Below are 57,671 nucleotides of genomic sequence, written 5' to 3' on the forward strand. Positions count from 1 at the left end.
GCATTCCAAGGCACGAACACCGATGCCGCACATGTCTTTTCACCCCGGCGCACCGCCGGCCAGGACCTGCAGTGCGCGGGACGCCAGATGCAGATTCAGGCGGGTGTCGACGCTGCGGAGGTCACGCCCGGTCAATTCGTGAATGCGGGACATCCGGTATCGCAGGGTGCTGCGATGGATCCTGAGTGCCTGTGCGGTTTCGTCGTACTTGCCACCGCATTCGAGGTATTGGGCCAGCGTGGCCGTCATCGTGCTGCGGTGTTCCCGGTCGTAGTCGAGCAACGGGCCGAGCCATTCCTGCACGAATGCCTCGACGTCTCCGGTGCTGCTGTGCGAGTCGAGGATGCGGTAGACGCCGAGTTCGTCGAACAGCGCGACGCCGCGGGGCGACAGCGACTGCTTTCTGATCTCGAGCGCCCGTATCGCGTGGGTGTACGAGTCGGGTAGGCCACTGGGGGACGTGCATTCGGATCCGACACCGATCACTCCGACCGCGGGCCCGAGCGACTTCTCCAACGCCGTGAAGATGAGGTCCACATCTGTTTTTGCGTCCATCACGGCGGCGAGGATCCCGGTTCGGTGTTCGTTACCGTGGACGAGGAGGGCCGACGAGTCGGAGGACGTCAGGTGGCGCCGTAAGGCTTCCGTGACGGACTCGACGGGTGTGTCCGGCCCCCAGTGCACTGCCAGGACGCGTTGCGGGGTGTGCAGGTCGTAGCCGAGTGCGTCGGCGCGCGAGTAAGCGCTGTCGTCGTCGGTGCCGCCGAGCAGGTCGGCGCCCAGGTCGCGGCTGAGCCGCGCCTCCGTCTCGGCCAGTGATCTGCGGTGCGACATGTCGACGGCGAGCATCGTCGCGGCGTGTTCGAGGGCCACCGTGTCGAGATCGGTTGCCCGATGTTCCGGGTCCGACAGGTAGAGGACGCCGAGAAGTGTCTGGCCGGGCCGGACTATCTGCACGATCCGATTGTCGTGCCGGAGCGGGTGCCCTTCCATCGCGGCACGGCGCAGGACGTCGACTCGGTTCCCGCCGCCGATCTTGCGGTACCGCGGGGCCTTGTCCGGGCCGGCCCAGACGCGGAGATTGCCGAAGGCGTCCTCGACTCCGACGGCGAGTCCGGTCATCAGGTGGAGTGTCTCGGCGATGGCGGTCTCGTCGGCGCCGGTCGCTGCGAGGCGCCCGAACGTGTCGTGGATCTTCGCTTGCTCCTCGAGCCGCAGGGCCCGCGCTCCGAGCGCGGTGATCTCGTCCGTGGCCTCACGTAATTGACGTTCGTGTGTGGCTGCCCGGGAGCGAAGCGATGCGGCGCGCAGGGCCGACCCGGTGTGCTGAATGAGCAGCTCGAGGAGGGTGGCCTGCACCGGGGTCGGCGGGTAGTCGGCCCGGAGGGTGAGCGACACCGGCCTCGACCACGAATCGTCGAGCAGCACGCGTTGACGCCAGACGTCGTCGGATTCGTCCGTCAGAACCGACTCGGATTCCACCGTGAAGGGACCGAGTTCAGGGAGAGCTTCGACCAGCAGGGCGAGAATCTCGTCGCGGTTCCCGCAGTCGTGCATGTGCGCGGTGACGGCCACGACCGCGGACAGGTTCGTCGCCCGCGGCGTGTGATCCACCCTCGGGTCTGGGGCTGCTTCCAGATCCATGGCTTGGAACTACCCCGTTTTGCGCCGTCGAAACCGGGACGCTGTCCGCTGAGGCCGGATTTCGGGGGATTCTTTCGTTCCGCGGTGACCATGTGGCGAGACGGATCAGCCGCCAATCTTGGTTACTGAGGGGTGGCACAATGACCCAATCCAATAATTGGCACGATCCCGATCTGAACATGATTCGCGATGTCGTCGCGCACACGTCGGACGGGTGCGAGGGCTGTCTCGCACTCGGTACCCGCTGGGAGCACCTGATGTTGTGCCTGACGTGCGGCTATGTCGGATGCAGTGACGGATCACCGATGCGGCACGCGCGACACCACGCCGAACGCAGCGGTCATCCGATCGTCCAATCGCTTCACGCGGGGGACAACTGGCGCTGGTGCTTCGTGCACGACGCCCAGATTTGCACGCCGTATCCGGCGACCGGGGCCCGGGTGGTCGCACCGAGCCTGGTGCCCGGACCGTCGGAGGACCTCAGACACGGTCTCCGTATCGCGAAATCGCAGTGACGATCGCCGACCAGACGGCGTCCGCCTGAATCTCCGGGGGAGCGTCGTCGAGCCAGCGTGGGCGCACCGGGGTTCCGCCGGAGCGCGGCGGCACCGGAAGCGGTCCGGGAACTGCGGAGTAGGCGTCCGACGCCGACACCGGGGAGTGCGAAGCGTCGAACGAGGAACGGGTCGTCTCCTCGTGTGCGCCGTGCCTGAGTTGGAGAACCTCCTGTCCCTCCCGTCCGCGCAAGAGGAAGAAGAGCAGCGGGTCCTCGTCGAGCACCCACGCTGCCTGATACAGCACCGCGGCAGCGTGACGGCACGGCACGTCCCACTCCTCGCAGGTGCACGTCGCGTCGGCATCGAACATCGACGGTACGAGTGACACGTCGACGGCAGCGAGGTCGTCGTCGAGTTCCCGAGGGAGCGTCCCACTCGACAACTGGGCGACGTGACCGCTCCGCGACGCGAGGGTGGCGAGCACCTCGCCCCACTGGCGCTCGTCCAGCTGGTCCACCCGGATCCGCACGTGCAGGCTTTCCTCGTCCGTGTGCACGTCCGCGGAGACGAGCCCGGCCGCGAACGTGAGCGGACCGACCACTCCGCCACGGGCGTAGGCGCGTCCGCGTTTCAGCGTGTCCGAGTCGAGCGCGGCGTGCTCGACGTCGTCGACCCACCGCTGCGCCCACCAGGTCTTGCCGCGGGTGCGTCGGCCCTTCTGCGCCGGGAATCGGGGAAGCGTGACGGCGTCGGTCACAGGTCACCTCCGAAGTCGTAGTCGGGGCTCAGAGCCACCAGCCGGGTGAGTTCGCGGTCGGTCAGTTCGGTGAAGGCGTCGGCGCCGTGTGACAGGACAGAGTTGGCGAGCTGCCGCTTGGAGGCGAGCATGCCGGCGATGCGTTCCTCGATGGTTCCCGCGGTGACGAGCCGGTGGACGACGACCGGGTGGGTCTGCCCGATGCGGTAGGCGCGGTCAGTGGCCTGGTCCTCGACCGCCGGGTTCCACCAGCGATCGAAGTGGACGACGTGATCGGCCCGGGTGAGGTTCAACCCGGTACCGGCGGCCTTGAGGGACAGGATCAGGACGGGGATGTCGCCGTTCTGGAAGCGTTGGACCAGCTCCTCCCGGGCGGCGACGGAAGTGCCACCGTGCAGGAATTCGCAGCCCACCCCGCGCGTCGTCAGGTGCCGCCGCAGCAGCCGCCCCATCGCGGTGAAGTGGGTGAACACCAGCGAACGCCCGCCCTCCGACAGGTTGGTGTCCACCAGTTCGTCGAGCAGACCGATCTTGTGGGAGCGGCCGGTGAGCGCGGCGTGCTCCTCGCCAAGGTACTGGGCGGGGTGATTGCAGATCTGCTTGAGGCCGGTCAGCAGCGACACGATGCTGCCGCGCCGCCCGATGCCGTCGCTCGTCTCGATCTGCTCCATCGCCTCGCGGACGAGGGCCTCGTACATTCCGGCCTGTTCCGGGGTGAGCGTGACATCCAGATCGATCTCCGTCTTCGGCGGAAGCTCGGGGGCGATCCCCGGATCGGACTTCGTGCGCCGGAGGACGAACGGCGAGATCAACGCCGCCAACTCCGCCGCGCGGTCGATTCCGTCCTCAGCGGCCGAGCCGTCGTAGCGGCGGCGGAACTGCGCGTACGGACCGAGGAGGCCCGGTGTGACGCCGTCGAGGATCGACCAGAGGTCGCTGAGTCTGTTCTCCACCGGTGTCCCGGTGAGGGCGACGCGGGCCAGGCCCGGAATCGTCCGCAGGGCCCGGGTGACGGATGCCGCGCGGTTCTTCAGGTGCTGCGCCTCGTCCGCGACGACCAGACCCCACACAGTCCGGGCGAGTACGTCGCCATCGAGCCGCATCGTCGCGTACGTGGTGAGGACGACGATGTCGCCGCCGGGTGTGACCGTCTCACCGGGCGGACGCCGCTTCGGACCGTGGTGGACGAGGACACCGGTGCCCGGTGCGAAGCGTTCGATCTCCCGTCGCCAGTTCCCCAGCAGTGACGCGGGACAGACCACCAAGGTGGGTCCAGCCGTTTCCGGCGTCTGCTGACGGTGCAGGTGAAGTGCGATGAGAGTCAACGTCTTTCCCAGGCCCATGTCGTCGGCGAGACAGGCGCCCAGGCCTCGTGACGTGAGCCCGGCCAGCCAGCGGAACCCGGTCAGCTGGTAGTCCCGCAACTGCGCGCGCAGGGCTGCCGGGGCCGGCACGGCCTCCGGATCCTGGTCGGACAGCTCACGCGCCACCGCCGCGGCCGCGCCGTAGGAGTCGACGCGGACGTCCTCCTCTCCGCGCCGGGCCCGGCCGGTCAGCGACGCCCGCAGGGCCTCGATCGACGTCATCGTTCCGGTCCGCCGCTGGAGGGTCTTTCGTATCAATGCCGAGTCCGCGACGACGTATCGGTTGCGGAGTTTCACGACCGCGCGCTCCGCCGAGACGAGCTCCTCCATTTCTTCACGGGTCAGAACGTCGTCCCCCACCGCGATGCGCCAGTCGAAGTCGAAGGCGCGGTCGCCGCCGAAAGCGGCTGCGCCCTCGCGGGACCCGGGTTCGCCGAGGATCATGCGGGTCGAGGTGCGCGCGACCAATTCACGCGGCCAATGGATCTCGACTCCTCGTTCGCGCAGCCGACGGCCGGCGTCCCCGGCGAGGGAGGCCAGGTCGTCGTCCGCGAGCCGGATGCGGTGCGGCGCCTCAGCTCGCAGCAGGTCTTCGAGCGGAGCCCAATCCTGGGCGGCGCGGCGGAGGGCGTCGAGCACCGCGATCCGGGGGTCGGAGGCGAACGCGGACTCGGCGAGCGTCGGATGCCGCCACAGGTCGACGGCGTCGCACACCACCCCGGGGCGCGCGAGACCGTGCACCTGGACCGTGGCGTCGAACTCGCTGTCCGAGAGGTCGCCCTTGCCGGGATCGACGGGGTCGATCCGCAACGACAACGCGATCGCATCGGGTGCCAGCGCGTCCGCCCAGGCCCGGAGTTCGGGCGAGGCCTCGGCGTTCCACCCCAGGTAGGGCCCGTCGTCGGCCGGCGACACGAGTCGCGGGATCGTATCGACGGCAGCGGTGAGGAAGTCGCGCAGCACGTCCGCGGCGGCGGGCAGGCGGACTCCGGCGGCGGACGGATCCCCGAGCGGAATCGCGCGCGCTTCCGGCGGGAGCGCGGCGGCCAGAAGGCGCAGATGCGACTCGTCCTCGTCGTCGAGAACGCCCAGCCGCCAGCTGTCGCGGCCACCCGGCGTGACCGCGGGAAGGACCTTGCCCGCCCCGACGTATCCGAGAGCGGTCCGGGTGCAGGCGGCCCAGAACGCGACCGATCGATGCGTTGTCTCGCCGGGTCGCAGTGCCAGGAGCATCGGCAGCGCGTCGGCGAGCGAGACGCTCTGCGTCGGAACGCGTTCCACGGTGCTTCCGATTGCCATCCGGGTGTGGGAATCGATACTCGGTGGCAGCGGCCCGTCCGGGGAATCACGCCAGAACGCCAGGCGGGAGTCGCGCGGAGGATCGGACGGCACGAAGGTGGCCGCACAGGCGGCGAGGATGGGCCCTGCTGTCACTACTGCGCCTTTCGCCTGGTTTACAGTACGCCGTACGTCAACGAGGCGGCGGACGGAATTGTTCCCGGGCGCCGTGGGAAGATCTCGGCATGGGTAGAAGCGCGACACCGGAGGGCGACCCCGCCCGCACCATGGAGCTGCTGTGGGGTGGCGGCAGTACGCCGATCTCGCGCCCCCGCAACGGGAAGCCGAGCCTGACGCTCGACCGGATCGTCGAGGCCGCCATCTCCGTCGCGGATGCGGAAGGGCTGGACGCCGTCTCGATGCGCCGGCTGGCAGCCGAACTCGGCGCCGGCGCGATGTCGCTGTACACGCACGTTCCCGGAAAGACGGAACTGGTGGAGGTGATGCTCGATCGCGCGCTGTCCACACTCGAGCCGGCCGACGACACCGATGCGGGGTGGCGCGAGCGTCTCGCGGCCGCCGCTCACGACTACTTCCAACTGCTGTGCGCCCACCCGTGGATGCTCGGTGTCGTCGCGATGAGCCGGCCGGTTCTCGGGCCCGGCGGGATGGCCAAGTACGAGCGGGAACTACGTGCGGTCGAGGGGCTGGGACTGTCGGACCTCGACATGGACTCCGTCGTCACGCTCCTCGACAGTTTCGTCGCGGGCGCGGCGCGCGCCGCGGTGGATGCGGCCGCGCTCGCCGCCCAGGGGGAGGCGGACAGTGAATGGTGGCAGCGCGTCGCCCCGCACTTCGAAAAGGTCTTCGACCCCGACCGGTTCCCGCTGGCCGCCCGGGTCGGGGCCTCCGCGGGGGAACACCACGACGCCGCGTACGCGCCCGCCCACGCCTTCGAATTCGGGCTGGCCCGGCTACTCGACGGAGTCGGCGCCCTCATCGTCGACGGCGGAACCGGCGGGGAGTAGTTCGGCGGGAACGGCCAGCGTGGTCGGTTCGACACGGCCGCGCAGGGTGACGGTGTCGGTGAGTCGCCACCGCCTGCGCTCGTCGTCGGATGCCGCGTCGATCGCCCGCTCGGACGCGACGACGTGTCCGGACACGTTCTTGGCGAGCTCGGACAACCGCGCCGCCTCGTTGACCGGATCGCCGATCACCGTGTACTCGAAACGTTCGTGGGCGCCGATGTTTCCGGCCACGGCGCGACCAGCCGCCACCCCGATTCCCGCATCGCACTCCGGTACCTCGGCGGTGAGCCGTTCGCGGAGGGCCCGAGCGGCGGACAGCGCGGCGCCTGCATGGTCGTCGAGCGCCACGGGTGCCCCGAAGATGGCCAGTGCTGCGTCACCTTCGAACTTGTTGACGAACCCGTCTCGCCGATCGACCTCGTCGACGACCACGTTGAAGAAGCGGTTGAGCAGGTCCACGACCTCCCCGGGCGACCGGGTGGCCGCGATCGTGGTGGACCCGATGATGTCGACGAACAGGACCGCCACGTCACGTTCCTCCCCGCCGAGTTCGGGGTTGTGGCGGAGGGCCTGGGACGCCACTTCCTGCCCGACGTGGCGCCCGAACAGGTCGCGGATCCGCTCGCGTTCGCGGAGTCCCTCGGCCATCCGGTTGAACCCGGTCTGCAGCGCGCCGAGTTCGGTGCCGTCGTACACGACGACCTCGGCGTCGAGATCGCCCTCCGCCACCTTCGCCATGCCCAGCGACACCGAGCGGATGGGTGCCTCGGTGGCACGGACACTGATCACGACCAGCAGCAGGCCGAAGAGCAGGATCACACCCCCCAGCGCGAGGATCGACACCGCGAGGCTGGTCGGACTCGCCGGCCGGATGAAACTGAAGATCGCGATGAGCATCAGACCGAGCACGGGAACACCCGTCCCGAGGATCCACGCCAGTGCGGTGCGGCCGGTGATGCCCAGGGTTCGGCGGGGTCGCGGTCCGTCCGATCCCAGTGCCCGGGCGGCGATGGGGCGGAGGGCGAACTCCGTCAGCAGGTAGCAGAACGCGGAGACCGTGATCCCGGCCAACGCAATCGTGAACGCGACCTTCGGAATGGTCTGGGGATCGATGATGCCGTACAAAGTCGTGAAGAACACCAGCCCAATGCCCCACAACGCCGCCTGGACACGCGTCAGACGCCACGGTGCGCGAAACGCCGCCGACCGGTCGTGGTCGGTGGGCACGTCGTCCTCCGTCGCCCACCGGAGATCCGACACCAGTCGCTTGGTGCCCCACGTCACGCCGACCAGGACCGCGCACAGCACGAACACGGGCACCGCGACGAAGTTGGCGATCACGAACTCGCTCGACCACACACTCGGGCCGGGGACCACGACACTGACGAGCAGGCAGGTGATCACCGCGCCGACCAGGTTGGTGAACACCAGCGGGGCGGTCAGCAGCAGCTGGACACGGATCCGCCGCCTGCGGGGACTCTCGTCCGGTGACCCGAGCAACCACGACCCCAGCGGGGCGACGGATCGACGGGGGCTGCGCATAGTCATTCGAGACTAGTCGGCGCGATCCCTTAGGGTGGGCGGGTGCGCCTAGTGATTGCCAGATGCCGAGTCGACTACGTAGGCCGTTTGACGGCACATCTGCCCACCGCTCGTCGCCTGTTGTTGATCAAGGCCGACGGTTCCGTGAGCATCCACGCCGACGACCGCGCCTACAAGCCGCTGAACTGGATGAGCCCGCCCTGCTGGCTCGTCGAAGACACCGTGGAAGACGCCGAAGCGCTGTGGGTGGTGACCAACAAGGCCGGTGAGGAACTGCGGATCACCATCGAGGAGATCGAGCACGACTCCCGTCACGAACTCGGTGTCGATCCGGGGCTCGTCAAGGACGGTGTCGAGGCGCACCTGCAGGAGCTGCTCGCCGAACACGTCGAAACGCTCGGCAGCGGTTACACGCTCGTCCGGCGCGAGTACATGACGGCCATCGGTCCCGTCGACCTGCTGTGCCGGAACGCCGACGGGGCTTCCGTCGCCGTGGAGATCAAGCGCCGCGGAGACATCGACGGTGTCGAGCAACTCACCCGGTACCTCGAACTGCTCAACCGGGATCCGCTGCTGGCGCCGGTGAGCGGTGTCTTCGCCGCCCAGCAGATCAAGCCGCAGGCCAAAACCCTTGCCACCGACCGCGGAATCCGGTGCCTGGTGCTCGACTACGAAGCGCTGCGCGGCACCGAGAGCACCGAGTTCCGGCTCTTCTGAGGCCTAGGCTGAACCCGTGCCCCGTCGTAAACCGCAGCGAAAGAACACACGCCGCAACGAGCCCCCGGACACGTCCGAGGGCTCGCTGTTCGGTAGTGCAATGATGCGTCAGGAATCCGGGCCCGCGGGCTTCGCCGACGAGAGCTTCATCGTGCGCACGATCCCCGGGGCCCGGGCCACCAAGTCCTACCGGTGCCCCGGCTGCGATCACGACATCCGGCCGGGGGTCGCCCACTTGGTCACTTGGCCGGCCGAATACGGCGGAGCCGAGGACCGGCGGCACTGGCACACCGGGTGCTGGTCGGGACGCAGGACCCGGGGCCTCACACGCAGGTGGTCCTAGCTTCCCGTCTTCACGGTCCGCTGATCCGCCGTCCGGTTCGCCGGGTTCTTCTCGACGGCGGACAGCACTGCAGTGTCCTCGTCGGAGTTGTCCGTCTCGTCCGCGGAGTTCTTCCCGGACTCGTTCTGCGCGGACTTCCGGTCCGCGCCACCGGCCGTTGCCGACTTGCTGTTCGTGTTCTCGGTGGAGCGCTTCTCCGAGCCCGATGCCGCGGTGTCGGGCTGCGCGTCCAATAGTTCGCTCTCCCGGTTGACCGACGCCAACATTGCGGGAACGGAATCGAGCTGTCCCCGAATCCCCAAGAGCTGCGCCAGGATCCGGCCGCGGAGTACGCGAAGTTCTTCCGCCAGTTCCTTGGCGTGGGCGATCTTGCGCTCCGACTGGTCGGTGGCCGCCTGCAGCCTGCGCTCCGCCTCGTGTGTGGCGTCCGCGAGACGACGCTGCGCCTCGGCCTTGCTGGTGGACTCGAGCTCGTTGACCGCCGTGATCGTCTTCTGGCGGCGCTCGGACATCGCGAGGTCGAAGTCTTCCTGCACCTGCGACCGACGCAGTTCGGCCTCGGCAGCCAGGCGGTCGCGCTCGGACTGAGCGGCCTCGACGATCTTCGCCGCCTCCGTGCGGGCCTTCGCCATCGTCTGCTCGTGCTGAATCTCGAGAGCGCTCCGGCGGTCTTCGAGTTCCGCGACCAGCGACTCGTACTGGCCGCGGAGCTGCGCGCCCTCCTGCTCGGCGACGGAGATCATCTCGGCGGCGTCGGCCTCGGCCTTCGCGCGCACCTCGGACGCCTCGTCCGACGCGAGCCTGAGCATGCGCGAGATGCGGTCGCTCATTCCCTCCGCGGTGGTCGGCGGAACGGACAGGCGGTCGACATCCTTGCGCAGATCGTCGATCTCGTCCCGCGCATCGTCGAGCTGCTTGGCGAGATCCCGCGCCTGCGCCGCCGCGGCGTCGCGGTCGGCGGCAGTGACGCGGAGCTCGGCGTCGAATCGCTCGAAGTAGTTGCGTACCTCGTCCCGGTCGAATCCCTTGCGCACGGTGGAAAAGGGAAGGGGGATCGAACCACGGTCCTGCTCGTTTACCATGGCCGCCAATCTACCTGGGCAAAGTAGAACTTGTCTCTGCGCCTGGTACCCGGCGGCCGGCCACAGCTCTAGTGGGTCGCCGACGGCTCGACGAGCTCGACGAGAACTCCGCCCGCATCCTTCGGGTGGACGAAATTGATGCGCGAATCGGCGGTGCCGCGGCGCGGTGCGTCGTACAGCAGCCGTACACCGCGCTCGCGCAACTGGGCGGAGATGGCGTCGATGTCCGTGACGCGGTACGCGAGCTGCTGGAGACCGGGGCCGCTGCGATCGATGAACTTGGCGATGGTCGAGTTCTCGTTCAACGGTGCGAGAAGCTGCAGCGCGGTGCTGCCCTCGGGGGAGCCGACCACGCTCAGCATCGCTTCGCGTACGCCCTGCTCCTCGTTCACCTCTTCGTGCGTCGACACCATGCCGAGGTGTTCGGAGTACCACGCGATGGCGGCGTCGAGGTCGGGAACCGCGATGCCGACGTGGTCGATGGCGGTCACCAGGTCCGAGGACAGCGGTGACGTGGTCTGGGTGGGGGAGGACTGTGTCATGCTCCCGACGTTAGCGCTACCGTTTCGGTAGTTCTCGTCGGGATGTGACTTCCGTCGCCCCGCACCTGTCTACTCGTCTCACGCGGAGGAAATCGTGACCAGTTCTGTGATCGTCGCCGGAGCCCGGACCCCGATGGGCCGGTTGCTGGGTTCGTTGAAGGATGTGTCGGGTTCGGATCTGGGTGGCGTGGCGATTCGTGGTGCGTTGGAGAAGGCGGGCGTCGCTCCCGAGCAGGTCGAGTACGTGATCATGGGTCAGGTGCTGACGGCGGGGGCGGGTCAGATCCCGGCGCGGCAGGCTGCGGTGGCCGCGGGGATCGGGATGGATGTGCCGGCCCTGACCATCAACAAGGTGTGTCTGTCGGGGATCGACGCGATCGCACTGGCGGATCAGCTGATCCGGGCCGGCGAGTTCGACGTCGTCGTCGCCGGGGGTCAGGAGTCGATGTCGCGCGCCCCGCACCTGCTGGAGAAGTCGCGGGAGGGTTTCAAGTACGGCGACGTCACGATGCGCGACCACATGGCCTTCGACGGGTTGTACGACATCTTCACCGATCAGGCGATGGGGAGTCTGACCGAGGCGAAGAACGCGGAGGACGGGCAGCGGATCAGCCGCGAGGAGCAGGACGCGTTCGCGGCAGCGTCGCATCAGAAGGCGGCCCGGGCCTGGAAGGACGGGGTGTTCGACGACGAGGTGGTGCCGGTGCCGGTGCCGCAGCGCAAGGGTGATCCGGTGCTGGTCGGCTCCGACGAGGGCGTGCGCGGCGATACGACGGTGGAATCCCTGGCCAGGCTGCGGCCGGCGTTCAGCAAGGACGGCACGGTCACCGCAGGGTCGGCGTCGCAGATCTCCGACGGTGCGGCCGCTGTCGTGGTGATGAGCAAGGCGAAGGCGCAGGAACTCGGGGTGTCGTGGATCGCCGAGATCGGCGCGCACGGGGTGGTGGCGGGTCCGGATTCGACGTTGCAGTCGCAGCCGGCGCGGGCCATCGCGAAGGCGTGCGCCAAGGAGGGGATCGACCCCAAGGAGCTGGATCTGGTGGAGATCAACGAGGCGTTCGCCGCGGTGGGGATCGCATCGACGCGGGAGCTGGGGTTGGATCCGGAGATCGTGAACGTCAACGGCGGGGCGATCGCGATGGGGCACCCGCTGGGGATGTCGGGGGCGCGGATCGCATTGCATCTGGCGTTGGAGCTGCGTCGTCGCGGCGGGGGTGTGGGCGCTGCGGCGCTGTGCGGTGGTGGCGGCCAGGGTGACGCCCTGATCGTGCGCGTCCCCAAGGCGTGACACGACGACAGTCCGTGGTGGTGTATCTCACACCACTACGGACTGTCGTAGATGGTCGGGCACAATGGTCGGCATGGCGAACGTCTTCGATCTCAGCACCACGGCCAAGCGCTTCCGATTTGTCGCAGTTCTGGAGGCCTTCACCTGGCTCGGCCTCCTCATCGGCATGGCCTTCAAGTACCTGCCCGCCGACGGCAACGAGATCGGCGTGAAGATCTTCGGCCCCATCCACGGCGGCGTCTTCGTCCTGTACCTGCTCATCTCGCTGTGGACCGCCCGCAAGCTGAGCTGGAATCTGGTCACCACCTTCTGGGCGCTCGTCGCCAGCGTCCCGCCCTTCGGCACCGTCGTATTCGAGGTCTGGGCGGCCCGCACCGGCCGGATGGGCGAACTGTCCCGGTCGAGCGCAGTGAAGAGTGAACCGTCGTTCGTCTGATCCACTCCGCGGTAGGCACGGCCCGCATTCCGGTGCGCGCTCAAATCGTGACAAACTGGTGGACGTGACTCGACCAGGTTCTCGTCCGTCAGCGCGTTCCTCAGCAGTGGCCGCAGCCATGAGCGGAGCAGTCGATCTCTCCGCCCTCAAGGAGCGTGCGGCCGCTCCGCCCCCGCCGGCGCCCGCACCCTCCGGGGACGGCGCCGCTCCGGCCGCACCCGGGAGTACCGGACTCGCCCCCGTCATCGACGTCACCGAGGCGACGTTCGAGGCGGAGGTGCTCGTCCGGTCCCAGCAGGTCCCGGTGGTCGTCGACCTGTGGGCCACCTGGTGCGAGCCGTGCAAACAACTCTCACCCCTGCTCGAAAAGCTGGCACACGAGGCCGGCGGCACCTGGGTGCTCGCCAAGGTCGACGTCGATGCCAACCCGCGCATCGCGCAGGCCTTCGGCGTCCAGTCCGTCCCGACCGTCGTCGCCATCGCCGGCGGACAGCCGCTCGCCGACTTCCAGGGCGCTCAGCCCGAACCGCAACTGCGCCAGTGGCTCGCCGCCGTCCAGCAGGCAACCGCCGGAAAGCTGTCCGGACCGCCGGCCGCGGACGGGAACGCCGACGAGCCCGAGCCGGAAGACCCGCGCTTCGTCGCCGCCGAGGCCGCGCTCGACGAAGGCGACCTGTCGGCAGCCGAAGCCGAGTTCCAGAAGATCCTCGACGAGGAACCGGCCAACGTCGAGGCGCAGGGCGCGATCCGCCAGGTGCGTTTCCTCGCCCGCGTGCAGTCCGTCGATCCCGGCGCCGTCGCCGCGGCGGACGCCGCCCCGAACGACATCGACGCCCAGCTGCAGGCCGCGGACGTCGAGGTCTATTCCCAGGCCCCGGACGCGGCGTTCGCCCGGCTCATCGGAGTCGTCGCCCGCAGCGCCGGCGACGACAAGACGCGGGTACGGACTCGCCTGCTGGAACTGTTCGAACTGTTCGACCCGGCCGAACCGGTCGTCATGACCGCGCGCCGGAAACTCGCCGCCGCACTGTACTGACGAGAAAACCGGGGCGAGTGCCGACGGCACTCACCCCGGTTTTCTCGTCCTGCGGTCAGCTCCGCACGCGCTCCACCCGTCCGACCAGGAAGACGTACGACGCGATCCCGACCGCGGTCACAACGGTCATGTAGACGAACCCCGGCGCGAAGCTGTCGTCGGTGACGAGCAACCCGATCACGATGGGTGTCGCGATCGACGACAGGTTGCCGATGAAGTTGAACATTCCACCGGTGAGCCCGAGCAGTCGTTCCGGCGCGAGTGCCGACACCAGCGACCACGTGATCGACGCGAGTCCGTTGCCGAAGAACGCGATGGACAGGAACACGATCACCATCGCCGTCGAGTCGGTGAAGTTGGCGCCGATCATCGCGACGGTCAGCAACAGGCCCACGATGATCGGGCCCTTGCGGGCGACTCCGAGAGACACCCCCTTGCGTAGCAGGAAGTCGGAGAAGACTCCGGAGAACAGCACACCCACGAGTGCCGCGACGAACGGCAGCGAGGCGAGGAATCCGGACTTGATGTAATCCATGTCCCGGTACTCGACGAGGTACGTGGGGAACCAGGTGAGGAAGAACCACAGCGTCGACGTGAGGCAGAACTGCCCCAGGTAGATTCCCCACAGCTTGCGCCGGCCGAGGACGGTGGCGACATCGTTCCGGGTCACGGCCGGACGTTCGGGCTGCTGCTCGTCCAGGAGGTCGACGAGTCCGCCGCCGTCGCGGATCAGGTCGATCTCGGCGTCGTTCGCCCGCGAATCGCGTGGCTCGCGGTAGAACGCGTACCACACGGCACCCCAGACCGCCCCGATCGTTCCGGTCACGATGAATACCCAGTGCCACGACAGCACGGACTGCAGCCAGGACAGGAACGGCGTGAGCAGGGCCAGTCCGATGAACTGCCCGGACGTGTAGAAGCCGATCACCGTCGCCCGTTCCCGCTCGGGGTACCAGGCCGTCGCGACCCGGTTGTTGATCGGATACGCGGGCGCCTCGAACACACCGACCAGCAGGCGCAACGCGATGAGCGCCACGAAGCCACCGATGACCCCCATGAACGCGGTCGCGACCGACCACAGGATGAGGCAGCCGGGGTAGAGCAGTCTCGGGGGAATCCTGTCGACGAGCCATCCACCGGGAATCTGCAGCGCCGCATAGGTCCAGCCGAACGCCGACAGGAGAAGTCCCTGCTGCGCCTTGGTGAGGTCCATTTCGTCCGCGATCGCGGGCATCGCGATAGACAGGTTCGCCCGGTCCATGTAGTTGATGACGACGGTCACGAACAGCATCACCGCGATGAGAACGCGCGCCTTCGACGCCTGCGCGGCCACCGTAGTGGACTTGCCGATCTTCTGGGTCTGCACCATTGCCCTCACCACTCCGCGAAGGATCCGTCGCTGTGGCGCCAGACCGGGTTTCGCCAGCGATGTCCTTCGGCGGCCCGTTCGATGACGTACTCCTCGTTCACCTCGATGCCCAGTCCCGGACCGGTGGGGATCCGGACCTGACCGTCCGCGTAGGTGAACACGGACGGGTCGACGAGATAGTCGAGGAGATCGTTCGACGTGTTGTAGTGGATGCCGAGGCTCTGTTCCTGGATCGTCGCGTTGTAGCAGCCCGCGTCGATCTGCAGGCACGTGGCCAGGGCGATCGGCCCGAGGGGGCAGTGCAGCGCGAGTGCCACGTCGTACGCCTCGGCCATGTGCGCGATCTTCCGGGCCTCGGTGATTCCGCCGCAGTGTGACGGATCGGGCTGGATGATGTCCACGGCCCCGGACGCGAGGACGGTTTTGAAATCCCAACGGGAGAACAATCTCTCACCCAGCGCGATCGGGATCGGCGACTGTCGCAGCACGTCGACGAAACCGTCGACGTGCTCGGAGAGGACCGGTTCCTCGACGAACATCAGCCGGAACGGTTCGAGTTCCTTCAGCAGCACCTTGGCCATCGGCTTGTGCACCCGGCCGTGGAAATCGACGCCGATGCCGATGTTCGGGCCCACTGCGTCCCGTACCGCGGCGACGTTGGCGAGGCACCGGTCCACCTTGTCCCAGGAGTCCAGGTACTGCAGTTCCTCCGTGCCGTTCATCTTCACGGCGGTGAACCCCCGGTCGACCACCTCGCGTGCCGCCTTCGCGGTGTCCGACGGGCGGTCGCCGCCGATCCAGGAATAGACCTTGATCCGGTCGCGGACGCGGCCGCCGAGAAGCTCGTACGCCGGGACGCCGAGGGCCTTGCCCTTGATGTCCCACAGGGCCTGGTCGATACCGGCAAGCGCGCTCATGTGGATGCCGCCGCCGCGGTAGAAACCCGACCGGTACATGACCGTCCACAGGTCCTCGATCTGCGTCGGATCCTGCCCGATCAGGTAGTCGGACAGTTCCTCCACTGCGGCGGCGACGGACGCGGCCCGGCCTTCGAGCACCGGTTCGCCCCAGCCGACCACGCCGTCGTCCGTCTCGATCCGCAGGAACAGCCACCTGGGGGGTACGGCGTACGTGGTGAGTGACGTGATCTTCATGAGTCCTCCTGTGCGGGGCTGTGGTGGTGGCCCCGGTGGTCGTGGGTGTCGGTTCAGGCGGCTTCGGCCGACCAGATGTTCATCAGGGTGAGGGCGCGGTCGCGGACGGTGTCGGCGCCGTCCCCGGGCCGGTACAGGCAGGTTCCGAGTCCCGCACCGCCCGCTCCCGCGGCGGCCCACTCGGCGAGGTTGGTGCGGTCGACGCCGCCGACGGGGAGCAATTCGACTTCCGTCGGCAGGACCGCCCGCCAGGCCTGCATCCCGGCTGTCCCGACCGAGTCGGAGGGGAACAGTTTGATGCTGCGCGCTCCCGCACCGACGGCGCGAAACGCCTCGGTCGGAGTGGCGGCTCCCGGATAGGGGCGCAGGTTTCGGGCAACGGCGGCGCCGATGACCTCGACGTCGGTGTTGGGGGAGACGATGATCCGGGAGCCGGCCGCTTCGGACCGGATCACGTCGTCGACGCACAGTACGGTTCCGGCCCCGACGACGCAGACGTCGCCGACGGCCGCCGCCAACCGCTCGATCGAGTCGAACGGTCGCGGCGAGTTCAGCGGGACTTCGATCGCCGTGAACCCGGCGTCCACGAGGGCCGAGCCGACGGCGACGATCTCCTCCGGGGTGATGCCGCGCAGAATGGCGATCAAACCGGTCGTGGTGGCAGTGACTGTGGTGCTCATAGTGACGCCTTCTCGGGATTCGTGGATGGCGCCGGGTCGATCAGCCCCGCATCGAGCGCCACCCGCCACAGCCCCTGTGCCGCGGCTTCCTCGGCGACGATGTCGGCGGCCACGCCGTGAACGCGCAGTCCGGCTGCGTAGCGTCGGCAGAGATCGGCGTTTCCGCACAACAGCATTCGATTCTCGGCGGTGTACTGGGGCAGGAGATGCCGGATTTCGTCGGCGATGATCACGCCGGAGACGTAGTCGGGAAGCGAGCCCGGATCGAGGAGTCCGTCGAGCACGAGCGCGCGTGCGCCGAACAGTTCGGCGGGCAGTCCGCGTGACGGCGTCGACGTTCCGGTGACGAGGCCCCGCTCGAACGCGGCATCGTCGCGCACGGCGGTGGTGGCGGTGCGGCCGAGGATGCCGTGCCGGATCACCAGGCCGTACAACTCGCCCGACATCGACGTGGCGAACGAGACGATCTTGCGGTTCTCGACTCGTGCCCACTTGGTGTGTGTTCCGGGGAGCACGATCGTCAGTGGGCGGTCGGTCGGGGGGAGCATGCCCAGTGCCCCGATGATCTGCGTCTCCTCGCCCCGCATGACGTCGCCGGCCACAGTGCCGTCGGCCGCGGGGGCGACGCGCAGGCCGGGTACGACGTGCAGAACTCCGCGTGGATGGGGGACCGTGGTCAGGTCGTCGGCGCCGATCGCGAGATCGGTCGGTGTGGTCAGATAGCCGGCTTCACGCCAACCCTGGGCGCTGCCGACCATGCCGCACGCGATCGCCGGGAGATCGGGGGTGGCCACGATCCAGTCGCCGCAGGCCTCGTCGAAGGCGGCTTCGTAGGCACGGGTGCGCGATGCGGGGTCGTCTCCGGTGGTGCCGAGCAAGCCGAAGTCCGGCCGGCGAACGTCCAGAATGCGGCCGTCGTCGCCGAGGAGCCAGGCGCGCTGTGACGACGTGCCCCAGTCGAGGGCGATCAGCCGCGGTGCCGAGGGGGCGGGGGTGTTCTGGATCACGCGAACCACTATCGGACGCGAATCCCATAATGACGAACACGGTCCCTATATGTGGGACAGTGGGGTGTGGCGATTCCTCCGTACGACATTCCACCCGGCACGCAGACGCTCGCCCGAGGGCTGGCGGTGGTCCGTGCCGTCTCCGACGGCGCGCAGGATCTCCGCGCGGTCGTCGAGAGCACAGGGCTGGGGCGCAGCACCGCGCACCGTCTCGTGCAGTTGCTGGTCCACGAGGGCTATCTCCGGAGCGGAAGCCGCGGCTACACCCTCGGCCCGACGTTGATCGAACTGGGGTTCAAGGCGTTGCACGGTAACCCGCTGCCCGTCGTCGCGCGCCCGATCCTCGAGGAGCTGTCGGCGCACGTCCACGACACCGTGCACCTGGCGGTCGAGGACGGCGGTTCGGTGCTGTACCTCGACAAGTTGCCGGGGTCGCGGGGTGCCGAGATGCGCTCCCGCATCGGGCACCGCATGCCGCTGACCCGCGCCGGGGTCGGAAAGGCTCTACTGCTGGATTCCGCCGAGCGCTGGGATGCGCTGTACGAGAGCGACGCCGCGCAGGGACCGCGGCCGCCGGGCTCCCGCGGATCGGCGGACTTCCGCGCGCGCATGCAGGACTACGCGCGGAGGGGCGCGGCGATGGACCTCGAGGACAACGAACCCGGAATCCGCTGCGTGGCGGCGCCGGTGCGGGACGCGTCGTGCGCGATCGTCGGTGCGATCAGCGTGTCGGCCACGAGCCCGTACATGCCCGACGAGCGCATGCGCGGACTCGTTCCGGTCGTGTGCCGGGCCGCCGGGCGGATCTCCGCGGCGCTCGGCTACCGGGAGATCTGACGCAGCGGTCGGGGGACGTCACGTGGTGGGACGGTCAGCGGTACCGGCCCTCGCAGGCCTGCTCACCGCCGAGCACTCCGGTGCGGAACGCGTCCACCCGGGAGAATCCGCTCGGCACGGTCTCCCCGTTGACGTCACTGGCCGCGAGTCCGTCGGTGAGCAGCCCCGACACGGCCTCGTCGAGGTCGCCCGGGGACAACCACACGCTGCCCGCCTCCAGGGAAGCGGGACTGTCCGGGCTCAACGCGCTGGTGACGACACCGGACAGGCAGGCGGCTCGCAGCGCGGTCTGGGGTGAGTGCAGATCGTTACCCCGGTCCCGCTGCAACGCCAGGGTGTACCGCGACGCGAGCAGGACGTACGCGTTGTAGTCGCCGGTGAGTTTGGTCTGGAACAGTTCCCGCCTGCCCGGGCGGCCCGGTGTGCCGCGTTCGGCGAGGGCGTCGACACTGACCCCGATCGTGTTGGTGGCCGGGCAGTACGACACCGGTTCGGTCGCGTCGGCGTCGGGGCAGTCGAGGTCGGCGCCGTCGAGTTGCAGCGTGGGGGGATCGCTGAGATCGAAGATCTGCTGAAAGGACGTGAAGAACGCCTCGAGCGACTCCTCGGTGACGGGGAGTTCGCCGTCGTCGCTCTCGTCGTCGAACCGCTGAGGCAGATCCGCGCGACGCGAGACGATCTCCTTCTCGTCGATGCGCGTGCACGGCGCCGGACCGTCCGTGAAACCGATCTGGGTGGCGGTGACACGTTCGAACGCCGAGCCGTGCACGTTGTCGGGATCGTTCGGGTCGGTGTCCCCGATGGCGACCGCGGACGCCAGTACCTTGTTCAGCCCGTCCGACGTGTTCAGCGTGAAGTGGGTCGCCTTGTCTTCCGCGATGTACCGCATGAACGCCCCCGCGAAGCAGTCGGCCTGCTGTTCCCGCACGATGCCGCCGCCCACGTTCTCGTCCGCGATTCCCGCCTTCGTCTGCACGGCGTGCCCGTACTCGTGCGCCAGAACGAAGACGGCCGCGACGACACCGAACTTCTCCACCACCTCGGGCAGCAGCAGCGCCCGGTCCCAGCCGATCGTGTGGTCGGTGCTGCAGTAGCCGGCGTTGAGGAGTTCCTCGGTGCGGTCCCCGCAGAAGCGCGGGCCGTCGGAGTCGCGCGGATCCCAGGAGATCAGTTCCTCGACCGGCTCGAAGTTGCGCTGGAACAGCGCGGGGAACTCGGTGCGCCAGTAGTCCTCGATGTCGCTGACCGCGTTGGCGGCCATCGTGTCGATGTCACCGCCGTCGGTGCCGGTGACGGGGAGGTCGGCGTCGGGCACGCTCTTGCGGGCACCGCTCGGACCCGACGTGGCATCGAGTCCCGCCACCTTGAACGGATCGTCGTAAATGGACGCGGCCTCACCGTCCACCGAACGCGTGCACCCGGACAGGACGACCGCAGTCACGGCCAGAACGCCCATGCTCGCAGCCCACTGCCGACGTCGGGTCAGCAAGGCCGTGCCTTCATCAACGCTCCAGACTCATCCAGATCGCGCCGTTCGCGGGCAGTGCCACCTCGGCAGAGGCGGGACGGCCGTGCCACGGCTGCGAAGTTGCCGTCACCGCACCGAGATTTCCCCAACCCGATCCCGCGTAGATCTCGGCGTCGGTGTTGAGAATTTCACGCCATTCGCCCCGTTCTGGCAAGCCCACACGATAATTCGCGTGCGGGGAACCCGAGAAATTGAACAGGCAGGCCAGGATCGACCCGTCGGTGCCGTAGCGCAGGAAGCTCAGGACGTTGTTCGCGGTGTCGTTGGCGTCGATCCAGGAGAACCCGCCCGGCGAGGTGTCGAGAGTCCACAACGCCGGGTGTTCGCGGTAGGTGGCGTTGAGGTCGTGGACGAGCCGGAGCAGACCGCGGTGGAAGCCACCGGTGTACGGGTCGTCCAGCTGGTACCAGTCGAGTCCGCGCTCCTCGGACCATTCCGCGGTCTGTCCGAATTCCTGACCCATGAACAGCAGTTGCTTGCCGGGGTGCGACCACATGTACGCCAGCAGGGCACGAACACCGGCGGCCTTCGCGTAGTCGTCGCCGGGCATCCGCGTCCACAGCGTGCCCTTGCCATGCACCACCTCGTCGTGACTGATGGGCAGCAGATAGTTCTCGCTCCACGCGTACATCAGGGAGAACGTGATCTCGTGATGGTGATAGCTGCGGTGGACGGGATCGTGCGCCATGAAACCGAGGGTGTCGTGCATCCACCCCATGTTCCATTTCATGTTGAAACCGAGACCACCGACGTTGGTCGCGCGGGTGACACCCGGCCACGCCGTCGACTCCTCGGCGATGGTGACGACCCCGCGGTGCTGCTTGTGGACCGTGGCGTTGGTCTCCTGCAGGAAGGCGACGGCCTCGAGGTTCTCCCTGCCGCCGTGGATGTTCGGCGTCCAACCGCCCTCCGGCCGCGAATAGTCGAGGTACAGCATCGACGCGACCGCGTCGACGCGCAGACCGTCCACGTGGAACTCGTCGAGCCAGTACAGCGCGTTCGCGACGAGGAAGTTGCGCACCTCGCGGCGCCCGAAATCGAACACATATGTTCCCCAGTCGAGTTGCTCGCCGCGCTGGGGGTCGCTGTGCTCGTAGAGCGGTGTGCCGTCGAAACGTGCCAGCGCCCACTCGTCCTTGGGGAAGTGCGCGGGAACCCAGTCGACGATGACCCCGATGCCGGCGGCGTGCAGATGGTCGACGAACCACCGGAAGTCGTCGGGGGAGCCGAATCGTGAGGTGGGCGCGTAGTACGACGTGACCTGGTACCCCCACGAACCGCCGAACGGGTGCTCGGCGACCGGCAGCAGTTCGACGTGGGTGAATCCCGTCTCGGTGAGGTGGGTAGCGAGTTGTTCGGCCATCTCGCGGTAGTTCAGCCCGGGCCGCCACGAAGCGAGGTGGACCTCGTACACGCTCATCGGGGACTGCGCCGGCTCGGTGGCCGCGCGCTGCGCCAGCCATTCGGCGTCGTTCCATTCGTACGTGCTCACCGACACCCGGGACGCGGTGGCGGGCGGGACCTCGGTCGCGAAGGCCATGGGGTCGGCCTTGTCGCGCACACTGCCGTCAGGCCCGTGGACCCGGAACTTGTACAGGTCGCCGACCTCGATACCGGGAACGAACAACTCCCACACCCCGGTGGAGCCGAGTACCCGCATCGGGTAGTTCCGCCCACTCCACCCGTCGAAATCGCCGATCACACTCACTCCGCGGGCATTGGGAGCCCACACGGCGAACGAGGTGCCGGTGACGGTGCCGTCGGGGGTGTCGTAGCGGCGGCGGTGCGCGCCGAGGATCTCCCACAGCCGCTCGTGCCTGCCCTCACCGAACAGGTGCAGGTCGAGTTCCCCCAGCGTGGGCAGGAATCGGTACCCGTCGGCGGAGACGTCGTTGTGGCCACCCGGCCACGTCGTGGACAGCCGGTAGTCCATCAGATCCCGGTACGGGACGAGTGCCCCCCACACACCGTGCGCGAGGTGCTCCAGCGAGAAGCTCGTCCCCCCGATGACGGCGTCGACGGCCTCGGCGTGGGGGCGCAGTGCGCGGATCACCGTGCCGTCGGGGTGCGGGTGTGCGCCCAGGATCGAGTGCGGGTTGTGGTGCTCGCCCCGGGACAGCAGGTCGAGGTCGGCGGCGTCCGGTGCGATGGCGACAGGCGGTTCGACGGTCACTATGTACCTCCGCGGTAGGCCAGCTTCGTTCTGGCCGGATAGGGGATCGACGGTAATGCCAGGATATGGGCCACCGAACGCCAGGGTTCCAGGCGCACGAAGTTGGTCTGCCCCCAGTGATACTGCTCCCCGGTGACCTCGTCGAGCACGGTCAGGTGGTCGTGCCAGTCGCGGCCCAGCGCGGGCATGTCCAGCCACACGTTGCCCTGCTCGGCGCCGTAGGGGTTGAGGTTGATCACCGTCAGCACGGCATCCCCGGTGGTGGCGTCGAACTTGGAATAGGCGATCAGGGCGTCGTTGTCGACGTGGTGGAAATGGATGTTGCGCAACTGCTGCAGCGCCGGATGCTGCCTGCGGATCCGGTTGAGCGCCGTGATCCACGGTTCGAGGGACTCGCCGCGCGCGGCGGCGCCCTCGAAGTCGCGGGGACGCAGCTGATACTTCTCCGAGTCGAGGTATTCCTCACTGCCCGGTCGGACCGGAACGTGTTCGTACAGTTCGTATCCCGAGTACACCCCCCACGAGGGGGACAGTGTGGCCGCCAGGGCGGCGCGCAGGGCGAACATTCCCGGGCCGCCGGTCTGCAGGCTCTCGTGCAGGATGTCCGGGGTGTTGACGAAGAGGTTCGGGCGCGCCTCGTCGGCCTTGGCGGCGATCTCCTTGCCGAACTCCGTCAGCTCCCACTTGGCCGTCCGCCACGTGAAATACGTGTAGGACTGGGTGAAGCCGCGGCGGGCGAGACCGTACAACCGTGCGGGACGGGTGAACGCCTCGGACAGGAACAGGACGTCCGGATCCGACTTCTTGACCTCGGCGATCAGCCACTCCCAGAAGTCCGGCGGCTTGGTGTGCGGGTTGTCGACCCGGAAGATCTTGACGCCCGCCGCAACCCAGTGCCGGACGACCCGCAGGACCTCCGCGTAGATGCCGTCGCGGTCGTCGTCGAAGTTGACCGGGTAGATGTCCTGGTATTTCTTCGGCGGGTTCTCGGCGTAGGCGATGGTGCCGTCGGGGAGCACTGTGAACCATTCGGGGTGCTTCTTCGCCCACGGATGGTCCGGCGCGGCCTGCAGGGCCAGGTCGATCGCCACCTCCATGTGCAGCTTCCGGGCGGCAGCGATGAACGCCTTGAAATCGCGCATCGTCCCGAGCTGCGGATGAATCGCGTCGTGGCCGCCCTCGTCCGAGCCGATCGCCCACGGCGAACCGACGTCGTCGGGGCCGGGGGTCAGCGTGTTGTTGGGGCCCTTCCGGTTGATCTTGCCGACCGGATGGATCGGTGGGAGGTACACCACGTCGAATCCCATCGACGCGATGCGCGGAAGTGCGGCCACGGACGTGGCGAACGTGCCGTGCCGGGGCTTGCCGTTCTCGTCCCAGCCGCCGGTGGACCGCGGGAAGAACTCGTACCACGACCCGAACAGGGCACGCGTGCGATCGACGAGCACGGTGTGCGGTTCGCTCTTCGTGACGAGATCGCGCAGCGGATGTGCGCGCAGCAGTTCGGTGACGTCCGACCCGAACGCCGGGGCCACACGTTCGGAGAGGTGACGGTCGGAACGCAGCGACGCCGCGACCCCGGCCAGCCGCGAGCGGTCCGCGCGGGGGACGCCCTTCGCGGCACGCTCGAACAACTGCGCACCGATCTCGAGGTCGTTGGCCAGTTCGGCCGGCCCCTGTCCCACCGCCAGCTTGGCCTCGACCGCGTGCTTCCACGTGGTGACCGGATCGCTCCAGGCCTCGATCCGGAACGTCCAGACGCCCTCGCCGGTCGGGGTGAAGGAACCGTCGACGGTGTCGGGCACCGGACCTCCGGTCATCGGAATGCGGAAGGTCGCCGAGCCGCCCGACGCGGCACTGCGCGGTCCCCGCACCGCGAGCGTGGCGGCCACGGCGTCGTGACCTTCACGCCACACGGTTGCCCGGACGGGAAACACCTCACCCACAACGGCCTTGGCGGGATACCGACCGCACCCGATGTTCGGTTCCACGTCGTCGATACCGAGTCGACCTGTCACGCTGGGCTCCGTTCCATAGCCGGAAGTTGCCGGCGGCTCGTGGGCTGGGCCGCCCGTTCAACCGTAATGGAGTCGACCGGTTCCTGTCCGTATTGGAGTTCTGACGTCTACCCGCCCCGACACGGAGCAACGACGCCCCTAGTGCGTTATCGTTCGCGAGGTGAAAGCCTTGCGTCGGTTCACTGTCCGAGCCCACCTTCCGGAGCGGCTCGCTGCCCTCGGTCCGCTGTCCACCAATCTTCGCTGGTCGTGGCATCCGGCGACGCAGGAACTGTTCGGATTGCTGGACGCGGAACTCTGGCGGCAGGTGCAGTTCGACCCGGTCCGCATGCTCGGTGAGGTCGATCCCGCCCGCCTCGACGAACTGGCCGAGGACGTCGCGTTCCTGGCCCGGCTCGACGCCGCGGCCGCCGACCTCGACGACTACCTGTCCCGGCCCCGCTGGTATCAGAACCAGCAGGCCAAGGGAGTGTCGCTCGACGGTGGGATCGCGTATTTCTCAATGGAGTTCGGGGTCAGCGAGGTGCTGCCCAACTACTCCGGTGGACTCGGAATTCTCGCAGGTGACCACCTGAAGGCGGCGTCCGATCTGGGCCTGCCGCTGATCGGTGTCGGCCTGTTGTACCGCTCGGGTTACTTCCGGCAGTCGCTGACCGCGGACGGTTGGCAGGCCGAGCACTACCCGCCGCACGACCCGCAGGGCCTGCCGCTGCGTCTGCTCACCGAGTCCGGGCCGCAGTCGTCGGGTGGGGCGCCCGTCCTCGTCCACGTCGCGATCCCCGGGGGCCGGGTTCTGCGCGCCCGCGTGTGGATCGCCCAGGTGGGACGCGTCCCGCTGCTGCTGCTCGACTCCGACATCGCGGAGAACGACGCCGAGATGCGGGGCGTCACCGACCGTCTGTACGGCGGCGACCAGGACCACCGCATCAAACAGGAGATCCTCGCCGGCATCGGCGGTGTCCGGGCCGTGCGCGCCTACACCCACGCCTACGGCCTGCCCGACCCCGCCGTCTTCCACATGAACGAGGGGCATGCGGGTTTCCTCGGCATCGAGCGGATCCGTGAACTGGTCACCACCGGCGGGCTCGACTTCGACGAAGCGCTCGCCACGGTCCGGGCCGGCACGGTCTTCACCACCCACACCCCGGTGCCCGCGGGAATCGACCGGTTCCCGGCCGACCTCGTGCGGCACTACTTCGGCGGCGACAACGGTGCGAACGAATCCTCGCTGCTACCGGGGCTGACGATCGACCGGATCCTCGGACTCGGCCGCGAATCGGATCCGTCGGTGTTCAACATGGCCCACATGGGCCTGCGTCTCGGGCAACGGGCCAACGGCGTGTCCAAGCTGCACGGCATCGTCAGCCGCGAGATGTTCCAGCCGCTGTGGCAGGGATTCGACGCCGAAGAGGTACCGATCGGGTCGGTGACCAACGGTGTCCACGCGCCCACCTGGGCCGCACCCGAATGGATCGATCTCGCAACCCGCATCCTGGGCCCCGAACTGGTGGAGGAGGCCCGCGGCTGGGAGCGGCTGCAGGACCTGTCCGCCGAGGAACTGTGGTCGACCCGCAACGCGTTGCGCGGGAAACTGGTCGAGGAGGTGCGCCGCCGGGTACGCGCATCCTGGATCGAACGCGGTGCGACGTCCGCCGAACTCGGCTGGACGGACGAGGTGTTCGACCCGAACGTGCTCACCGTCGGCTTCGCCCGGCGAGTGCCCACCTACAAGCGACTGACGCTGATGCTCCGCGACCCCGAGCGGCTCCGGGCCCTGCTCCTCGACGAGAAGCGGCCTGTGCAGCTGGTGGTCGCCGGGAAGAGCCACCCCGCGGACGACGGCGGGAAGGCCCTCATCCAGCAGGTCGTGCGGTTCGCCGACGCCGCCGACGTCCGGCACCGCATCACCTTCCTGCCCGACTACGACATGTCGATGGCGCGGTACCTCTACTGGGGTTGCGACGTGTGGCTCAACAACCCGCTGCGCCCGCTCGAGGCGTGCGGCACGTCGGGGATGAAGTCCGCCCTCAACGGCGGACTGAACCTGTCGATCCGCGACGGCTGGTGGGACGAGATGTTCGACGGCGAGAACGGCTGGGCCATCCCGACCGCGGACGGCGTCGTCGATGAGACGCGGCGCGACGATCTCGAGGCCAGCGCACTGTACGAACTGCTCGAACGCGCCGTTCTGCCGAGGTTCTACGACCGTGCGGACGGCCTGCCGGTGCGCTGGGTGGAGATGGTTCGTCACACACTGCAGAATCTCGGACCCAAGGTGCTCGCGTCGCGGATGGTGCGCGACTACGCCGTCCAGTACTACGCGCCCGCCGCCGAAGCGGCCCGGACGGTGGCGGAAGAGAACTACGCCGGGGCCCGCGAACTCGCCGCGTTCCGTCGTCGCGTCGAGGCCGCCTGGCCGGCGGTGGCGGTCCTGCAGGTCGACGGCGCCGGACTACCCGACACTCCCGAGATCGGCGCCAACCTGGTGCTGCGCGCCCGCATCCGCCTCGGCGAACTGTCCGTCTCGGACGTCACCGTGCAGGCCGTGATCGGAAAGGCCGGACCGGACGAGGAACTCACCGACATCGTCACGGTCCCGATGACCCACTTCGCATCGGAGGAGTCCGGGGAGCTGTTCGTCGCCGACCTGGCCCTGCCGCTGTCCGGGTCGGTCGGATACACGGTGCGGGTCCTTCCGCACCACCGGTTGCTCGTCGCCCCGTCCGAGCTGGGCCTGGTGACGGCGCCGAACCCCTGACCGGCGCTACCGAGCCGTCACCGGCCGACGTCCCGGCGCTGGAATCCGGTGACCGCCGCGAGGAACAGGGCCGCCGCGAGTAGCAGCAGAACCGCGAGGGGAGTAGCCGAGAAACTCTCGGCAGGCAGGGCCGGCGTGTAGTGGAAGGGGGAGAGCACCCCGAACCAGTCGGGGAGCACTTCCCCGAACATTCCGGCGACGAGCACGTAGCCCAGAAATACCCACAACGCCGGCAACGCGCGCGGACTCAGGCTGTAGACGGCCGCGCACGCACCGACGATCACGAGCACGGCAGGCACGGAGTTCAGGGCCGCGCCGATCAACCGGCCGAGCGCCCCGGCATCGGACAGCGTGAACGCCGCGGTGATCCCCATGCCGACCCCCGCCGCCACCGCGATCGCGACCGCCGCAGCGGCGATCACGGCCAGCTGTCCACCGAGCCACGACGCCCGCGACACGGGGGTGGCCAGTGCCTCCTCGGCGCGACCGGACGATTCTTCGGAACGGATGGATACGACGGCGCCGACGGCGTACATCGCCGCCATCACCACCAGGAACACCAGATACAGGGCGAATGCACCGTCGGCCGCCGCCGCGGCGCCACCCGGCAGCAGCTGCGCGAGATCGGGATCCTGGTCGATGAAATCGCTGATCTGCTTGCCGAGTGAACCGATGGGCAGCGACAGCGCGAACACACCGACACCCCAGGCGAGGATCTGACCGCGCTGCTGACGCGCCGCCAGCGCGGTGATACCGGTCAGGCGGGGGGACGCCTCGGCGCGCCCGCCCCGCGGCGGAAGGAGCCCCGCCCCGACGTCCCGGCGACCGATGGCGGCATATGCGCACCCGACGGTCAGCGCCGCTGCGACGATTCCGATCAGCAACGGCCACCAGCGTTCGTCGACATAGGCGCGGGTGGCCTGCGACCAGCCGATCGGCGACACCCACGTCAGCAGGCTCCCGCTGTGTCCCTGCTGCACGTCGCCCACTGCCCGCAGCAGATACCCGACGATGATCGCGGAGATCCCGACACCGCTTGCCGTGCGGGCGTGTTCGGTGAACTGGGACGCCAGCGCCGACAACGAGGTGAACACCAGACCCACCACCAGCACACCCGCGGACATGTTCAGCGAACCCGCCGGAGGCAGACCCACACCGAGCAACCCGATGACGAGCAGAAGCGCGACGAACAGGTTTGCGAGCGCCGCGGAGATCAGTCCCGCCGTGATTCCCGCATACCGCCCGACGACGCCGGCGCGTACCAGTTCCGTGCGTCCGGTCTCCTCCTCCGTCCGCAGATGCCGCGTCACCAGCAGCACCGACATGATCGCGACGGCCACCATCGTCATGCCGGCGATCTCGTTGGCCACCATCGCACCGAGCGTGTAGCCGTCCAGCCCGTACCCCGGCCCGGCGAGTGCCGTGGCTGCCGGCGACGAGATGAGTTCGGCACGGGCCTGCCGTGATTCGGCGGTCGGGTAGATGGTCGAGTAACTCGACGCGATCAGGACGGTGAGGCCCGCCACCGCGACCGTCCACACCGGAATCCGGACCCGGTCGGTGCGCACCGCCAGTTCGGCGAGCACACCCGTTCCGCTCAGTCGACTCACTGCGGCCGTCCGATCCCGAGTGCCTCGACCTCGTCGCGGTACTCGCGGAGGAACAGGTCCTCGAGCGTCGGCGGGTTGGCGGTGATCGAGATGATGCCCAGCCCCGTCAGCGTGGTCATGACAGGATCGATCTGATCGGAATCGACGTCGAACGTCACCGTGTTCGCGTCCTCACCCTTCTGCAGGTTGTGCACGCCGGGGACATTCGCGATGGGGGTGGGCTTGATCCGGGTGGTCGCCGTCACCGTGGTGCGGGTGAAATGGCGCAGTTCGGACAGCGTTCCCGCCTGCACGGTCTTACCCGCGCGAATGATGGTGACGGCGTGGCACAGCGCGTCGACCTCGGCGAGGATGTGGCTGGACAACAGCACCGTGCGTCCTTCGCGGGCGAATTCGGTGATGCACTCCTGAAACACCGCCTCCATCAACGGGTCCAGGCCCGACGTCGGCTCGTCGAGGATGAGGAGTTCGGTGTCGGCGGCGAGCGCAGCCACGAGAGCGACCTTCTGCCGGTTGCCTTTCGAATAGGTGCGGCCCTTGCGGGTGGGGTCGAGTTCGAACCGCTCGATCAGCGACGCTCGACGGACCGGATCGAGTCCGCCGCGCAGCCGCCCGAGAAGGTCGATCGCCTCGCCACCGGACAGATTGGGCCACAGGTTCACATCCCCCGGAACGTAGGCCAGTCGCCGATGCACAGGAACGGAATCCTGCCACGGATCGGAACCGAGAACGGACGCCGAACCGCCGTCGGCGCGCAGGAGGCCGAGGAGCACCCGGATGGTCGTGGACTTGCCCGAGCCGTTGGGTCCGAGGAATCCGTGCACCTCGCCCGACTTCACCTCCAGATCGAGGCCGTCGAGGGCGAGGACTTCGCCGAACTTCTTGGTGAGTCCGCGGACTGAGATCGCAAGGTCCATCGGTCGAGCATAGGTGCGCACCCCGTCGCTGTCCGACTCAGTGCGCGGCCGCGGTTCAGGGGCGCGAATCGCGGATCCGCCCCAGTGCCTTACGCACGACTTCCGGATCGGACGTCTCCCAGAACGGAGGCAGCGAGGCGCGAAGGTACCCGGCGTAGCGGGCCGTGGCGAGCCGCGGATCGAGGACGGCCACCACACCCTTGTCGTCGACGCTGCGCAGCAGACGTCCCACACCCTGTGCGAGCAGCAGCGCCGCGTGATTGGCTGCGACGGAGAGGAACCCGTTTCCGCCGCGCGACTCGACGGCCTTCTGCCGGGCGACCCGCAACGGGTCGTCGGGGCGGGGGAAGGGGATGCGGTCGAGAATTACGAGGCTGAGGGACGGGCCCGGCACGTCGACACCCTGCCACAGCGACAGCGTGCCGAACAGCGATGTCGGCTCGTCGCCGGCGAACGCCCGGACGAGGGCGCCCGTCGAGTCGTCGCCCTGGCACAGGATCGGGGTGTCGAGCCGGTCGCGCATGGCCTCGGACGCGGCCTTGGCGGCCCGCATCGACGAGAACAATCCCAGCGTGCGCCCGCCCGCCGCCTCGACGAGTTCGGCGATCTCGTCGAGATACGCGGGGGAGAGGCCGTCCCGGCCCGGCGGCGGAAGCTGCTTCGCGATGTAGATGATGCCGGCGCGGGCGTGGTCGAACGGCGACCCGACGTCGAGGGCGTTCCATTTGAGCGTGCCCGAATCGGACGGCGCCTCGGAGCCGGTGGCCATCGCCGGATCGATCACGACTGACGATTCGGCAGGAAGTCCCCAGTTGACCGCGAGACCGTCGAACGACCCGCCCACAGTCAGCGTCGCCGACGTCAGGACCACGGTCGATTCGGCGAACAGCCGGGAACGCAGCAGCCCGCCGACCGACAGCGGCGCCATCCGCACCACCCGGCGGATCGAACCGCGATTGTCGTCGGCGGCCAGCCACACCACGTCGTGACGCTTGGCCGGATCCGGCTCGTCGAAGGCGCTGAGAACGCGGACGGCGCTGTCGTGGACTTCCTCGACCGACGCGAGTGCGGTGTTGCGCGCGGCGGCGGCCTCGGGATCGCTCAACGCCATGCCGGGACGGGACGGGCCGATGGCCGTGCGCAGCGACCACGCGGCGTCGCGGACAGCGGCGAGTGCGGGGGCGGCGCCGGGCGGCAGTGCCTCCCACCGTTCCGGCCGCAATTCCTCGAGCAGTGCCGCCCAGCCCTCACCCGCGGCCTCGAGACGGTCCGCGTCCTGCTCCTCGACGAGCTTCGCGCAGCGCCGCGCCGCGGCACTGATCGTCGACGCCGCCAACTCCGCGGTGGCGACGTTGGTGACCCGGTCGACCAGTTCGTGCGCCTCGTCGATGACCACGACGTCGTGTTCGGGGAGGATCGCGATTCCGGTGATGGCGTCGATGGCGAGCAGGGCGTGGTTGGTGACCACGACGTCGACCTGAGAGGCCTCCGCGCGGGCGCGCTCGGCGAAGCAGTCCTCGCCGACCGGGCACCGGGACTTGCCGAGACATTCCCGGGCGGTGACGCTGACCTGGCGCCACGCCTTGTCGCTGACTCCGGGGGCCAGGTCGTCGCGGTCGCCGGTCTCGGTGTCCGAGGACCACTCGGTGAGGCGCTGGACCTCGCGTCCGAGCCGCGACACCGCGAACGGGTCGAACAGCTCGTCCGTGGGAGGCTCTTCGGCGGATCCGGTGTGGATTTTGTTCATGCACAGATAGTTGTTGCGGCCCTTGAGGATCGCGAAGTGCGGTCGCCGTCCGAGTGAACCCTCGACCGCGTCCGCGAGCCGCGGCATGTCGCGGTCGATCAGCTGACGCTGCAGTGCGATGGTGGCCGTCGAGACGACGACAGTCTTCCCGCTCTGCACCGCGTGCCGGACGCTCGGCACCAGATAGGCGAGGGACTTGCCGGTGCCCGTCCCGGCCTGGACGGCCAGATGCTCCCCGGTATCGATCGAATGCGCGACGGCGGAAGCCATGGTCAGCTGGTTGGACCGCTCGGCACCGCCCAGCGACCGCACCGCCGTGCGCAACAGCTCGGGGACGTTGGGGAGGTTTTCAGGCACCCGAGCAGGTTACTCGGGACCTACGTCAGAAATCGTCACGCGGTCCGAGGGGGTGCCCGAGTCGCGGCCCACGAGGCGCACCCCGGCGGCCCGCATCGCGGTGATCGCGGCCTCGACGGTCGCAGGGGCGACACCGGCGGTGAGGGGGAGATGGACGCGCGTCGGGAACCCGGCGGCCACGGCGTCGAGCGCCGTCGCGACCACGCAGTGATCGGTGGCGATCCCCACCACGTCGACCTCGGTGACTCCGGCCGCACGCAGCCATTTCTCCAGGCTCTGGCCGTCGGAGTTCCTGCCTTCGAAGCCCGAGTAGGCCGCCGAGAACTCGCCCTTGGAGAACACCGATTCGATGCCGCTCAGGTCGAGGTCGGGGTGGAAGTCCGCGCCGGACGTTCCCGATTTGCAGTGCACCGGCCACGTGTCGACGTAGTCCGGTTCGTCGGAGAAATGGTGGCCCGGGTCGATGTGGTGGTCGATCGTGGCCGCGACGGCGTCGTACTCGGTCGCCGCCAGGAAGCCGCTGATCGCGGCCGCGACCGCGGAACCACCGTCGACGGCGAGGGAGCCGCCCTCGCAGAAGTCGTTCTGGACGTCGACCACGAGCAGCGCCCGCCGGACGTCGGTGTTCTCGATGTCGGTCATGGTGCCCTCCTGGGTTCGGGTTCGGCGAAGCGCACCGGGATCGCGGGCTCGCCGTGGGAGAGCTTCAGGCCCTCCCAGGGCAGGCTGACGAGGCCCGCCGCCAAGAGGGATCTGCTGTCCTCCAGGGTAGTCGTGTCGCAGACGGTCTCACCGCCCCGCACCAGCGGGACCAGCAGCTCCCGCGCCTCGAGAACCGCCGAGCCGGGTGCGTCCGAATGGGCCGAGTACACGACCTCCTCGACCAGGGTTCCGGTGTCCCGGGCGAATCGCAACGCCCGCTTGGTGCCGCCCCGCGACGCCTTGTTGCTGCTTCTCTTCTCGACGGGGATGCCGTCCACCTCGACGAGTTTGTAGACCATTCCGGCGGTCGGCGCGCCGGAGCCGACGACGACGGACGTGCCGACGCCGTAGACGTCGACCGGTTCGGCGCGCAACGCGGCGATGGCGTATTCGTCGAGGTCGCCGGAGACGACGATCTTCGTCCCGGCCGCACCGAGGTCGTCGAGTTGCCTGCGGACCTGCCGGGCCAGCACACCCAGATCGCCGGAGTCGATCCGGACGCCCCCGAGTCCGGGGCCCGCGACCTCGACGGCGGTCCTGACGCCCTCGGTGATGTCGTACGTGTCGACGAGAAGCGTGGTCCCGACTCCGAGTGCCGCGACCTGCGCGCGGAACGCCGCCGCCTCGTCCGGCCCGTCCGGGGTGGTGTGCAACAGGGTGAACGCGTGCGCGCTGGTACCCGCACCGGGCACTCCGTGCCTGCGGACCGCCTCCAGATTCGACGTGGCCGTGAAACCCGCCAGATAGGCGGCGCGGGAGGCCGCCACCGCGGATTCCTCGTGGGTGCGCCGCGAACCCATCTCGATCATGGGGCGTCCGTCGGCGGCGCTGACCATGCGGGCGGCGGCGGACGCGATCGCGCTGTCGTGGTTGAGGATCGACAGGCTCAGCGTCTCGAGCAGGACGCATTCGGCGAACGTTCCACGGACGGAGAGGATCGGGGAACCGGGAAAGTAGAAGTCGCCCTCGCGGTAGCCGTCGATGTCCCCGCTGAAGCGATAGTCACGCAGCCACGCGACCGTCGCCTCGTCGAGGAAGCGGGACACGATCGCGAGTTCCTGCTCGCCGAAGCGGAAGTTCGACAGCGCGGCAACCAGACGGGCGGTGCCGCCGACGACTCCGTACCGGCGGCCGTCGGGGAGCCGGCGGGCGAACACCTCGAAACTGCAGCGCCGGTGGGCGGAACCGTCGGCGAGGGCGGCCGACAGCATCGTCAACTCGTACTGGTCGGTGAACAAGGCGGTGCTGTCTCTGGACACCCGGCCACTGTAAGCCGCGGTGTCGCCCAGTGGAGGAGCGTCGTACCCTGGTGTCATGGCTCATTGCTCGACGACAGCTCCATTCGTGGATGCCATGCCGGCATCGCCGCAGGTCACCCCTGCAGAGTCGGAGGTCGCCGAGATCGATGAAGCCAATGATCGTCCCTGGGTCACCGTCGTGTGGGACGATCCGGTGAATTTGATGCACTACGTCACCTACATTTTCCAGAAGCTCTTCGGGTACAGCAAAGCCAAGGCCACGGAATTGATGATGCAGGTCCATTCCGAGGGGAAGGCCGTGGTGTCGAGCGGCTCCCGGGACAAGGTCGAAAACGATGTACGCAAGCTGCACGCGGCCGGCCTGTGGGCCACGATGCAGCGCGACGGCAGCTAACTTTCCGTTCGGACAGTAAGGAACTCGGTACACGACGTGCGGATGTGGAGCAGGAAGAACTCGCTCGGCGGTGTGAAGCTGCGTTCGGAGATGGACGCGCACGAGGCCACGGTGCTGCGATCGCTGGTCGCCTCCGTCCTCGGTCTCCTCGAGGAGCGGGCCGCGTCCGCCCCGGAGGACGAACTCGCGGCGCTCACCGGGATGCGGACCGGCAACACGGCGGCACCCGACGAGGAGGTCCTCGCGCGGCTGCTGCCCGACTTCCACCGTCCCGACATGGACGCGCCGGACGACGACGAGATCCGCGCCGAATCGAAGGCCGACATCAACGGTGCGCTGCGCGGACTCCACGAACCGGAGATCATCGACGCCAAACTGGCGGCGGGCTCGGTCATTCTCCACACGGTGCCCGAGAACGGCGGCAAGGTGCTGCTCACGCGGGAACAGGCCGACGCCTGGCTCAGCGGTCTCAACGACGTGCGGCTGGCACTGGGCACCAACCTGGGCATCGACGCCGACACGCCCGACGAACTCGATCCCGCCGATCCCCGCGCACCGCACCTCGACATCTACCACTGGCTGACCTGGATGCAGGACTCGCTCGTTCAGGCGCTCGCACCGTGACGGCCACGACGCCGGGCCGCACCGATTCGCTCGTCGATGTGGTGGGCCTGAGCGTCGGGCACCACCACGAACTCGACGCGGACGCCGCGCTCGGACGCGGCGCCGCCACCGGATGCACCGTGGTCCTCGCGCCGCACGGCGCGACCGGTGCGGTCGACGTCCGTGGCGGGGGACCGGGCACCCGGGAAACGGACCTCCTCGACCCCAGTCACAGCGTCCGGAAGGTGCACGCGATCGTCCTGACCGGCGGCAGCGCGTACGGACTCGCCGCCGCCGACGGCGTCATGCGGTGGCTCGAGGAGCACGGTCACGGAATCGCCATGGGGGAGCCCGATCAGGTGGTCCCGATCGTTCCCGCTGCCGTGATCTTCGATCTGCCGGTCGGTGACTGGCGCAGGCGTCCCACCGCCGAATTCGGTTACCGGGCAGCAGATTCTGCGTCGCACACCGTGCTCTCCGGTTCGGTGGGCGCCGGGGTCGGGGCGCGTGCGGGCGCGCTCAAAGGCGGTATCGGAACGGCGAGCGTCGTCGTCACGGACGGTCCGGCGAAGGGCATCACGGTGTCCGCGCTGATGGTGGCCAATCCCGTCGGAACCGTGTTCGATCCCGCGACCGGACTGCCGTGGGGTGTCGCCACCGTGGGTGCAGCCGCTTTCGGGCTCAGACCCCCCGTCGCCGCCGAGGTGTCGGCGGCGCGCGAACTGATCGCCAAGAGCACCGTCCTCAACACCACCATCGGGGTCGTCGCGACCGACGCCGTCCTGGGCAAGGCGGCGCTACGCCGCGTCGCCGTCGCCGGCCACGACGGGCTGGCCCGCGCGATCCGGCCGGCGCATTCGCCGCTCGACGGCGACACGATCTTCGCGCTCTCCACCGGCATCCACCCGGTCCACCACCCGGCGGGAGTGCCCGACGCGTTCCCGCCCGATCTGCCCGTCGTCGACGCCGTCTGCACCGCGGCCGCCGAAGTGGTGGAGAAGGCCATCGTCGACGCCGTCCTCAGCGCCACCCCCGTCGCGGGAATTCCCACCTACCGCGAACTGTTCCCTTCAGCACTGCGTTCCTGAGGTACGCGTTCCTGAGGTACGCGTTCCTGAGGTACCGGCCGGTCGGTGGCCGACTCGCCGGTGCGCACCTAGGATGGCGCTCACGGAGGTGGATGACGTGCTGGTGATTCGATCGGACTTCGTCGAGGCGATGGTCGCGCACGCGCGCGCCGACCACCCGGACGAGGCGTGCGGGGTCATCGCCGGGCCGGACGGCTCCGACCGCCCCGAACGGCACATCCCGATGATCAACGCCGAGCGTTCGCCCACGTTCTACCGATTCGACTCGGGTGAGCAACTGAAGGTGTGGCGGGCGATGGACGACGCCGACGAGGTGCCGGTCGTGATCTACCACTCGCACACCGCCACCGAGGCGTACCCGAGCCGGACCGACATCTCCTTCGCATCCGAACCGGACGCCCACTACGTGCTGATCTCCACCCGCGACCCCGAAGTCCACGAACTGCGCAGCTACCGCATCGTCGACGGTGTCGTCACCGAGGAACCCGTCGACGTGGTCCAGAGCTACAAGTTTGCCCACACGTCCGTGGCAGACATCCCCGACAAGTGACGGTGCCGTCCCTCGCGACGGGCCCGCGGCAGGTAAGACACCCACATCTCGAGGAGCCGACCATGGCTGTCACAGTTTCGATCCCCACCATCCTGCGTACCCACACCGGCGGTGAAAAGCGGGTGGAGGCAACAGGTCCCACACTCTCCGCCGTCATCGACGACCTCGACGGCAACTACGGCGGCATCAAGGACCGCCTGATCAACGACGGCCGCCTGCATCGCTTCGTCAACGTGTACGTCAACGACGAGGACGTCCGATTCTCCGGCGGACTCGACACCGAGGTGGCCGACGGGGACTCCGTGACGATCCTGCCCGCCGTCGCCGGAGGCTGATCGCGGCCGTGGCGCGGTTCGATTCGCTGATCGACACCCTCGGCGACACACCCCTCGTCGGGCTGCCCCGCCTGTCTCCCAGCTGGAACGGTGCTGCGCCGGTCCGCCTGTGGGCGAAGCTCGAGGACCGCAACCCCACCGGTTCGGTGAAGGACCGGCCCGCCCTCCGCATGATCGAGCAGGCCGAGAACGACGGCACCCTGACACCCGGCGCCACGATCCTCGAACCGACCAGCGGGAACACCGGGATCTCGCTCGCGATGGCCGCGAAACTCAAGGGCTACCACCTGATCTGCGTGATGCCCGAGAACACGTCCGTGGAACGCAGGCAACTGCTGACGATGTTCGGTGCGCAGATCATCGACTCGCCCGCGCGCGGTGGCTCGAATCAGGCTGTGGCCGTGGCCAAGGAGCTGTCCGCGGAGCATCCCGACTGGGTGATGCTGTACCAGTACGGCAATCCCGCGAATGCGCTGGCGCACTACGAGACCACCGGCCCCGAGATCCTGCGCGACCTTCCCGAGATCACCCACTTCGTCGCGGGCCTCGGCACCACCGGCACCCTGATGGGTGTGGGGCGCTACCTCCGCGAACACGTCGACGGCATCGAGATCGTGGCCGCCGAGCCCCGGTACGGCGAACTCGTCTACGGCCTCCGCAACATCGACGAGGGCTTCGTCCCCGAGTTGTACGACGAATCCGTCCTCACCTCGCGGTTCTCCGTCGGCCCCGCCGACGCCGTCCGTCGCACCCGGCAACTGATCGACAACGAAGGCATCTTCGCGGGCATCTCGACCGGCGCGATCCTCCACGCCGCGCTGGGGGTGGCGCGCAAGGCCGTCAAGGCCGAACGCGCGGCGAATATCGCGTTCATCGTCGCCGACGGCGGATGGAAATATCTGTCGACCGGCGCATACGGCGGTACGGTCGAGGAAGCAGAAGAAGCACTGGAAGGGCAGTTGTGGGCATGACGGCAGGGGTGTGTGGATCATGACGTCGTCGTTCGACTCCTCGCGATTCGACTCGCCGGTGCCGAGGGGTGGCGCGAAGCCGGCGCCCGCGTCGAAGTCGAAGCCGCTGTGGCTGCAGTCCGCAATCCTCATCGGCACCTTCACGATGCTGCTGTACGTCATCGAGATCGTCGACGTGGCGTCCGACGAGCGACTCGAAGAGAACGGCGTCGGGCCGCGCTCCATCGACGGGCTGTGGGGGATTCTGTTCGCCCCGGTCCTGCACGACGACTGGGCGCACCTGTTCGCGAACACCGTCCCGCTGCTGGTCCTCGGGTTCCTCGTGCTGCTGTCGGGCATCGCCCGCGGCCTCGCCGCCACCGGGATCGTCTGGGTGGTCGGAGGTCTGGGCACCTGGTTGACCGGCGGATCCTATTCCAACCACATCGGCGCCTCCGTCCTGATCTTCGGCTGGCTCGCCTACCTGCTGGTCCGGGGAATCTTCGCCCGCAGCCTCGGCCAGATCCTCGTGGGTGTGGTGGTGTTCGTCGTCTACGGCAGCCTGCTGTGGGGTGTGCTCCCCAGCGCTCCCGGTGTGTCCTGGCAGGGCCATCTGTTCGGCGCCGTCGGCGGTGTCGTCGCAGCCTGGCTGCTCTCCGCGGACGCCAGGAAGCAGCGGGCACGGAAAGCGGTGGGGCCACAATCGTTCGGGTGATCCCCCCGGGGTGAGGCGCGTGCGATGCACCGGCGTGTACCGCGCATCCGACCGCTGCGAGTAGGGCCTGCTGGTAGGCTCCACCCGAGATTCGGGCACCCAGGTACTGCGTAGTTCAGAGCTGTCGACAGTGTCGTCACGGAGGGCCGGTGGAGGTGGTCGAACTCGCGGTTCGCGCACACGCCGTGCCGCCGAGGTCCGGGCGTCCCCAGCGGCGGATCTCCGTCGCCGCACCCCACCGCACCCTCAGGAGTTGATCATGGCTGTCACAGTTTCGACCCCCGACGTCGACGGTGAGTGTCCGTCCGTTCGCTGTGTAGTCACGGGAGGCTGATCGCTGCCGTGGCAAGGTTCGATTCGTACATCGACACTCTCGGGAACACACCTCTGGTCGGCCTGCCCCGGCTGTCGCCACGCTGGAACGGCAGCAGCCCGGTGCGGTTGTGGGCCAAACTCGAGGATCACAATCCCACCGGTTCGATCAAGGATCGCCCGGCGCTACGCATGATCGAGCAAGCAGAACGGGACGGCCGTCTCACTCCCGGTGCGACGATACTCGAATCGACCAGCGGCAACACCGGTATCTCTCTGGCGATGACCGCCAAACTGAAGGGCTACCAGCTGATCTGCGTGATGCCCGAGAACACGTCGATGGAGCGCCGCCAGCTGTTAACGATGTTCGGCGCCCGGATCATCGACTCTCCCGCCGCCGGTGGTTCCAACGAGGCCGTCGCCGTCGCGAGGCGACTGTCGGACGAGAATCCGGACTGGGTACTGCTCTACCAGTACGGCAACCCGGCCAACGCGATGGCGCACTACGAGACCACGGGGCCGGAAATCCTGAGGGATCTTCCCGAGATCACCCACTTCGTGGCCGGGCTCGGCACCACCGGGACACTGATGGGTACGGGCCGGTTTCTCCGCGAGCACGTCGACGGCATCGAGATCGTGGCCGCGGAACCACGCTTCGGCGAAATGGTGTGTGGCCTCCGCAACATCGAAGAGGGATTCGTTCCGGAACTGTACGACGAATCGGTACTCACCCGGCGATTCCGGGTACGCCACACCGAGGCGATCCAGCGCACCCGCGAACTGATCGACGTCGAGGGAATCTTCGCCGGCACCTCCACCGGCGCCAATCTCCATGCTGCACTCGACGTGGCGCGGTACGCCCTCGAGACGGGACAGCGGGCCGACATCGCGTTCGTGGTCGCCGACGCCGGATGGAAGTACCTCTCGACCGGCACCTACGACCCACAGGTCCAAGTCCTCGAAGAGGCATGGGAACGGTAACGGCGGCGGATCCGCGGTAGATCGCCATGGTCAGGTCACAGTTCCCCATCGGTTGTGAGGTCGACGCGCCAATTCCGTCGGAAGCTTTTTCCGAAACGGGTCGTCGTGGCAGCATGGCGGGTATGCGCATTACCGTCCTGGGGTGTTCAGGGAGCGTCTCCGGACCAGACTCACCTGCATCGGGTTATCTGTTGACCGCGCCGGACACACCGCCGCTGGTACTCGACTTCGGACCCGGTGTCCTCGGTGCGCTCCAGCGGTTCGCCGATCCCGGCGAGGTCTCCGTCCTCCTCAGCCACCTGCACGCGGACCACTGCCTGGACCTCCCAGGACTGCTCGTCTGGCGCCGCTATCATCCGCACCCGCCGAAGGGGCGCGCACTCGTCTACGGCCCGTCCGACACCGCCCGCCGGATCGGCGTCGCGTCCGCGGAGTGCGGCGGCGACATCGACGACATCTCCGACACGATCGACCTGCACCACTGGACCGACGGCGAACCGGTCACGTTCGGCGACCTCACCATCACCGCGCGCCGGGTCAACCACCCGCCCGAGGCGTACGGGTTCCGCCTGACCAACGGCGCCGGGCGCACCCTCGTCTACACCGGCGACACCGGCATGTGTGACGAAGTGATCGACCTCGCCCGCGCGGCCGACGTCCTGCTCGCCGAGGCGTCGTGGACGCACAGCCCGGACCGGCCCGAAGGGATCCACCTCTCGGGGACCGAGGCCGGTCAGGTCGCACACCGCGCCGGTGTCGCCGAACTGCTGCTCACCCACATACCGCCGTGGACGTCCCGCGAAGACGTCATCGCCGAGGCCAAGGCCGAATTCTCCGGCCCCGTGCACGCGGTGTCCGCGGGCGGCGTCTACACCGTCTGAAGCCGTGTGCCCGCGCCCCGGGCGGGGGCGACTAGGCTCTCTGCCGTGACCACACGAGAAGACGGTAGGGCGGACGACGAACTCCGCGAGGTCAAGATCACCCGGGGCTTCACCACTCATCCCGCGGGATCGGTGCTGGTGGAATTCGGAAACACCAGGGTGATGTGCACAGCCAGCGTCGAGGACGGTGTTCCCCGTTGGCGTCAGGGCTCCGGACTCGGCTGGCTGACGGCCGAATACGCCATGCTGCCCGCCGCCACCCACACCCGCAGCGGCCGAGAGTCCGTCAAGGGCAAGGTCGGTGGACGAACCCAGGAGATCAGCCGGCTGGTCGGACGCTCCCTCCGTGCCTGCATCGACCTCGCCGCCATCGGTGAGAACACCATCGCCCTCGACTGCGACGTGCTGCAGGCCGACGGCGGAACCCGCACTGCCGCCATCACCGGCGCCTATGTGGCCCTCGTCGACGCGGTGACCTACCTCCGCGCCGCCGGCCGCCTCGCCGACCCCCAGCCGATCTCCTGTGGCATCGCCGCGGTGAGCGTGGGCGTCGTCGACGGCCGTGTGCGCCTCGACCTGCCGTACGAGGAGGACTCGCGCGCCGAGGTCGACATGAACGTCGTGGCCACCGACACGGGCACCCTCGTCGAGATCCAGGGCACCGGCGAAGGCGCGACGTTCCCGCGGAGCACGCTCGACAAACTGCTGGACTCCGCGCTCGCAGGGTGCGAGCAGTTGTTCGAGATCCAGAAGGCCGCACTCGAACTGCCCTACCCCGGTGCGCTTCCGGAGCCGAAGGTCCCGGAGACGTCGAAGAAGAAGTTCGGGGGCTAGATCGGTGCCGGAAACCACACGGGTGCTGGTGGCCAGCCGCAACGCGAAGAAACTCCGGGAACTGCATCGGGTGCTCGCGGCGGCCGGTGTCGACGGAATCGAACTGGTCGGGCTCGAGGCCGTACCCGAGTACCCCGAGGCCCCCGAAACGGGTGCGACGTTCGAGGAGAACGCCTTGGCGAAAGCGCGCGACGGTGCCGCCGCAACCGGAATGCCCTGTGTGGCAGACGATTCCGGAATCGAGGTGGATGCGCTGAACGGCATGCCCGGAGTCCTGTCCGCCCGGTGGTCGGGCACGCACGGAAACGATCCCGCGAACACCGCCCTGGTCTTGGCTCAGCTCGGTGACGTGCCCGACGACCGCAGGGGAGCGGCGTTCGTCTCGGCGTGCGCGCTCGTGGTGCCCGGCGGCGAGGAATCGGTGGTCCGCGGCGAATGGCGGGGAAGCATCGCCCGTGAGCCCGTCGGCGACGGCGGATTCGGTTACGACCCGGTCTTCGTGCCGGATGGAGATACCCGCTCGGCCGCCCAGCTGTCACCCGAGGAGAAGGACGCGTCCTCGCACCGAGGGCGGGCGCTCGTTCAGCTCGTCCCCGACCTGGCGGCGCTCGCCGGGCACTGACAGTCGCTACGTTTCACGGGAGGAGGTTCACATGTCGCCGATGATGGTGCCTCAGACACCGCTCGGCTGGCTGACCTACGTGATCGCGATGATCACCGGGCAGCCGGTCATCATGTGAGAGAGCCGACCGGTTCGGTCAGAGACCGAAGTTGCGGCGGACCTGCTTGGTCCGCTGGTGCTCCACGTAGAACGACAGGAACGGAATGGTGCCCGCGAGTAGCGTTCCGACCGTCCGGCCCGCGGGCCAGCGCACCTTGACCGCCAGGTCGAGCGTCACCAGCAGGTAGACGAAGTACACCCAGCCGTGGACCACGGCGATCCAGCTGGGCAGGTTGTCGACCTTGAAGATGTACTTGGCCACCATCTCTGCGGTGAGGACCAGCAGCCACACACCGGTGGCGTAGGCGAGGACGCGGTAGCGCAGGAGCGCGGGGGCGATCTTCTTCTGCTTCGCGGTGTCTGCGACCGAACCGGCAGTCGTTTCGTCTTGGCCCGTGCTCACGTGGTGCTCCTATCGGTCTCGCGAGCAGACAGCTCGGCGAGGTACTGGTTGTACTGCGAAATCTGCCGGCTCTCGAGGTCGTCCGGGTCGTCCTCGGCCACCGAGGGGCGAGGGGGCAAGACGTCGGCCGGGATCTCCCGCAGTTCGGTGGGAGCATCCGGGACGTCGGCGGGGTCGGCCGGTTCGGCGTCCTCGAGCTGCACGAATCGCCGATAGGCGTAGACGAGGAACGCCGCGAACAGGGGCCACTGGAATGCGTAGCCGAGATTTTGGCCGGTCCCGCCCACCGCTTCGAAACGTGTCCACTGCCACCAGCCGAGTGCGAGGCATCCGAGAGCCCCGACGACCACCAACAGGATCAGCGCGGGGCGGCGTTGCTTACGGTTACCGGACACATAACGACGGTACCTGAATCGCTGAATGCGCTGCTAGGAGAGGTTGCCGCTATGGTGGCGGTCACAGCCGCCGGAGGCGCCCGACGAGCCGTCGATCCAAGCGAAACAGGGCCGCCGAATCGGCAGGGAAACCCGAGAAGTGCGCGAGGGGGGACTTGAACCCCCACGTCCGTTGGACACCACATCCTAAGTGTGGCGCGTCTGCCATTCCGCCACTCGCGCGCGAGGACAGACTACGCCACACCTCGACAGGAGCCCATCCTCGGATCAGCCTGTGTGCTCACCACCCTGTGTCCAGCGATTTCGGCCGGCCCACGTCGGTGTCTGACTGTGACAATTGGGGCAGAGGAACCGGATCTGATGCAAACGTGAGTCGAGGGGATCACCGTCAATGTGGTCGACGTGCAGAGTCAAGGGGCTTCCGCACCAGTCGTCGCCGAGGCCGCAGAGAACACATTTGTATTCGACCCCGGCCTCGATCAGGGCCCGGCGCAACAGATGTGGTTTCACTCGTGCGCTACCTGGTGGTCGTTCCACGAGAATCTCCTCCCACGACATGCGATTGCGAGCCGGCTTGCCCTTGGTGTGTGCGCTCCCGGTGAAGTGCGTCGTATCGATTCCGAACCTCTTGATCTGTCGACTCAGGTGAGCGTGTGTCCCACCCGCGGGTTTCAGGCCGAGGTAGCGCATGACGCCGGCCACGCTCGTCGATTCCGCGACCGCCTGCTCGAGCGCTTCTCGCGTGTACTTCATCTCGCACTTGCCACCCGCCGCTGCGCGCGCTGGTGCCGCCAGACGGCGTGGGTGAAGGTGGCGGGCGTGATCTCGAGCCGCACTGCTGCGGAGGCGACGAGGTGTTCGGCGTCTGCCGTCGATGGGGGTGCTTCGAGATCGAGCGCCTCGCCGAGGAACTCGCACACCAGGCGGTGAGATTCGGCGGTGCGGATGCCGAGTTGCATGGCGAGGCACTCCCAGGTGGCGGCACCGAACCCGGGCACCCCGACGATCGCGTTCCGCTGGGCCTCGGCGTCGCGGAGATCCGCCGAGGTGGTGCAGCCCAGCTCGGTGAGCGAGCGTGCCGCCGAGGCGACGGCCTCGGCCTTGGTGGTGTAGTTCCCCGGTACTCGCTGCCGGTTGTTCAGGACGGCCAGGAGGCCTTCGGGTTCGTCGGCGTGCGCGGCGAGCGCCGTGAGGTCGTCGAGAGGTGCGGCCCGGTGATCGCGCCAGCGGGTGATGACGGCGCGGACCCCCGTGGTGGGCGTGCCGTACGTGGCGCGGGCGGAGAACGCGGCATCGAGCAGACCGGCTTCGATCTCGTGCGGCCAGCCCTCCGTCCAGTGCGGCCACGACTCTCGTGGCAGCTTCGCGTCGACATGATCGAGTAGGGCGCGGACGTGGGCTGTGCTCATTTCTTCCCCCCGGAGAATGGCTGTCGGCTGTTCCTGGATTCGAACATTAGTGCGAGGATCCGACAGGTTCGGTTTCGCTGGTCGCGGACCCGGGTTCGGGGGCGCGGACCTGCATGAACCTGGGACTTCGTCAAGGTGGTAACAGATTGATAACGATTAATATGAGGCTTTCCTCAGGTTCTTGGACGTCCTCGCACCGCCCTCGTCCAGCACGGACGCGATCTACTCACCGGTCACTTCACGGGAGGGCTGTGAGAGACATCACGCGATATTTCTCCGATGCACGCCTGTGACACCCCGGCGGCATTTGAACGTGAGGAAATCCTCATGATTCTGTGTCAACCTTGAACAGCCCGGAAGAGCTGATCAGAGCCGATACAGCTGGCACACGATGCCGAGGGCGGCAGACACTATCCCCACCTCCCCCTAGAGGGGACCAGGAGAGGACATACGCGTGACGATTGACGACACGACACCCGCAGGAAACGGAAAAAACTCGAAGGGTTCGCGGCGCATCGGCGTAGACCGGGACGACACTCGGTCGTCGAGCAAGGGCACCCTCGTGGATCGTCTGCTCGGAGGTGAGCCGTACGCGCTCGCCTTCGGTGGTCAGGGCGCGCCCTGGCTGAGCTCGCTGGAGGAACTGAGCCGCGACAACGGACTCGAGCCGGCACTCACCACCATCGTCAACGACGCGGCCGACCACCTGGCCCCCGTGGCGCAGGAACTCCTCGTCGTGCGCCCGGTCGGATTCGACCCCATCGCCTGGATCCTCGAGCAGGAACTCGCCGACGAAGAGGACGGCGCCCAGGCGGCCGGACCCTCCGCGGCAGCGCTCACCTCGGCGGCGGTGTCTCTCCCCGGCGTCTTCCTCACCCAGATCGCAGCGCTGCGTGCGCTGGCAGCTCAGGGCCTCGATCCCGCGGTTACGGCTCCCGTGTCGGTGATCGGCCACTCCCAGGGACTCCTCGCCGCGGAGGCCGTTGCCTCCTCGGGTCAGAAGGACGGCGAACTCCTCGCCCTCGCTCAGCTCATCGGTGCGGCTGCCGGCCTCGTCGGCCGTCGTCGCGGAGTGATCGCCGCCGCCGACTCCACCCCGATGCTCGCTGTCTCCAACGTCGACCCGGAACGACTCCGTCAGATCGTCGAGGAGCTCGCCGAAGGCCTCGAGCCCGAGCGCGCAGCCGTCCTCGGCATCCGTAACGCCCGTCGCCGCGTCGTACTGTCCGGCCCGCCCGCCCAGCTGGCACGCGTTCAGCAGCGGTGCGAGCAGATCGAGGCCGACGAGGCCCGTGAGCGCGACGCCAAGAAGCGTGGCGGCTCCATCTTCGCGCCCGTCTTCGAGCCCCTCGCGGTCGAGATCGGCTTCCACCACCCCGCACTCGCGGAGACGATCGACATCGTCGGCCAGTGGGCCGTGCGCTGCGGTCTCGACGAGGAGAAGGCCCGCGCTCTCACGAGCGCCTGCCTCGTCGATCCCGTCGACTGGGTCGCCGCCGTCGACAGCACCCTCGAAGCCGGTGCCGCGTGGATCCTCGACCTCGGACCCGGTGACCTCCTCACCCGCATGACGTCGGCCAGTGTCCGCGGCCAGGGCGTCGGCATCGTTGCCGCCGCGACCCGTGGCGGTCACCGCAACCTCCTCACCCCCGGCGCAACCCCCGAGGTTCCCGCCGCGTGGACCGAGTTCCTCCCGAAGCCGGTGTCGCTGCCGGGCGGCCGCATCGGCGTCGAGACCGCGTTCACGAAGCTGACCGGTCGTTCGCCGATCCTGCTCGCCGGCATGACCCCGACCACGGTCGACCCGAAGATCGTCGCCGCAGCAGCCAACGCAGGCCACTGGGCCGAGCTCGCCGGCGGTGGCCAGGTCACCGAGCAGATCTTCGCCGACAACGTCGAGAAGCTCACCGGGCTGCTCGAGCCGGGCCGCGCCGTGCAGTTCAACTCGATGTTCCTCGACCCCTACCTGTGGAAGCTCCACGTCGGTGGCAAGCGCCTCGTGCCGAAGGCCCGTGCCGCGGGTGCCCCGTTCGACGGTGTCGTCGTCACCGCCGGTATCCCCGAGCTCGAGGACGCCGTCTCGATCATCGGAGACCTCACCGACGCCGGCTTCAGCTACGTCGCGTTCAAGCCGGGCACGGTCGCGCAGATCCGCTCGGTCATCCGCATCGCCAACGAGGTTCCCTCGTTCCCCGTCATCGCCCACATCGAGGGCGGCCGCGCCGGTGGCCACCACTCGTGGGAAGACCTGGACGACCTCCTCCTCGACACCTACGCCGAGCTGCGCACCCGGCCGAACCTGGTCCTGTGCGTCGGTGGCGGCATCGGCACGCCCGAGCGGGCTGCCGACTACCTGACCGGCCGCTGGTCCGTTGCACACGGCTTCCCGGCCATGCCGCTGGACGGCATCCTGGTCGGCACCGCCGCCATGGCCACCCTCGAGGCCACCACCTCTGCCGAGGTGAAGCAGCTCCTCGTCGACACCCCCGGTACTCCGGACTGGGTCGGAGCAGGCACCGCCGAGGGCGGCATGGCCTCCGGCCGCAGCCAGCTCGGCGCCGACATCCACGAGATCGACAACGCCGCGTCCCGCACCGGCCGTCTGCTCGACGAGGTCGCCGGTGACGCCGACGCCGTCGCCGAGCGTCGCGACGAGATCATCGAGGCACTGAACATCACGGCGAAGCCGTACTTCGGCGACGTCGCGACCATGACGTACGAGCAGTGGCTGCGCCGCTACCTCGAGCTGGCCGTCGGCATCGACGCGGCGAAGGCATTCGACTGCGGCACCGACCTCCAGGACGCCATCACCGAGGCCACCGAGAGCCCGTGGCTCGACATCACCTGGCGTGCGCGCTTCGGTGAGATGCTGCAGCGCACCGAGTCGCGTCTGCACCCGGTCGACCGTGGCCCCATCCCCACCCTGTTCGCCGACGACGCGATTCTCGAGCGTCCCGAGGCGGCCGTCTGCGCCCTGCAGGCGCAGTACCCCGACTACGCCACCACGGTTCTGCACCCCGCGGACGTCTCCTTCTTCGTCTCGCTGTGCAAGACCCCCGGCAAGCCGGTCAACTTCGTGCCCGTCGTCGACGGTGACGTCCGCCGCTGGTGGCGTTCCGACTCGCTGTGGCAGGCGCACGATCCTCGCTACACGGCCGACCAGGTTTGCGTCATCCCCGGCACCGTCGCCGTCGCCGGCATCACGCGCGCCGACGAGCCTGTCGGCGAGCTGCTGGACCGCTTCGAGAAGGCCACGTACGACGAGCTGGTCACCGCCGGTGTCGCGCCGCTGTCGCTGCCCGCACGCCGTCACGCGGACATTGCCCGCGGCCTCCTCGACACCGTGCTGTCGGCTCCCGACATCCAGTGGGCCTCGCGCCTGACGCTGAACCCGGTTCGCCGGCTCGGTGACCTCGACAAGTGGTCGATCGAGTCCGACACCCTCGCGGTGCACGAGACCACCGGTGCCGAGCTGTCCGTCGTCGACGACCAGCAGGTGCTCCTCACCGTCCCGCTGGTGGCAGCCAAGTCCGTCCAGATCACCATCACCGTCCCCGCGTCCGTCGCGGACGGTGGCGCTCCCGTGGTCACCGAGGCCGACGCCGAGAAGTCGATGACCGCACTCCTCGCGGTCGCGGCCGGTCAGGAACTGCCCGCCGTCAAGAACGGTGTCGCACGCCTCAACCTCGCCTGGACGCCCGACCTGGTCGCCGACCACGCCGGTGTCACCGGCTCGGGTCTGCCCACGACGCTGAGCGTCAGCGGCAAGGCCGTCCCGGACGTGGTCGTCGGCGCTTGCTGGCCGGCCGTGTTCGCCGTGCTCGGTGCTGCCAAGACCGAAGACTCGCTGTCCGTCATCGAAGGCATGCTCGACCTGGTCCACCTGGACCACAGCGTCGATTTCGTCGGCGAACTGCCTTCGGAGACCAGCATTCTCGTCGTCAAGGCCGAGGTCGCCTCGGTTCTCGACACCGACCTGGGCCGCGTCGTCGAGGTCAAGGTCGAGGTCGGCGCCATGCTCGGCGAGGGCCTGGACGCGCCTGCCGTCGTCACCCTGTCGGAGCGCTTCGCGATCCGCGGCCGCACCGGCAAGGGCGAACTGTCCGACCCGGCCCGCGCCGGTGGCTCGCTGAGTGACGAGGCCGTCGACACCCCGCGTCGTCGTCGCCGCGACACCACGATCGTCGCTCCCCGCAACATGGGCTCCTTCGCCCAGGTGTCGGGCGACCACAACCCGATCCACACCTCCGACAACGCGGCACTGCTCGCCGGCCTCGGCAGCCCGATCGTGCACGGCATGTGGCTCTCCGCCGCCGCCCAGCAGGTCGTCACCGCCGTGGATCCGGCCGAGACCAAGACGCCGCCGCGTCGTCTCACCGCCTGGACCGCACGCTTCCTGGGCATGGTTCGCCCGGGCGCCGAGATCGACGTCCGCGTCGACCGCATCGCCGTGGACCGGGGCGCCGAGATCGTCGAGGTCGGCTGCCGCATCGACGGTGAACTGGTGATGGTCGCAACGGGTCGCACCGCCGCCCCGAAGACCGTCTACGCGTTCCCCGGACAGGGCATCCAGCGTCCCGGCATGGGCCTCGACGCCCGCGCCCGCTCCAAGGCCGCCCGTGAGATCTGGGACCGCGCCGACAAGCACACCCGCAAGGCCCTCGGCTTCTCGATCCTCGCCGTGGTCCGCGACAACCCGACGGTCGTCAAGGCCCGTGGTGTCGAGCACAAGCACCCGGACGGTGTCCTGCACCTGACCCAGTTCACCCAGGTCGCGATGGCGACGCTCGGTGTGGCTCAGGTCGCCGAGCTCCGCGAATCCGGTGCCTTCGTCGAGGGCGCCCTGCTCGCAGGCCACTCGGTCGGTGAGTACAACGCTCTCGCCGCCGTCGCCGGTGTGCTGCCTCTCGAAGCTGTTCTCGAGGTGGTCTTCCAGCGTGGCTCCGCGATGCACGCACTCGTTCCCCGCGACGAGGCCGGCCGTTCCGACTACCGGATGGCTGCCATCCGCCCGTCGCAGATCGGTCTGGCCGACGACGACGTCGAGGCGTTCGTCGCCGGTGTCGCCGAGGCGACCGGTGAGTTCCTGCAGATCGTGAACCTGAACCTGCGTGGCTCGCAGTACGCCATCGCCGGTACGGTCGCCGGACTCAACGCGCTGGAGGTCGAAATCGACATCCGCCGTGAGGCTTTCGGTGGCAAGCGCGCGTACATCATGGTCCCGGGCATCGACGTCCCGTTCCACTCGACGGTGCTGCGTGGCGGCGTCGACGACTTCCGTGGACGTCTCGAGGAACTGCTTCCGCAGGACATCGACCCGGCCATCCTGATCGGGCGCTACATCCCGAACCTGGTCCCCAAGCCGTTCTCCCTGAAGAAGGAGTTCGTGCAGGAGATCGCCGACCTGGTGCCGTCGAAGCCCCTCGACAAGGTGCTGAAGGACTTCGACTCCTGGGCGAAGAAGCCGGTTCAGCTCACCCGCGTGGTCCTCACCGAGCTCCTGGCCTGGCAGTTCGCCAGCCCGGTGCGCTGGATCGAGACGCAGGACCTGCTGTTCGCCGACGAGTCCGAGGGTGGACTGGGTGTCGAGCGGTTCGTGGAGATCGGTCTGGGCTCCGTTCCGACCGTCGCGAACCTCGCATCGCAGACCCTGAAGCTGCCGGGCCGCTTCGGCTACCCGGTCGAGGTCCTCAACATCGAGCGTGAAGCGTCCATCGTGTACTCCACCGACGTCGATCCGGCGCCGGTCGAGGACGACGAGCCCGCAGCACCCGCAGCCGAGGCGCCCGCCGCATCGGCCGCACCCGCCGCGGCTCCGGCCCCGGCCGCTGCACCGTCCGGTGGACCGCGTCCCGACGACATCGCGTTCAAGGCCGCAGACGCCACCAAGGTCCTGATCAGCCTGTGGACCAAGCTCCGTCCCGATCAGGTCGGCCCCGTCGACACGATCGAGGCGCTGTGCGACGGCGTGTCCTCACGGCGTAACCAGCTGCTCGTCGACCTCGGCTCCGAGCTCTCGCTCGGCGCGATCGACGGTGCGGCGGACGCCGACATGGGTTCGCTCGCCGGCACGGTCGACTCCCTGGCCCGTACGTACAAGCCGTTCGGCCCGGTGCTGTCCGACTCGATCAACGATCACCTCCGCAAGGTCTTCGGCCCCTCGGGTCGTCGTCCGGCGGCCATCGCAGACCGCGTGAAGAAGGTCTGGGAACTCGGCGACGGCTGGGCGTACCACGTCACCGCCGAGGTGGCGCTCGGAACCCGCGACGGTTCCAGCATCCGTGGTGGTGACCTCGGTGGCCTGGCCGGCGGCGGTCTCGCCGACGGCGCCGCAGTGGACGCCGTCATCGACAGCGCAGTGGCCGCAGTGGCCTCGCGCCGTGGGATCAGCGTCTCCCTCCCGTCCTCGGGTGGCGGAGCCGGTGGCACCGTCGACGCCGCGGCGCTGGGCGAGTTCACCGAGCACATCACGGGCCGCGACGGCGTGCTGGCCTCGGCCGCCCGCCTCGTGCTCGAGCAGCTCGGCTTCGCAGGCGACACGGCGACGGCAGCGCAGCCGACCGACACCGAACTCGTCGACCTCGTGTCGGCGGAACTCGGTTCCGACTGGCCGCGACTGGTCGCTCCCGCGTTCGACGCCAAGCGGGCGGTGCTGCTCGACGACCGTTGGGCCAGCGCACGTGAGGATCTGGCTCGTCTGTGGATCGACGCGGCAGGCGTGGAGTCTCTCGAGATCGAAGGGTTCGCCGGTGCAGGCAAGTCCGTTGCGGCGCAGGCCGCATGGTGGCAGGCCCGCGCAACCGACGAGGGTCGCACGGCTCTGGCCGAGAAGTACGGACGCATCGCGGAGGCGGCAGTCGTCGTCACCGACGAGACCCCGGAATGGGCAGACCAGGTCGCCGTCGTCACCGGTGCCAGCAAGGGTTCCATCGCGGCCTCGGTCGCAGGCAAGCTCCTCGCCGGCGGCGCGACGGTCTTCGTGACCACCTCGCGTCTCGACGACAAGCGTCTCGGCTTCTACCGCGACCTCTACCGCCGCAATGCTCGCGCCGGTGCCGCCCTGTGGGTGGTCCCCGCGAACATGGCGTCCTACACGGACATCGACGCGCTCATCGAGTGGATCGGTGAAGCCCAGTACGAGACGGCCGGTGGATCGAAGAAGCTCGTCAAGGAAGCGGTCACCCCGACGCTGCTGTTCCCGTTCGCCGCGCCCCGCGTGGCAGGCGACCTCGCCGACGCCGGCGCCCGCGCCGAAATGGAGATGCGCGTTCTCCTGTGGTCGGTGGAGCGTCTGATCGGCGGACTGTCGAAGATCGGTTACGACCGTGACGTCGACACCCACCTGCACGTCGTCCTGCCCGGTTCCCCGAACCGCGGCCTGTTCGGTGGCGACGGTGCGTACGGCGAGGCCAAGGCCGCGCTGGACGCTGTGGTCGGCCGCTGGAAGGCCGAGCGCAACTGGGCCGAGCGCGTCACCCTGGTGCACGCTCTCATCGGCTGGGTCCGCGGAACCGGCCTCATGGGCGGCAACGACCCGCTGGTCGAGGCCGTCGAAGGTGCCGGAGTCCGTACCTGGTCCACCCAGGAAATGGCCACCGAGCTGCTGCAGTGGTGCGAGCCCGAGGCACGTCGCCTCGCCTCCACCGAGCCGCTCGCGGCCGATCTGACCGGTGGGCTCGCCCAGGCGAACCTGGACCTGCCCGCGCTGGCGAAGCAGGCTCAGGAAGCTGCGACCGCTGCTGCCGAGGCCGACGCGGATGCGGACGAGCTCGACACCATCGCGGCTCTGCCCGCCCCGCCGCGGGTCTCCGAGTCGGTGGCACCGGCTTGGGCCGGCGTCACGGCGGCTCCGGAAGACCTCGTCGTCATCGTCGGCGCCGGTGAGCTCGGACCGTTCGGTTCCTCGCGTACCCGCTTCGAGATGGAGGTCGACGAAGAGCTTTCGGCGGCAGGCGTTCTCGAACTCGCCTGGAACACCGGACTCGTCGTGTGGGAGACCACGCCGTCCGCAGGCTGGTACGACGCCGAGACCGGGGAACTGGTTCCGGAGGCCGAGATCGCGGACAAGTACCACGACGCAGTCGTCGAGCGCTGCGGCATCCGCCGCTACGCGGACGACGGCGCGATGGTCGAGAACACCGCACCGCTCCTCACGTCGGTCTTCCTCGACAAGGACCTGAGCTTCGTGGTCAGCACCGAGGCGGAAGCACTGGCCTTCGTCGAGGCCGACCCGGAGAACACGGTCGCGACGCCGGTTCCGGACAGCGGTGACTGGCAGGTCACCCGCCGTGCGGGCACCGAGATCCGCGTCCCCCGCAAGATGAAGCTCACGCGCAGCGTGGGTGGTCAGATCCCGACCGGATTCGACGTCACCAAGTGGGGCATCCCCGCCGACATGGCCGACTCCGTCGACCGCGTGGGCCTGTGGAACATCGTCGCCACGGTGGACGCGTTCCTCACCGGTGGATTCACGCCCAGCGAACTGCTGCGGTGGGTGCACCCCTCGCTGGTCGCCAACACCCAGGGCACCGGCATGGGCGGCATGACCTCCATGAGGTCGCTGTACATCGACACGCTGCTCGGCGAGAACCGGCCGAACGACATCCTGCAGGAAGCCCTGCCGAATGTGATTGCGGCGCACGTGGTCCAGTCCTACGTCGGCGGTTACGGCGCCATGGTCCACCCGGTTGCGGCGTGCGCCACGGCCGCGGTGTCCGTCGAAGAGGGCGTCGACAAGATCAAGCTCGGCAAGGCCCAGCTCGTGGTCGCCGGCGGGTTCGACGACCTCAGCGCGGAGGGCATCATCGGATTCGGTGACATGTCCGCCACGGCCAAGACCGACGACATGCGGGCCAAGGGCATCGACGACCGTCGATTCTCCCGGGCCAACGACCGTCGTCGCGGCGGGTTCGTCGAGTCGCAGGGTGGTGGCACGATCCTGCTGGCCCGCGGTGACCTGGCACTGGAGATGGGCCTGCCCGTCCTCGGTGTGGTCGCCTACGCCGGCTCGTTCGCGGACGGTGTCCACACGTCGATCCCGGCTCCCGGAATCGGTGCGCTCGGCGCGGGACGTGGGGGAGCGGATTCGCAGCTCGCCCAGTCCCTCGGCAAGCTCGGTGTCAGTGCCGACGACATCTCGGTGATCTCCAAGCACGACACGTCCACCGCGGCCAACGATCCCAACGAGGCGGAGCTGCACGAGCGCCTCGCCGGGGCACTCGGCCGCAGCGAAGGTGCGCCGCTGTTCGTGGTCTCGCAGAAGAGCCTCACCGGACACGCCAAGGGTGGTGCCGCAGCATTCCAGCTGATCGGTCTCTGCCAGGTGCTGGACCAGGGCATCGTGCCGCCGAACCGCAGCCTCGACTGCGTCGACGAGAAGATGGCCGAGTTCGAACACCTCGTGTGGGCTCGGGAGCCGCTCCGCTTCGGCGAGCAGTTCCCGCTGAAGGCCGGTCTGCTGACCAGCCTCGGCTTCGGGCACGTGTCCGGCATGGTCGCGGTCGTGCACTCGCAGGCGTTCGTCGAGGCCATCCCGGCCGACAAGCGTGAGGCGTACCTCGAGCAGGCACGCAAGCGCACCGTCGAGGGTCAGCGTCGTCTGGCGAAGGCCATGGTCGGTGGCGGCAGCCTGTACGAGCGTCCGGCGGATCGTCGCTTCGGCGGCGACAGCGTCCCGGCCGCAGCGTCCCGTCAGCTCGAGGCGGACGTCCTGCTCACCGAGGCCGCGCGCCTCGGAGCGGACGACGTGTACAGCTCGGGTCTGCCCGGCTGCAAGTAGGAACGACGGATGGGAGTTCTGGGGATCGGCTTCGATCTCGTGACGGTGTCGGAGTTCGCCGAGCAGCTGGACCGGCCAGGGACGGCAATGCTCGACAACTTCACACCGGGCGAGCGTCGGGACGCAGTGACCCGGAGCTCCGATCCGGCTAGACATTTCGCCGCCCGGTGGGCTGCGAAGGAGGCAGTGATCAAGGCCTGGTCCACGTCTCTCTTCGCCAGCCCGCCGGTGCTGCCCGAGATGATCCACCACCTGATCGAGGTGGTGACGGATGCGTGGGGACGGCCGAGTATCCGCTTACGCGGGGACGTCGCCAAGCATCTGACCGGCGTGAGGATTCACATCTCCCTCACACACGACGGAGACATGGCGGGCGCGTTCGCCGTCATCGAGTCCCTGTAGGCGCCTCCGGCGCCCGTGCGCCTTTCTGGTAGCTCCGGCAACCGGAAGGGCGCACAGGCGCGTAGCGGCTAGGTGGAGCGCGATTCCTTCTCGGCGACCAGCAGGTATGCCACCATCAGCCGTTTGAGTTCGGCGACGGCGTCCGCGTGGCTCTGATTGTCCTGCACGGAGAAGTTGAGCATCGAGTACACGACGTGGACGAGCACCTCGGCCATCATCGTCCGCCGCTCCCGCGACGTCCGCGGGGTGAGGGGCGCGAGCATCCGTGACACCTGCTCCGCGAACGCCTTCTCGTGGATGGCGCCGGTGGCGCGGGTCGAGGGCGTCGACTGCATCGCCAGCCACACCTCGCGCCTCGACGGGTCGGATGTCCACAGGCCAGCCATGTGGTCGACGAAGGAATTGAGGAACCGCAGCCAGTCGAGGGACGGGACCTCACCGTTGAACTGGGCGATCTCGTGCTGGACGCCGACGAGGTCCTGCCGGTTGAGTTCGCAGACGATCACGTACTTGTTCGCGAAGAACTGGTAGAGGGTGCCGATCGGGACGTCCGCGCGTGCGGCGACCTCCTCGCACGTGAACGATTCGAATCCCACGTCCACCAGCAACTCCCGCGATGCCGTGAGCAGCGCGTCGAACTTCCGGCGACTACGTTCCTGGGTCGGACGTCTGCGGGGCAGGAGTTCCTGCGGGTCCGACTGCAGCTCCAACGCCGGGTCCACTCGGCGCGGCGCTTGCTTGCTGACTGAAGACTCCACCGCCCCAGGCTATCCGTCTTTCGTCCGGATTCCGAAGATCCCTCCCGGTGACGCGTCGGGTTTCACCTGGGCGAGGAGACTGCTCGCGCCGTTTCGGTGTGAACGATGTGATCGCCCACAAGTTGCCGACCGCTGCGTTACCGACCCACCACAACGCCGGTGACGGACGGCCGACAACATGCAGCCGCCCGTCGCGTCGATCAGACGGACAGGTCCCGCCGCAGTTTCGCGACGTGGCCGGTGGCGCGGACGTTGTACTGGGCCACTTCGATCTTCCCGTCCTCGTCGACGAGGAACGTGGAGCGGATGACACCCTGTACGGTCTTGCCGTACATCTTCTTCTCGCCGAACGCGCCCCACGCCTCGAGCGTGGCCTTGTCGGGATCGGACAGCAGAGGGAACGTCAGTTCCTCGTTGTCACGGAACTTGGCCAGCTTCGCCGGCTTGTCGGGTGAGATGCCGATCACGTCGAGGCCTGCGCCGTTCAGGTCGGCGAGGTTGTCGCGGAAGTCGCAGGCCTGTTTGGTGCAGCCCGGCGTGCTCGCCGCCGGGTAGAAGTACACGACGACCTTGCGGCCGCGGTAGTCGGCGAGCGACACGTCGTTGCCGTCGGCGTCGGGCAGCGTGAAGGCGGGTGCGGTGTCTCCGGGGGCGAGTCTGTTGTTGTCGGTCACGAGAAGTCAGGCTACCGGGAAGGTCTGACCGTGGGCCGCGGCGCGATCGGGGGAGACAGAGTCGCTGGTCGCGTGTTCTCGTCTACGGTTGACGCAAGTGTGGGATCGTCGCGGTAGCGTCGCTCTCGCTGATCGAACCAGTCGAACAAGTTGGAGGACACGTGCCCAGGGACACCGAGAGCATCGAGCGTGAGATCGAGAACGCGCGTAATCAGCTCGCGAGCACTCTCGACGAATTGACGGTCCGCACCAACCCGAAGCGTCTCATGGAGAACACGAAGCGGACGCTGATCGCGAAGCTGAACGAGCCGGCGGTCAAGTACGGACTGATCGCCGTGGGTGCGGTGGCAGGGCTCCTGGTGCTCCGCAAAGCGTTGCGCTGAACGACCCTCGTCACTGACGGGCCGTCGGATGTGAAGTTCGCAGTGACTTCACGTTCCGGCGGCCCGTTCGTCATCCGACCGCCCACTCGGTGCGGTGAGATCGTGACACGAGAAAGGCCCCCATCCTCGTGAGAGGATGGGGGCCTTCGTGCAAGTGCGCCCACAGGGACTCGAACCCCGGACCCAGTGATTAAGAGTCACTTGCTCTACCAACTGAGCTATAGGCGCTCGCTCTTGCGAGACAGAACATTAGCGGGTCGCTTCTCGGGAATGCAAATCGCCTGGTGGCGACTGCCCGTGGCGACCCGATCCGGACGGTGGCGCGTAACAACAGCGCCGCTGGTCACGATTGATATTCGAACGTTATTGAGCGGCTCGGCGCTTGGTTGGAACCGGTCTCCAGTGGCTGGCATCATTGGAGACCACACGGTCTCGACGTGCTGATTCGTCTTGCGAAGGCGAGGGACGTGCCGGCTTGAACGTGAATTCGGAGCGAGGACGTGAAGTGGGGTTATCCATGGGTGTGGGGCGTGGCGGGCGCGTGCGTGCGCAATCGGTGAGATCCGTCTCGAAGACGGTGACGATTGTGGCGGCATCACTCGTATTCGCAGTGTCGATCGCAGGGTGCACCGTCTCCGGTGCCGACAGCGTCACGTCGGAAGGTGAGGCGCCGATCGATTCCAATCCGGTCACCGAACTCATCAAGCCGAAGCTGACGGCGTCGGCCGTCGATGGTGCGGTGGGATTCTCGCCCGGACAGCCGGTGACGGTGACGGTGGCCGACGGCACGCTGGCGGCGGTCACCATGCTCAACCCGGAGGGCGAGCCGGTCGACGGCGCCATCGCCCCCGACGGGTTGTCCTGGGTCAACACGGAGCCGCTGGGCTACGACAAGGAGTACCGGCTCGAGGTGAAGGCGAACGGACTCGGCGGCGGCACCACCTCGACGTCGGCGTTCACGACCAGCGCGCCCGGCAACGTCACCAAGCCGTACGTGATGCCGTCGGAGGGTGACGTGGTGGGCATCGGTCAGCCGATCGCGGTCCAGTTCGACGAGAACATCCCCGACCGCAAGGCCGCGGAGGCCGGCATCACCGTCACGACGAATCCACCCGTCGAGGGCGCGTTCTACTGGGTGAACAACCGTGAGGTGCGGTGGCGTCCGCAGAGCTACTGGGCCCCCGGCACCGCCGTGGACGTCAAGGTCGCCGTGTACGGCCGTGATCTCGGTGACGGACTGTTCGGCCAGGAGGACGTCCACACGGCGTTCACCATCGGCGACGCCCTGGTCGCGACGGCGGACGACAACACCAAGCAGGTGACGTTCGAGCGCAACGGCGAAGTGATCATGACGATGCCCACGTCGATGGGTAAGGACGACACACCCACCGACAACGGCGTGTACATCATCGGCGACCGGTTCGCGAACCTCGTC

Annotated in this window: 48 protein-coding genes and 2 tRNA genes (1 of these 50 running past the window's edge); 24 read left to right on the top strand and 26 right to left on the bottom strand. The window is 68.4% G+C overall.

From position 1 onward, the window contains the following. Positions 1–39: 39 nt before the first annotated feature. A complete protein-coding gene (locus QM841_RS21585; protein ID WP_283333522.1) occupies positions 40–1,644 on the bottom strand; it encodes a PucR family transcriptional regulator in 1,605 nt (534 codons plus the stop codon). A 140-nt stretch (positions 1,645–1,784) separates the two neighbouring features. Here QM841_RS21585 and QM841_RS21590 point away from each other — a divergent pair, with 140 nt between their 5' ends. Next, positions 1,785–2,159: a UBP-type zinc finger domain-containing protein gene (locus tag QM841_RS21590; RefSeq protein ID WP_105417186.1), complete on the top strand. Its 375-nt coding sequence runs from the start codon at positions 1,785–1,787 to the stop codon at positions 2,157–2,159. On the opposite strand, the gene QM841_RS21595 is transcribed toward QM841_RS21590, so the two are convergent. Both QM841_RS21595 and QM841_RS21600 read right to left on the bottom strand, forming a co-directional pair. Then, positions 2,125–2,898 carry an SWIM zinc finger family protein gene (locus QM841_RS21595; protein ID WP_283333523.1) on the bottom strand — a complete coding sequence of 258 codons (774 nt, stop codon included), beginning with the start codon at positions 2,896–2,898 and terminating at the stop codon, positions 2,125–2,127. The genes QM841_RS21590 and QM841_RS21595 overlap by 35 nt on opposite strands. Continuing rightward, positions 2,895–5,696 (bottom strand): DEAD/DEAH box helicase, encoded by a 2,802-nt coding sequence (locus QM841_RS21600; RefSeq protein ID WP_283333524.1) that lies wholly within the window; start codon positions 5,694–5,696, stop codon positions 2,895–2,897. The genes QM841_RS21595 and QM841_RS21600 overlap by 4 nt, the downstream gene beginning before the upstream one ends. Before the next feature lie 89 nt (positions 5,697–5,785). On the opposite strand from QM841_RS21600, the gene QM841_RS21605 reads away from it, so the two are divergent. After that, on the top strand, positions 5,786–6,568 hold the full coding sequence (locus QM841_RS21605) for a TetR/AcrR family transcriptional regulator (protein ID WP_283333525.1): 783 nt from the start codon (positions 5,786–5,788) through the stop codon (positions 6,566–6,568). On the opposite strand, the gene QM841_RS21610 is transcribed toward QM841_RS21605, so the two are convergent. Continuing rightward, positions 6,515–8,116 carry an adenylate/guanylate cyclase domain-containing protein gene (locus QM841_RS21610; RefSeq protein ID WP_283333526.1) on the bottom strand — a complete coding sequence of 534 codons (1,602 nt, stop codon included), beginning with the start codon at positions 8,114–8,116 and terminating at the stop codon, positions 6,515–6,517. The two genes, QM841_RS21605 and QM841_RS21610, sit on opposite strands and share 54 nt — an antisense overlap. Before the next feature lie 36 nt (positions 8,117–8,152). On the opposite strand from QM841_RS21610, the gene nucS reads away from it, so the two are divergent. Continuing rightward, positions 8,153–8,827, top strand: coding sequence for an endonuclease NucS (gene nucS / locus QM841_RS21615; RefSeq protein ID WP_105417176.1), 675 nt, complete (start codon positions 8,153–8,155; stop codon positions 8,825–8,827). Between the two features lie 16 nt (positions 8,828–8,843). Beyond that, entirely contained in the window at positions 8,844–9,170 is a 327-nt protein-coding gene (locus QM841_RS21620) for an Rv1322 family protein (RefSeq protein WP_283333527.1), read from the top strand. Here QM841_RS21620 and QM841_RS21625 read toward each other — a convergent pair. Both QM841_RS21625 and mce read right to left on the bottom strand, forming a co-directional pair. Next, entirely contained in the window at positions 9,167–10,252 is a 1,086-nt protein-coding gene (locus QM841_RS21625) for a coiled-coil domain-containing protein (RefSeq protein ID WP_280784740.1), read from the bottom strand. The two genes, QM841_RS21620 and QM841_RS21625, sit on opposite strands and share 4 nt — an antisense overlap. A gap of 68 nt (positions 10,253–10,320) precedes the next feature. Further along, complete coding sequence (gene mce, locus QM841_RS21630) at positions 10,321–10,794, bottom strand: methylmalonyl-CoA epimerase (protein ID WP_005248354.1); 474 nt, start codon at positions 10,792–10,794, stop codon at positions 10,321–10,323. 94 nt (positions 10,795–10,888) lie between these two features. On the opposite strand from mce, the gene QM841_RS21635 reads away from it, so the two are divergent. The 3 genes from QM841_RS21635 to QM841_RS21645 all read left to right on the top strand — a co-directional run bounded on the left by QM841_RS21635 (position 10,889) and on the right by QM841_RS21645 (position 13,554). Continuing rightward, positions 10,889–12,082 (top strand): acetyl-CoA C-acetyltransferase, encoded by a 1,194-nt coding sequence (locus QM841_RS21635; RefSeq protein ID WP_283333528.1) that lies wholly within the window; start codon positions 10,889–10,891, stop codon positions 12,080–12,082. 64 nt (positions 12,083–12,146) lie between these two features. Then, entirely contained in the window at positions 12,147–12,518 is a 372-nt protein-coding gene (locus QM841_RS21640) for a DUF3817 domain-containing protein (RefSeq protein WP_283333529.1), read from the top strand. A gap of 118 nt (positions 12,519–12,636) precedes the next feature. Then, complete coding sequence (locus QM841_RS21645; protein ID WP_283333530.1) at positions 12,637–13,554, top strand: tetratricopeptide repeat protein; 918 nt, start codon at positions 12,637–12,639, stop codon at positions 13,552–13,554. Positions 13,555–13,609: 55 nt separating this feature from the next. On the opposite strand, the gene QM841_RS21650 is transcribed toward QM841_RS21645, so the two are convergent. From QM841_RS21650 to QM841_RS21665, 4 genes are read right to left on the bottom strand one after another with little or no spacing between them, the layout of a single operon-like run. Beyond that, on the bottom strand, positions 13,610–14,923 hold the full coding sequence (locus tag QM841_RS21650; RefSeq protein WP_105417168.1) for an MFS transporter: 1,314 nt from the start codon (positions 14,921–14,923) through the stop codon (positions 13,610–13,612). 5 nt (positions 14,924–14,928) lie between these two features. Continuing rightward, the gene (gene dgoD, locus QM841_RS21655) at positions 14,929–16,077 is read right to left on the bottom strand and encodes a galactonate dehydratase (RefSeq protein ID WP_283333531.1); all 1,149 of its coding nucleotides are present in this window, start codon (positions 16,075–16,077) and stop codon (positions 14,929–14,931) included. Between the two features lie 53 nt (positions 16,078–16,130). After that, positions 16,131–16,757, bottom strand: a complete 627-nt coding sequence (locus QM841_RS21660) for a 2-dehydro-3-deoxy-6-phosphogalactonate aldolase (protein WP_283333532.1) — start codon at positions 16,755–16,757, stop codon at positions 16,131–16,133. Beyond that, complete coding sequence (locus QM841_RS21665) at positions 16,754–17,764, bottom strand: 2-dehydro-3-deoxygalactonokinase (protein WP_283333533.1); 1,011 nt, start codon at positions 17,762–17,764, stop codon at positions 16,754–16,756. The genes QM841_RS21660 and QM841_RS21665 overlap by 4 nt, the downstream gene beginning before the upstream one ends. Positions 17,765–17,815: 51 nt before the next feature. Between QM841_RS21665 and QM841_RS21670 the strand changes: the two genes are divergently transcribed. Further along, the gene (locus QM841_RS21670; protein ID WP_349307414.1) at positions 17,816–18,601 is read left to right on the top strand and encodes an IclR family transcriptional regulator; all 786 of its coding nucleotides are present in this window, start codon (positions 17,816–17,818) and stop codon (positions 18,599–18,601) included. Between the two features lie 34 nt (positions 18,602–18,635). Here QM841_RS21670 and QM841_RS21675 read toward each other — a convergent pair whose 3' ends face one another. Genes QM841_RS21675 through QM841_RS21685 form a run of 3 tightly spaced genes read right to left on the bottom strand, consistent with a single transcriptional unit; the run spans position 18,636 to position 24,320 of the window. Continuing rightward, on the bottom strand, positions 18,636–20,057 hold the full coding sequence (locus QM841_RS21675; protein WP_283333535.1) for a neutral zinc metallopeptidase: 1,422 nt from the start codon (positions 20,055–20,057) through the stop codon (positions 18,636–18,638). Positions 20,058–20,103: 46 nt separating this feature from the next. Then, on the bottom strand, positions 20,104–22,302 hold the full coding sequence (glgB, locus tag QM841_RS21680) for a 1,4-alpha-glucan branching protein GlgB (RefSeq protein WP_283333536.1): 2,199 nt from the start codon (positions 22,300–22,302) through the stop codon (positions 20,104–20,106). Continuing rightward, positions 22,302–24,320, bottom strand: coding sequence for an alpha-1,4-glucan--maltose-1-phosphate maltosyltransferase (locus tag QM841_RS21685; protein WP_283333537.1), 2,019 nt, complete (start codon positions 24,318–24,320; stop codon positions 22,302–22,304). The genes glgB and QM841_RS21685 overlap by 1 nt, the downstream gene beginning before the upstream one ends. A 160-nt stretch (positions 24,321–24,480) precedes the next feature. Between QM841_RS21685 and glgP the strand changes: the two genes are divergently transcribed. Continuing rightward, positions 24,481–27,078, top strand: a complete 2,598-nt coding sequence (glgP, locus tag QM841_RS21690) for an alpha-glucan family phosphorylase (protein ID WP_280784728.1) — start codon at positions 24,481–24,483, stop codon at positions 27,076–27,078. Positions 27,079–27,095: 17 nt separating this feature from the next. Here the strand turns inward: glgP and QM841_RS21695 are convergent, their stop codons facing one another. From QM841_RS21695 to QM841_RS21715, 5 genes are read right to left on the bottom strand one after another with little or no spacing between them, the layout of a single operon-like run. Next, the gene (locus QM841_RS21695; RefSeq protein WP_283333538.1) at positions 27,096–28,688 is read right to left on the bottom strand and encodes an ABC transporter permease; all 1,593 of its coding nucleotides are present in this window, start codon (positions 28,686–28,688) and stop codon (positions 27,096–27,098) included. Continuing rightward, entirely contained in the window at positions 28,685–29,605 is a 921-nt protein-coding gene (locus QM841_RS21700; RefSeq protein ID WP_280784726.1) for an ABC transporter ATP-binding protein, read from the bottom strand. The genes QM841_RS21695 and QM841_RS21700 overlap by 4 nt, the downstream gene beginning before the upstream one ends. A gap of 55 nt (positions 29,606–29,660) precedes the next feature. After that, on the bottom strand, positions 29,661–31,709 hold the full coding sequence (locus QM841_RS21705; RefSeq protein ID WP_283333539.1) for an ATP-dependent DNA helicase: 2,049 nt from the start codon (positions 31,707–31,709) through the stop codon (positions 29,661–29,663). Between the two features lie 9 nt (positions 31,710–31,718). Then, the gene (locus QM841_RS21710) at positions 31,719–32,351 is read right to left on the bottom strand and encodes an isochorismatase family protein (protein ID WP_283333540.1); all 633 of its coding nucleotides are present in this window, start codon (positions 32,349–32,351) and stop codon (positions 31,719–31,721) included. Next, complete coding sequence (locus QM841_RS21715; protein ID WP_283333541.1) at positions 32,348–33,727, bottom strand: nicotinate phosphoribosyltransferase; 1,380 nt, start codon at positions 33,725–33,727, stop codon at positions 32,348–32,350. Before QM841_RS21715 ends, QM841_RS21710 begins: the two co-directional genes overlap by 4 nt. On the opposite strand from QM841_RS21715, the gene clpS reads away from it, so the two are divergent. From clpS to rdgB, 11 genes are all read left to right on the top strand, one after another. Next, positions 33,726–34,064 (top strand): ATP-dependent Clp protease adapter ClpS, encoded by a 339-nt coding sequence (clpS, locus tag QM841_RS21720; RefSeq protein WP_039950843.1) that lies wholly within the window; start codon positions 33,726–33,728, stop codon positions 34,062–34,064. The genes QM841_RS21715 and clpS overlap by 2 nt on opposite strands. A gap of 36 nt (positions 34,065–34,100) precedes the next feature. After that, complete coding sequence (gene aosR, locus QM841_RS21725) at positions 34,101–34,688, top strand: oxidative stress transcriptional regulator AosR (protein WP_283333542.1); 588 nt, start codon at positions 34,101–34,103, stop codon at positions 34,686–34,688. Then, positions 34,685–35,755, top strand: coding sequence for a P1 family peptidase (locus QM841_RS21730; protein ID WP_283333543.1), 1,071 nt, complete (start codon positions 34,685–34,687; stop codon positions 35,753–35,755). The genes aosR and QM841_RS21730 overlap by 4 nt, the downstream gene beginning before the upstream one ends. Positions 35,756–35,828: 73 nt before the next feature. Next, entirely contained in the window at positions 35,829–36,305 is a 477-nt protein-coding gene (locus QM841_RS21735) for a M67 family metallopeptidase (protein WP_283333544.1), read from the top strand. Positions 36,306–36,367: 62 nt separating this feature from the next. Then, a complete protein-coding gene (locus QM841_RS21740; protein ID WP_009474135.1) occupies positions 36,368–36,640 on the top strand; it encodes a MoaD family protein in 273 nt (90 codons plus the stop codon). 8 nt (positions 36,641–36,648) lie between these two features. Continuing rightward, positions 36,649–37,611 (top strand): PLP-dependent cysteine synthase family protein, encoded by a 963-nt coding sequence (locus tag QM841_RS21745; protein ID WP_005262003.1) that lies wholly within the window; start codon positions 36,649–36,651, stop codon positions 37,609–37,611. Between the two features lie 19 nt (positions 37,612–37,630). Then, positions 37,631–38,305: a rhomboid family intramembrane serine protease gene (locus QM841_RS21750; protein ID WP_011594448.1), complete on the top strand. Its 675-nt coding sequence runs from the start codon at positions 37,631–37,633 to the stop codon at positions 38,303–38,305. A gap of 342 nt (positions 38,306–38,647) precedes the next feature. Continuing rightward, positions 38,648–39,598, top strand: a complete 951-nt coding sequence (locus QM841_RS21755) for a PLP-dependent cysteine synthase family protein (protein ID WP_283333545.1) — start codon at positions 38,648–38,650, stop codon at positions 39,596–39,598. Between the two features lie 122 nt (positions 39,599–39,720). Further along, positions 39,721–40,479, top strand: a complete 759-nt coding sequence (locus QM841_RS21760) for a cyclic nucleotide-degrading phosphodiesterase (RefSeq protein ID WP_283333546.1) — start codon at positions 39,721–39,723, stop codon at positions 40,477–40,479. Positions 40,480–40,524: 45 nt separating this feature from the next. Beyond that, positions 40,525–41,313, top strand: a complete 789-nt coding sequence (rph, locus tag QM841_RS21765; protein ID WP_007296580.1) for a ribonuclease PH — start codon at positions 40,525–40,527, stop codon at positions 41,311–41,313. A 4-nt stretch (positions 41,314–41,317) separates the two neighbouring features. Next, positions 41,318–41,935 (top strand): RdgB/HAM1 family non-canonical purine NTP pyrophosphatase, encoded by a 618-nt coding sequence (rdgB, locus tag QM841_RS21770; RefSeq protein WP_283333547.1) that lies wholly within the window; start codon positions 41,318–41,320, stop codon positions 41,933–41,935. Between the two features lie 136 nt (positions 41,936–42,071). On the opposite strand, the gene QM841_RS21775 is transcribed toward rdgB, so the two are convergent. From QM841_RS21775 to QM841_RS21795, 5 genes are all read right to left on the bottom strand, one after another. Next, positions 42,072–42,437, bottom strand: a complete 366-nt coding sequence (locus QM841_RS21775; protein ID WP_283333548.1) for a DUF3817 domain-containing protein — start codon at positions 42,435–42,437, stop codon at positions 42,072–42,074. Next, positions 42,434–42,832, bottom strand: coding sequence for a transcriptional regulator (locus tag QM841_RS21780; RefSeq protein WP_283333549.1), 399 nt, complete (start codon positions 42,830–42,832; stop codon positions 42,434–42,436). The genes QM841_RS21775 and QM841_RS21780 overlap by 4 nt, the downstream gene beginning before the upstream one ends. A 140-nt stretch (positions 42,833–42,972) precedes the next feature. Next, positions 42,973–43,054, bottom strand: a tRNA-Leu gene (locus tag QM841_RS21785). A 45-nt stretch (positions 43,055–43,099) separates the two neighbouring features. Then, positions 43,100–43,585: an HNH endonuclease signature motif containing protein gene (locus tag QM841_RS21790; protein ID WP_061699027.1), complete on the bottom strand. Its 486-nt coding sequence runs from the start codon at positions 43,583–43,585 to the stop codon at positions 43,100–43,102. After that, complete coding sequence (locus tag QM841_RS21795) at positions 43,582–44,241, bottom strand: DUF8548 family protein (protein ID WP_283333550.1); 660 nt, start codon at positions 44,239–44,241, stop codon at positions 43,582–43,584. The genes QM841_RS21790 and QM841_RS21795 overlap by 4 nt, the downstream gene beginning before the upstream one ends. A gap of 454 nt (positions 44,242–44,695) precedes the next feature. Between QM841_RS21795 and QM841_RS21800 the strand changes: the two genes are divergently transcribed. After that, positions 44,696–54,019: a type I polyketide synthase gene (locus QM841_RS21800; RefSeq protein ID WP_283333551.1), complete on the top strand. Its 9,324-nt coding sequence runs from the start codon at positions 44,696–44,698 to the stop codon at positions 54,017–54,019. Positions 54,020–54,028: 9 nt separating this feature from the next. After that, positions 54,029–54,421, top strand: a complete 393-nt coding sequence (gene acpS / locus QM841_RS21805; RefSeq protein WP_283333552.1) for a holo-ACP synthase AcpS — start codon at positions 54,029–54,031, stop codon at positions 54,419–54,421. Between the two features lie 68 nt (positions 54,422–54,489). On the opposite strand, the gene QM841_RS21810 is transcribed toward acpS, so the two are convergent. Together QM841_RS21810 and bcp are read right to left on the bottom strand one after the other, a co-directional pair. Next, positions 54,490–55,179, bottom strand: a complete 690-nt coding sequence (locus QM841_RS21810; RefSeq protein WP_011594442.1) for a TetR family transcriptional regulator — start codon at positions 55,177–55,179, stop codon at positions 54,490–54,492. A 200-nt stretch (positions 55,180–55,379) separates the two neighbouring features. Next, complete coding sequence (gene bcp / locus QM841_RS21815; RefSeq protein ID WP_007296587.1) at positions 55,380–55,853, bottom strand: thioredoxin-dependent thiol peroxidase; 474 nt, start codon at positions 55,851–55,853, stop codon at positions 55,380–55,382. Positions 55,854–56,014: 161 nt separating this feature from the next. Here bcp and QM841_RS21820 point away from each other — a divergent pair, with 161 nt between their 5' ends. Further along, positions 56,015–56,236 carry a DUF3618 domain-containing protein gene (locus QM841_RS21820; protein ID WP_005248277.1) on the top strand — a complete coding sequence of 74 codons (222 nt, stop codon included), beginning with the start codon at positions 56,015–56,017 and terminating at the stop codon, positions 56,234–56,236. A gap of 155 nt (positions 56,237–56,391) precedes the next feature. On the opposite strand, the gene QM841_RS21825 is transcribed toward QM841_RS21820, so the two are convergent. Continuing rightward, positions 56,392–56,464: transfer RNA gene (locus QM841_RS21825), tRNA-Lys, on the bottom strand. 289 nt (positions 56,465–56,753) lie between these two features. On the opposite strand from QM841_RS21825, the gene QM841_RS21830 reads away from it, so the two are divergent. After that, positions 56,754–57,671, top strand: the 5' portion of a protein-coding gene (locus tag QM841_RS21830) for a L,D-transpeptidase (protein ID WP_283333553.1). 321 nt of this gene lie beyond the right edge of the window; only the first 918 of its 1,239 coding nucleotides appear in the window; it begins with the start codon at positions 56,754–56,756; the stop codon falls past the right edge of the window.

Origin of the sequence: Rhodococcus sp. IEGM 1307 (assembly GCF_030056915.1) — a bacterium.
In the GTDB taxonomy this organism is placed as follows: domain Bacteria; phylum Actinomycetota; class Actinomycetes; order Mycobacteriales; family Mycobacteriaceae; genus Rhodococcus_F; species Rhodococcus_F opacus_D.

Excerpts from the sequence above, each read along its gene's own strand:
- mce (WP_005248354.1), bottom strand. The coding sequence starts at position 10,794 with ATGACACAGTCCTCCCCCACCCAGACCACGTCACCGCTGTCCTCGGAC.
- QM841_RS21735 (WP_283333544.1), top strand. The coding sequence starts at position 35,829 with ATGGCGCTCACGGAGGTGGATGACGTGCTGGTGATTCGATCGGACTTC.
- QM841_RS21760 (WP_283333546.1), top strand. The coding sequence starts at position 39,721 with ATGCGCATTACCGTCCTGGGGTGTTCAGGGAGCGTCTCCGGACCAGAC.
- QM841_RS21740 (WP_009474135.1), top strand. The coding sequence starts at position 36,368 with ATGGCTGTCACAGTTTCGATCCCCACCATCCTGCGTACCCACACCGGC.
- QM841_RS21790 (WP_061699027.1), bottom strand. The coding sequence starts at position 43,585 with ATGAAGTACACGCGAGAAGCGCTCGAGCAGGCGGTCGCGGAATCGACG.
- QM841_RS21590 (WP_105417186.1), top strand. The coding sequence starts at position 1,785 with ATGACCCAATCCAATAATTGGCACGATCCCGATCTGAACATGATTCGC.
- QM841_RS21650 (WP_105417168.1), bottom strand. The coding sequence starts at position 14,923 with ATGGTGCAGACCCAGAAGATCGGCAAGTCCACTACGGTGGCCGCGCAG.
- QM841_RS21750 (WP_011594448.1), top strand. The coding sequence starts at position 37,631 with ATGACGTCGTCGTTCGACTCCTCGCGATTCGACTCGCCGGTGCCGAGG.
- QM841_RS21645 (WP_283333530.1), top strand. The coding sequence starts at position 12,637 with ATGAGCGGAGCAGTCGATCTCTCCGCCCTCAAGGAGCGTGCGGCCGCT.
- QM841_RS21700 (WP_280784726.1), bottom strand. The coding sequence starts at position 29,605 with ATGGACCTTGCGATCTCAGTCCGCGGACTCACCAAGAAGTTCGGCGAA.
- QM841_RS21675 (WP_283333535.1), bottom strand. The coding sequence starts at position 20,057 with ATGGGCGTTCTGGCCGTGACTGCGGTCGTCCTGTCCGGGTGCACGCGT.
- QM841_RS21715 (WP_283333541.1), bottom strand. The coding sequence starts at position 33,727 with ATGACACCAGGGTACGACGCTCCTCCACTGGGCGACACCGCGGCTTAC.
- QM841_RS21660 (WP_283333532.1), bottom strand. The coding sequence starts at position 16,757 with ATGAGCACCACAGTCACTGCCACCACGACCGGTTTGATCGCCATTCTG.
- QM841_RS21640 (WP_283333529.1), top strand. The coding sequence starts at position 12,147 with ATGGTCGGCATGGCGAACGTCTTCGATCTCAGCACCACGGCCAAGCGC.
- QM841_RS21585 (WP_283333522.1), bottom strand. The coding sequence starts at position 1,644 with ATGGATCTGGAAGCAGCCCCAGACCCGAGGGTGGATCACACGCCGCGG.
- QM841_RS21605 (WP_283333525.1), top strand. The coding sequence starts at position 5,786 with ATGGGTAGAAGCGCGACACCGGAGGGCGACCCCGCCCGCACCATGGAG.
- QM841_RS21610 (WP_283333526.1), bottom strand. The coding sequence starts at position 8,116 with ATGACTATGCGCAGCCCCCGTCGATCCGTCGCCCCGCTGGGGTCGTGG.
- QM841_RS21710 (WP_283333540.1), bottom strand. The coding sequence starts at position 32,351 with ATGACCGACATCGAGAACACCGACGTCCGGCGGGCGCTGCTCGTGGTC.
- QM841_RS21625 (WP_280784740.1), bottom strand. The coding sequence starts at position 10,252 with ATGGTAAACGAGCAGGACCGTGGTTCGATCCCCCTTCCCTTTTCCACC.
- acpS (WP_283333552.1), top strand. The coding sequence starts at position 54,029 with ATGGGAGTTCTGGGGATCGGCTTCGATCTCGTGACGGTGTCGGAGTTC.
- clpS (WP_039950843.1), top strand. The coding sequence starts at position 33,726 with ATGGCTCATTGCTCGACGACAGCTCCATTCGTGGATGCCATGCCGGCA.
- QM841_RS21795 (WP_283333550.1), bottom strand. The coding sequence starts at position 44,241 with ATGAGCACAGCCCACGTCCGCGCCCTACTCGATCATGTCGACGCGAAG.
- dgoD (WP_283333531.1), bottom strand. The coding sequence starts at position 16,077 with ATGAAGATCACGTCACTCACCACGTACGCCGTACCCCCCAGGTGGCTG.